Origin of the sequence: Sulfitobacter sediminis, assembly GCF_040811725.1 — a bacterium.
In the GTDB taxonomy this organism is placed as follows: domain Bacteria; phylum Pseudomonadota; class Alphaproteobacteria; order Rhodobacterales; family Rhodobacteraceae; genus Sulfitobacter; species Sulfitobacter sediminis.
In genome coordinates this window covers 168230-223821 of sequence record NZ_JBFNXX010000001.1, presented here as the reverse complement: position 1 = coordinate 223821, position 55592 = coordinate 168230, and the positions used below count along the sequence as shown (strand labels likewise).

Below are 55592 nucleotides of genomic sequence, written 5' to 3'. Positions count from 1 at the left end.
GCTCTCCACCTTCTCCATCGACGTCGACACCGCCTCCTATGCTGTTGTGCGCAATTCGCTCACCAACGGCCAGCTTCCGCCCCGCGACGCCGTACGCGTCGAGGAAATGATCAACTATTTCACCTACGACTACCCCGCCCCCGAAGGGGATGCCGCCTTCCGCCCGACCGTCAGCCTCTCCCAGACCCCGTGGAACCCCGGCACGCGCCTTCTGCAAATCGGCATCCAGGGCGCGACGCTCGACCCCGCTGACCGCCCGCCGCTGAACCTCGTCTTCCTCATCGACACCTCCGGGTCGATGGAAGACCCCCGCAAACTGCCACTGCTGAAGCAAAGCTTCCGCCTCATGCTCGGCCAATTGCGCCCCGAGGATCAGGTCGCCATCGTCACTTACGCAGGCTCTGCCGGTCAGGTCCTGGCACCCACATCCGCGAGCGAACGCAGCACCATCCTGAACGCGTTGGAAAACCTCGCCGCGGGCGACTCCACCGCCGGACAGGCCGGCCTGCAACAAGCCTACGCCACCGCCGCCGCAATGGCGCAGGAGGGCGAGGTCAGCCGCGTGATCCTCGCCACCGACGGCGATTTCAACGTCGGCCTCTCCGACCCCGAGGCGCTCAAGGACTACATCGCCGACAAGCGCGAAAGCGGCACGTACCTGAGTGTCCTCGGCTTCGGCCGCGGCAATCTCGACGACGCGACGATGCAGGCACTGGCCCAGAACGGAAACGGCACGGCGGCCTATATCGACACGCTCTCCGAAGCGCAGAAGGTCCTTGTCGACCAGCTGACCGGCGCCCTCTTCCCCATCGCGGACGACGCCAAGATACAGGTCGAATTCAACCCCGCGCAGGTCGCCGAATACCGCCTGATAGGCTACGAAACCCGCGCGCTCCGTCGCGAGGATTTCAACAACGACGCCGTCGATGCAGGCGACATCGGCGCGGGCCATCAGGTCACCGCGATCTACGAGGTCACGCCGGTAGGCTCCCCCGCGATCCTCAACGACACGCTCCGCTACGCCACAGCGCCAGCGACGGGTGACAGCGACGAACTCGCCTTCCTGCGCATCCGCACCAAGGCACCAGGGGCCGACGAAAGCACGCTCCTCGAACAGCCCATAAGTGCCGACATCACTGGCGACGCCTCCTTCGCCACGGCCGTCGCGGGCTTCGGCCAAGTCCTGCGCGGCGGCACCTACACCGGCGACTGGTCCTTCGCCGACGCCATCGCGCTGGCCAACGCCACCAAGGGCGACGACCCCTTCGGCTACCGTGCCGAGGCGATCCAGCTCATGCGCCTCGCCGAAAGCCTCTCGGCACAATGACGGCGAAAGGCGGGCCACTCCGGCCCGCCTTCACCATTCGATCTCCGACAGCCATGCCTTGACCGCCCCGATTGCCCGCCGCTCCGCCTGATCCACATGCGACAAAAGCCAGACATCCCGCTGCGGCAAGGGCGCGTGCCACCGGCCCTCAACCCGCACAAGCCGCCCGTCTCTTTCCGCGACCTTCGTCGGCAGCACCGCCTTCCCGAGCCCGAGCGCTGCCGCCCCCAATGCCGTCTCCGCATCCGTGACCCGCAGCGGCGCCGCACCCCCCGCCCGCGACAGCGCCGATGAGGTCCACCGCGCCTGCGGCAGGCTTGCCGCCGTGTCGGCATAGGCGATCCACGGCAGGTCCGCGCCCCCCGCCACGGCAAAGACACCGAACTCCACCGTTCCCAGCTTCCGCGCCCGCACCCGCAGCCCGCCGCTTGCCGGGCGCGAGAACCGCAGCGCCAGATCGGCCTCTCTCTTGCTCAGATCGAGGTTGCGCGCCTCCGGTACGATCTCCAGCACCACCTGCGGGTGCCGCGCCTGCAACATCGGCAAAGCTGGCAACAGCACATGATGACACAGGAGCGGCACAGCGCTCACCGTCACCGTTCCGGCGACGCCACCTCCGTCGGCCCCCAGCGCTTCGGCCAGACCGGCGCCTTCGCGCTCTATCGCTTCGGCACGGGCCAGCGCGTTTTGTCCCGCTGGCGTCAACACGTGACGCCCCTGTCCCGACCGCAGGAAGAGGGGCACGCCAAGCGCCGCCTCCAGCGCCCTGATCCGCCGCGCGACGGTCGTGTCGCTGACCCCCAGCCGCCGTCCGGCAGCGGCGAGGTTGCCAGCGCGGTGCAGGCACAGGAAATACTTGAGGTCGTTCCAGTCAAAGCTCTGCATCTCTGCAGAGTAGGGCGGAAAAACTATCGGCACAAACGGCGATTTCACCGGATAGAAAGGATACATCACAGAATTGGAGACAAGATATGAAATTCATCATCCTGTTCGAAGACAACCCCGACGCCGATCCCGGCATCCGACAAGAGCATACGCCCGACCACCTCGCCTTTCTCGAACGCAACCGTGCCAACATCGAAAGCGCCGGACCGCTCTTCGAGGCGGAAGGGAGCGGCGCGGGCGGCATCTGGATACTCGACGCGCCCGATCCGGAAGTCGTGGAAAGCCTCGTGCACGAGGACCCCTTCTGGCCCACAGGCTTGCGCAAATCCTACCGTATCTTGCAGTGGAAACAGGTCTTCGCCGACGGTGAACGCCAGATTTAGGCCTACATCATCGCCCCCGGCGATCTTTCGGTGAACACCCGGATGTAATCCCCCGGCGACGATCCCGACCAGAACACCCAAAGCTTGTTCGGATCATCGCTGTCGATCCAGACCTCGTCACCCTCCTCCAGCCCCCGCAATTCCGGGGAGAGGTAGACGACCTCGTTGTTGGCCAGGAAATCCGTCGCCGCCATCGTATCCTGAAAGGCAGCCACACCCAGGATCGGTGCGTCGAAGATCACGAAGCCAAGGTGCGTCCCCCGCACGGCGTCGAAAAAGACATAGTGGCTTGCCACCGTCGTCCCTTCGGGGATCAAGCCCTCCTGCGCACCGATGTCCACACGGATCGCGCGGTCCAGTACGATGTTCTGATCTTCGTTGAAGGCGTATAGGTTATCGTCGTCGAAATTGTCCTCGCCGACGGCAAAGACTTCGCCGGCGTCCAGAATGACGAACTGACCGTTCCCAGTCTGACGCACGATCGCGCCTTCCAGCACCACCGCACTGGCCGGACCAGCCAGAAATGCCCCCAAAACAGGGGCCATATACCGCACCATCCGTGACATCCCGACCCCGCATTGGACCATTGCCGTCGCGTCTTCGTGCCATCATGCCCCAAAACGCGGTCGCAGAACACAGAAAAGCCCGGCGCTCTCGCACCGGGCTTTCGAAGGTCAGTCTTGGGGACAGTTACAGACCTTCTATCCGTCTCTGGCCAAAGGCTCAGTTCACGGATTTCGCGTCCACGACATCCTTCTCGATGGATTTCACGTCGGACCTGATTTCGATCTGGCGGGGCTTCAGGGCCTCGGGCACCTGGCGCTGCAGTTCGATGTGCAACATGCCGTCGGTATGGGCGGCACCCGTCACGATCACATGGTCGGCCAGATGGAACCGGCGCTCAAACGCGCGGGTCGCAATACCGCGGTGCAGATAGGTCTTGCCCTCGTCTTCCTCGGCCTTGCGGGCAGAGACGATCAGCGCCTTGTCCCGCACTTCGACCGAAAGGTCAGCCTCGGAGAACCCGGCGACCGCGATGGAAATCCGATAGGAATCGTCATCCAGCTTTTCGATGTTGTAAGGCGGGTAGCTTGGCGTCGCACCATCGCTGCTCAGAACCCGGTCCATCATATTGGCGATCTGGTCGAAACCGACGCTGGAACGGTAAAGCGGTGCGAAGTCAAAAGTACGCATGTCATTCATCCTCATTCTAGAGCGATAGAAGTTCCGGGCCTTCCGGTACTGGACAGGCCCTGTTTTTCCTTGCCGGAGCCCTGTCACAGGCACCCCGACACCGCTCATGTGGGAAGGATGATCCGGGGTTTCAAGACCCCCCGGGGGTCACGAATTTCGCCCCGATGGACGATTTGTTGCCGCCGACGCCCAGGCGCCGCACCGTAGCTGTGGGCCTTGGTTTATTGGCGTACATCTGTCGCTTCAGGTCGGCGACAAGGGCAGGCAAGGCCATGCCATAGGCGATCTTGCGCCCGCCCGTCACGGTCCCCCCCGAGATGATCGATGCGATCTGCCCGCGCCCGTTCAGATGGGTGAAAACCGGCGCACCGCTCGACCCGAAGGTCACGTCGCAATCCACCGCGATGATCCGGTCACGCTCGCCCACCACCTGGCATTGGTTCTGCCGCGACAGGGTTTCAGCCCTGCCGCGCCCGTAGGACACCACGCTCACCGGGCCCTGCGTCACGCGGCCCGAGAAAACGATGAAGGGATCAAGCTCATGGGTCGGGATCGGTTCGGCCAGCCGCACCAGCGCCACGTCATGCCTGATCCGGTCCTCGTCGAAGGGCGTCGTCGGATCATAGCCCGCATGTGCCTCGATCTGCGCCACCTCGCGCAGCGCGGCGGGCACGCCGTTGGTCATCCCCGCCTGAAAGGTCATCTCCCCGGCCTCGTACAGCGACCGCGTCGCGCTGTCATAAACGCAATGCGCCGCCGTCAGCACCAGATCCGGCGCAATCAGCGTGCCGGTGCAGAACCCCGCGCGGCCGATGTCCAGCCGCCCCACGGCACGCCAGACCAGCGCGTCGTTCTCCGTCTCCAGCTTGCGCAGGTTCGTCGATTGCGCCTCCGCCACTCCCGTAATCAGGCTCAGTACCAGGGCAGCCCGGACGATATGCGCCCGCAGTCTCATGGCTTGACGAATTTCGCGCCGGTTCCGGCACTCCCCGAACCGACCGTAACCCGTTTGTGCAATACGCTTTCGGGCTGATAGACCCCCTTGCCCGCGACCAGCTCGGCCTGCAATACCGCCAGCGTATCGCCAAGCGCGGTGCCCAGCGACACGTGGTTCCCCGCTACCTCGGCCTTGGCCGACACGACCGAAACGATCTGCGGCACCCCTTCAGCGAAGGTAAAGATCGGCGCCCCGCTCGACCCGAAATCGACGGAGCATGACGTCACGAGCACGCCTTCCTGCTGCGCAATCACCCGGCAAACCTCCTGCAAGGACGGCTCTTCAGAGCGGTCCCGCGCGTAGCTTACCACACCAACCGATTCGCCCGGCCGTGGCCGCCCGGCGGTGCTGAAGGGTTCGATGGTCGTGTTGCGAATGGGCTGCTGCAGCTCCAGCAAAGCCAGGTCGTTGCGCACCCGGTCCGAAGACACATCGCCGTCGAAAACGTAGTCCGGGTGGATCACCGCACGCCGCACGTCGCGGTAGGCGCCCGCGCGCCCGTTACGCCAGCCCGCAAGGAATTGCACCTTGCCGTGGTCGATCCGTTCCTTGGTGTCCCTGTCGAACAGGCAATGGGCCGCCGTCAGCACCAGGCGCGGCGCGATCAGGGCCCCGGTGCAGAAGCCGGTTCCGCCAATATCCAACCGACCCACCGCTTCCCAGCCATGGGCGTCAATCCCGGAACTCAGCCGTTTCAGCCGCGCATCCTGGGCAGCTCCTGTCGACCCAACGACAAGAATCATCAAGGAAAGTGCCATCCAACGTCGCACAAATACATCCCGCCAGTGTGTTGTTTGACAGGACTATCGCAGACTTAAGGCAAAATTAGGGCAATCCGTCATTTCAGGACAGGAATTTGCCTTTTTTCCATGATTTCAACATCTAGCGCCGGCGGCTTCGGCCCGCCGCTCGCCCAGTCGAGCAATTCGACCGTGTGCACAATAGGCACTGACGCGTCTGAGCCGATCTGCATCATGCAGCCGATGTTCCCCGCCGCGATCACATCCGGGTTCTTCGCCTCCAGCGTCCGCACCTTGCGCGCCTTCAGCTGCTTCGAGATCTCCGGCTGCATCAGGTTATACGTTCCCGCCGATCCGCAGCACAGATGCGGGTCCGCAGGCTCAACCACCGTGAACCCCGCTTTCTTCAGCAGATCCTTCGGATAGGTTTTGATCTGCTGGCCGTGCTGCAACGAACAGGCCGCGTGATAGGCCACCACCATCCCCTCGGGCACCGGTTCATGCTGGATATGCCGGTCCGTCCCCGCGATCCGCTCCTTCGCCGGACGCGCCGCCGCCTCCTCCGGCGTCTCCGCCATCAATTCCATCAGCACTTCCGAGACATCCTTAGCGATCGCCGACACCCGCGCCGCATCCGTTGCCAAAGGCTCATTGCGGAACATATGCCCGTAATCCTTCACGGTCGTCCCGCAGCCCGAGGTATTGATGACAATCGCATCAAGCCCATCACCATCCATCTCAGCCGCCCAGGCGCGAATGTTCTTCGCGGCCGTCGCATGGCTCTCTTGCGTTTTACCCATGTGATGCGTCAGCGCCCCGCAGCATCCCGCCCCCTCGGCCACCACCACCTCGCAGCCCAGCCGCATCAGCAGCCGGATCGTGGCGTCGTTGATATCCGTATTCAGCGCCTTCTGCGCACAGCCCGTCATCAGCGCCACCCGCTTGCGGCGCGGCCCCTCCGGCGCAAAGCTTTGCGGATCATCGTTCCGGGAAACCGGCGGAATGGTCTTCGGCGCCATCTCCAGCATCGCCCGCAGCCGCGCATCCGGCATCAACCGCGCAAAAGGCCGCCCGATCTTGGCCCCCAGCAGCGCCACCCGAAACCGCATCGGATAGGGCAGGATGCGCGCCAGTATCCAGCGCAGCGCCCGGTCCCCGAAAGGCCGCTTGTAGCGCTGCTCTATATATTCCCGCGCGTGATCGACCAGATGCATGTAATGCACCCCCGACGGACAGGTCGTCATGCAGGCAAGGCAGCTCAGGCACCGGTCGATATGCTTGACCGTGGTCGCATCCGGATCGCGATCGTTCTCCAGCATGTCCTTGATCAGGTAGATACGCCCGCGCGGGGAATCCAGCTCGTCCCCCAGCACCTGGTAGGTCGGACAGGTCGCTGTGCAAAACCCGCAATGCACGCAGGACCGCAGGATCTCGTTGCTGCGCTGGATCGCCGGATCGGCAAGCTGCGCTTCCGTGAATGTCGTCTGCATGAAATCTCCGAAAATCTATGCCGTGGCCGCCATGAGCGCCAGGTTGAATATCCCACGCGGATCGAACCGCGCCCTCAATCCCGCTGTCAGCTTCGCCACCCCCGGCGCCTCCGGCTGGAACACCCCCAGCCGTGCCTTGGTCTCCGCCGAGGCCCTCACAAGGGTCGCATGCCCGTCAAAGGCTCCCAGCCGCGCCCGCACATCCGTTCCTTCCGCGCAGCGCAACCAAACAAGGCCCCCCGCCCAGTCAAACAAATGCGCCATCGCCCCGGCCTTCGCCGCCAGCGCGGGCCCCTCGGACGGCTTGGCCGACACCCGCCAGACATCGCCCGCACTGCCATGAAACGCCGCCACATCCCGTTGCCTCTCCCAGAACGCACGCGAGGCTTCGGCCTCCAGCACCTCGATCTCCGGCACCTGCACCACGTCCTTCAACCGCCCGACACGATAGGCCACACTGTCCCCAAACCCCTCGACCCGCAGCACGGTCCGCCCGGACGCCGGATCATGCGCCACCCCGCTCACCTCGAAGGCCGAGCCCATCGCCCGCGCCATCGCCGCCACCGCATCCGCATCGTCCATCCCATGCAACACCAGCGAGGCTTCCGTCTCCGGCCGCGGCAGCACCTTGAACGACACCTCGCTCAACACGCCCAGCGTCCCGAACGACCCCGCCATCAGCTTCACCAGATCATAGCCGGTGACGTTCTTCATCACCCGCCCGCCGTTCTTCACGACGGTCCCCTGCCCATCGACAAACCGCACCCCCAGCAGGAAATCCCGTGCCCCGCCCACCGCAATCCGCCTTGGTCCGCTCACGTTGGCGGCGAACACCCCGCCAATCGTCGGGCTACCGTCACTCCCCACTAGCCCCCGGTGATCCACCGGCTCAAATGCCAGCCGCTGGTTCTCCTTCGCCAAAGCCTTCTCGATCTCCGCCACAGGCGTCCCCGCCTTGGCCACCATGGTCAGCGCCCCGGGCTCGTAAAGCGTCACCCCCGACAACCCCGCCACGGACAGGGGCGCGCCCTCCCCGGCAAAGCCACGGGTGTTCCCTCCACGCACCGACACGGGCCCCTGCGCCCCCGCCACGGCTTCGGCCAGTTCTTTCTCGCTTGAAATCTTCATATCTCTTTTTGGCCCCATAAAGTCCCGGAGGTTTGGAGGCAGCGCCTCCAAAGGCCCCTCAGGGGCCTCCTGCACCGCCTATTCCGCCGCCATCGCCCGGCCCCGGCGCGCATCCGAGGCCGCCAGCGGAAACACCTTCGCCGGGTTCAACAACCACGCGGGATCGAACACATCCTTAACCGCCATCTGCGCCTCCAAGTCCTCCGGCGCGTACTGCACATCCATCAGGTCACGCTTCTCGATCCCGACCCCATGCTCGCCGGTCAGACAGCCCCCCGCCTCGACACACAGCTTCAAGATCTCCGCCCCGAAGGCCTCGCAGGACTCCAGATCGCCCGGCTTGTTCGCATCGAACAGGATCAGCGGATGCATGTTCCCGTCGCCCGCATGGAACACGTTGCCCACCTTCAAACCGAACTCCTCCGACATCTCCCCGATCCGCCGCAACACCATCGGCAAGGAGCTCACCGGGATCGTCCCATCAAGACACATGTAATCGTTGATCTGCCCCATCGCGCCAAAGGCCGACTTGCGCCCCAGCCAGATCTTCGCACTCTCTTCCGCAGACTTGCTCTCGCGCAACTCCACCGGATCATGCCGCAAGGCGATCTGCTTGATCAGGTTCAGCTGGTGGTCGATCTCCGCATCCGAGCCTTCGACCTCCACGATCAGCAAAGCCTCGCACATCGGATAACCCGCCTTGGCAAAAGCCTCCGTCGCCTCGATGCAGGGCCGGTCCATGAATTCGATCGCCACGGGCAGCACCCCCGCCTTGATGATGTCCGACACGCAGGCCCCCGCGACCTCGTTGTCGTCGAACCCCATCAGCACCGGCCGCGCGCCCTCGGGCTTGGGCAGGATGCGCAGCGTCGCCTCCGTCACCACCCCCAACTGCCCTTCCGACCCGCAAATCAGCCCCAGCAGATCCAGCCCGCCCGCATCCAGATGCCCGCCGCCGATCTCGACGATCTCGCCATCCATCATCACCATGGTGACGCCCATCAAATTGTTCGTCGTCACCCCGTACTTCAGGCAATGCGCCCCGCCCGAGTTCATCGCGATATTGCCGGCAATGGCACAGGCCAGCTGCGACGACGGGTCCGGCGCATAAAAGAAACCATCCGCCTCCACAGCCCCCGTCACGCTCAGGTTCGTCCGCCCGGTCTGCACCCGGATCAGCCGGTTCTCGTAATCGGTCTCGATCACCTCGTTCATCCGGGCCACGCCAAGGATCACGCAATCCGCCGTCGGCAAAGCGCCACCGGCAAGCGAGGTGCCCGACCCACGCGGCACCACCGGCACGCCCTCCTCGTGGCAGATACGCAAAACCTCCGACACTTCTTGCGTCGAGGACGGCAACACCGCCACCATCGGCGGGCATTTGTAGGCGGTCAGCGCGTCGCATTCATAGGCCCGCGTCTCGCGCTCCTCGTGGATCACGGCATCTGCGGGCAGCACCTCCAGCAGACGCGCCACGACGCGCGCCTTGCGAGCGATGATGGCGCTGTTCGGTGTCGGCATCTCCATGGTGGACCTCCTCTGACCCCCAATTTGGTAAATTTATATTACCAATTATCCCCTCTGGCAACCGTCTTCGGTGCCGCGTAAGAGGATATCATGAACTTTCGCCTCAGCCTCGATCTCTTCGCGCCGCTGGATTTCGCCGCAATTGCCCTGCTCTTCGGCTGTTGGCTCCTGATCGGCTGGCGCATCGAGAGCGCCCGCTTTTCCGCCCTTTCCGTCTCGCGTATCATGGCGGATTACCGACGCGAATGGATGCAGCAGATGGTGACGCGCGAGCCACGGATCTTCGACGCGCAAACCATCGCGACCCTGCGGCAGGGCACGTCCTTTTTTGCCTCTACTAGCATGATTGCCCTGGGTGCGACGCTCGCGCTCATCGGCAACACCGAGACATTCGTTGATGTGGCCGAAGATATTACCCTTGTCACCGATCCCCCCGTCGTCTGGGAAATCAAGCTTCTGGTGATCGTCTTCTTCCTGACCAACGCCTTTCTGAAATTTGCCTGGTCGAACCGGCTCTTCGGCTATTGCTCGGTGATCATGGCCGCCGTCCCCAACGATCCGGCCGACCAAAAGGCCCCGCTCATGGCACGCAAAGCGGCCGAAGTGAATGTCACGGCCGCCCGCAGCTTCAACCGGGGCCTGCGGGCGATCTATTTCGCGCTCGCCTCCGTCGCGTGGCTCGGTGGGCCGCTTCTGCTTATCGCTGCGGCAATTTTGACACTCGTCGTGATCTGGCGGCGGGAATTCGCATCACAATCGCGTTCCATCCTCTTGGAAAAATAGTACAGTAATTTATATACCCCAGCATTGAAGTCCTTTTTCACCCCGCAATGGTCGGACCCATGTTCAAACGCATTTTCGCAGCAGCGGCGATCATTTCCGCCCCGGCATTCGCCGATCCCCCCAGCATCAGCGCGGTCAACGCACAGCAATCCGGCGGGCTCTGGCGGTTCGACGTCACGATCACCCATGGCGACACCGGATGGGATCACTATGCCGACGGCTGGCGCGTCCTCGACCCCCAGGGCAACGAGCTGGGCGTGCGCAACCTTGCCCATCCGCATGTTGACGAACAGCCCTTCACCCGCTCGCTCTCGGGCGTGCGTGTCCCCGATGGCGTGACCGAGGTCGATATTCAGGCGCGCGACAATGTCAGTGGCTGGGCGCCCACAAAACGGCGGGTCCAGCTCCGCTAGACCTTTCAGCCCCCGGAGAAGGGGTCGGACACAACGCCCACCAGCTGCAGCAACATCTCGCCGCCATCGCTTGCGGCAGCACCGGCAAAGGCAAGATCAATCGTCGCGACCGCATCGGATACGGTGCCACGGTCCCCGCGTTCAAAGCTTTGCATCACTTCCGATGCGGTCGTGACATCCGACATGCCCCTTATGGCGGCGTAATAGGTGCCGATGTCCGTCTTCGTCGCGAGGTATGCCCTATCGGCAAGTTGCAGGTCGATGAAATCCTGCGTGGCGCCCGCTGGCGGCGCGGCCGTGGCCCCGCGCAACACCTCGAGGATGAAGACATCCCGGCTGACCGCACCGCTGTCCAGCTGTGCCTGCCAGAAAGCAAGCCCTGCCGCATCGGCCGTACGGCCCAGCACGTTGGAGTAGACTTGCGTGGCGAAATCGAGGTTCGTCGCATCTGCGGGATAGGTCGCCCGGGTCTCGTCCTGATCGAGGAACAACGCGGCGATTTCTTCGAGCGATGTGCCATCGGCCAGGGCGTTGCCCCAGAAATACAGCCCCAATGCGTCGGGTGCGCGGTTGAAATAGGCGATATAGACCTCGATCAGCGTATCGAGATCATCGCTGCTCAACGCCGAAACTCCGTCGATCTTGTCGAGATTGATCTTTTCCGCGTTCGAGAATGCCAACCACTCGATCCTGTCTACACGGTCCGTGCCCTCCCCGGCTGTCTTGCGGTGGATGACCTCGACCGCCATGCCCGGCGCAAAGCGCAAGGTAAAGTCCTGAACGATCCCCTTGTATGCAGCGGTATCGATCCCGGTCCCGCCATCCAGCACATCGGCCCCGGCGCCGCCGACGATCAGATCGTCGCCGCCGCCCCCCGACACCGTGTCGTCGCCGCCAAGCCCCGCGAAAAACTCCGCTGCCGCCGTCCCGGTCAGCGCGTCACCCAGCGCGCCGCCCGTGTCGGCCCGCGATTCGGGCACCAGATCGCCAGCGATCCGCATCGTATCGATGTCGGAATTCCAGCCCAATTCACCCAGCAGGCCGCCTCCGGGAAGCCCCGTGAAGTCGACACGCATGACGGTGTAGAGATCGTCCAGCGCGGCTTGCCCCGCGAGGTTGACGATCCCCGAATAGGTGACAGCGATCGTGCCCGGCAATCCCTCGAAGCCCTCAGTCACCCGAAACGGAAAGCCGTTGTTCGAACTCGGTGTCGATCCGCCCAGCGGATCGGCGTCCATCGCGGTCGTAATGTCAAAGACAGAGCTTGCGGGCGCGAGATCGATCTCCAGCGATGCCAGCCGCCTGGTCGTCGTCAATTCGTGAACGTCGAAGCCGAAGAACATTTCGACATGCGTTCCGGTGGCACCGCCATTGGTAAAGGCATCCAACGCCTGCCAGGTCAGCTTTTCCTCCGTCCCGTCGCTATAGCGCGCCGTAACGAGGGCCCCCGCGAGGTCAATCCCGCGCGAAGAGGTGTCGTCGCGGATGCCAAGCGCGGTGACATGCGCGTCCTCGCTCAGTGCTGTGACCTCGATCGTTGGCATGGGGCCGGTTTTCTCTGCTCGTTCAGGCCGCTCACGGGTGCAAGCGGACGCCGATATTATTCTGCGGGCAAACGCACCAGGACGCCATGCCCAAGATACATCTTATAATTGCAATCCCTGCCAATGCTAGGGCCAAATCTGGAAACAGTGGATGGGTTGAAGCGCGACAATTCCTCGGCGCGGCGCCCGAACTACGCCCGGTGATACGGCCCCCCGGCCAGAATGCTCGCCGCGCGATAAAGCTGTTCGGCCAGCATCACCCGCACCAGCATGTGCGGCCAAACCATCTTGCCGAAACTCAAGCTGTGATCCGCCCGCGCCCGCAGGGCCGGGTCCACCCCGTCCGCCCCGCCGATCACGAAAGCCACGTCGCCGCGCCCCGTATCCCGCCACCCCCCCAGCCGTGCCGCGAAATCGGGCGATGTCTCGAACTTGCCACGCTCGTCCAGAACGCAGAAAAGCGCCCCCGTCGGGAGCGCCTTTTCAAGCAGTTCGGCTTCGGCGGCCATCCCGCCGCCCTTTTTGTCCTCGACTTCCACCACCCGCGAGGGCCCCAGCCCCAGCGCCCGGCCCGTGCGGTCAAAGCGCGTCAGGTAATCGTCGATCAGGTCCTTTTCTGGCCCTGCCCGCAAACGGCCGACCGCACAGATATGTACGCGCATCAACCGCCCTTCGCGTCAGGTCAGTTGGTGGATACCGCCGGTTCGGCCGCGTCCATCCACATCTTTTCCAGCTGATAGAACTCGCGCACCTCGGGCCGGAACACGTGGACGATCACATCGCCCGTGTCGATCAGCACCCAGTCACCGATATCCTTGCCCTCGACCCTCGGGGGCCGGCCGAACTCATCCTTGATGTTCTGCGCCAGCTTTTCCGAGATCGACGCAACCTGCCGCGTCGACCGACCCGAACAGATTACCATGAAATCGCCGATCTCCGTCTTGCCGCGCAGGTCGATCTGCACGATGTCTTCGGCTTTGTCATCTGTCAGGGATTTGAGGATGGATGCCAGAAGTTCTTCACTTGTGGCCGTATCGGATGCCGCTACCTGCGGCGTCGCGTTCTTCACAGGCGTACCTGCGTGCGTTTGGATTGCCAGGACCAAGTCCTCCTATATGGCGCGCCGCCAAACCCCGACGCCGGGATAGCTTAAGAGTAACAATCCCGGCGCTGCAATTCAATGACAAGGCGACGCGATGGGCCGTTACCAGCCCTATTCTGTGATGATATTGCCCTTTTTCGCGCCAAGCGCCGTCAGGGCATCACGTACGTCATCGACGAAACCACCGGGACCGCAGAGATAGAACTTCTGGTCAAAGTCGCTGATGTGCTTTTCCAGAAACGCCTTGTCGATCTGCCCGGTCTCCAGTGCGTCGCTCTCTTCGTCCGTCACGGTAAAGACGGTGCGCAGCCCCTGCATCGCCTCCCATTCGCCGCGCATGATGATGTCGGCCTCGGTCTTGTTCGAGAAAATCAGCGTGCAGCCCGCGATATCGTTTTCCCTCGCGCGGTTGCGCAGGATCGGGATAAACGGCGTGATCCCCGCGCCCGCCGCCAGGAACACGCCCGGCCCTTCGTCCCTAATCGCACCAAAGGGGCCCTCAAGCTCTGCCGTGGCACCCGCCTTGAGTGTGGCAAGCTGTTCGGTCACGCCATCGTGGTCCGGATAGCTTTTGATAACGAATTCCAGATCACTGTCATCGGGCTGCGAGGTAAAGGTAAAGGGACGCCCCTCGTCCTTCCAGCCTTCGATGTTCAGCGCGATCTCCGCCGCCTGTCCGGGCTCGAAATTCAGACCTTCCGGACGGCTGAAGATGTAGCGATTGGTGTCATGCGTCAGGGGCACGACATCTTTCAAAACGATTGTATCGGTCATGGTGTCTCCTTTGGACACCTAACGCCAAGGTCCAGACCCCGGTTCCCCGTTTCCGCTTAGCCCTGCTGCGACAACAGCGCGCGCCAGCCCGCGTCAATCCGCTCCAGCGCCGCGATATCCACTGCCTCGGAATCGTTGACATACCGCCCGTCCGGCGTCTCGTAGCCCAGCGCATCCTCTTTCGCCCGCAGCCTGCGATACCGCTGCCGGTCCAGGTCCAGCGTATGCCGCCACCGCTTGACGTCACGGGGCGCGCAGCGCGGGAACATCAACGAGGACTCGTCCTCCGACAGGTTCACGCAGGCACATCCCCGCTCTGCCGCGATCAGCGCCAGCCGCGCCGATTTCGCCCCCAGATCACGCAGCGATATATCCTCGCGCAGCGGATCGGGCGCGCCTTTCCCGTAGAAATGCGTCGGCCCCTTCTTGGGATAGACCATGTCGCAGCCCATGAACGCCATCACCCGCGGCTCCAGCGCGGCCAGCGCCCAGTAGGCCGTGGTATAGGCCATCGTCGCCCCGGCATGGATGAACCCGCCAAAGAGGTTCTGCGCAGGCACGAACTCGTCCGCCTCGACCACCCGCTGCCCGCCGGCCAGCGCTTCGGGTCTGCGGTCTTCGGGAAAATCCTCGGGATAAACCAGCACGTCCCAGTCCGGCCGCACCCGCCAGGCGTTGTTCATCACGACGATCAGGTCGAACCAGTCGCGCGGCCAGTCCGCCGCCGCCACCACGTTCGGCCCACTGCCGAGGATCAGAATTGCCGGTCTGGTCTGTGTCATCTGCCCGCCCTTTGCTGCGCCAGAACTAGGCCGTGCAGGGCACCGGGCAAGTCACTCCCCCGCCGGTACCGCGCCCTTGTCGAGCTTCAGCTTGCTGTCCTCCAGCAAAAGCACCTCGCGCTGCGGGAAGGGGATCGAGATGCCGTGCTCCTTGAACGTATCCCAAAGCGCCAGATAGACATGCCCCCGGATATTGGTCAGCCCGCCCGTCGGGTCCTTGATCCAGAACCGCAGGATGTAATCGACCGAACTGTCGCCGAAGCCCACGATATGGCAAACCGGCGGCTTGAAACTCAGCACCCGGTCCACCCCGTTCGCCGCCTCTACCGCCAGCTTGCGCACCTGGTGCGGATCGTCGCTGTAGGCGGTGCCGAAATAGATATCGAGCCGCACGAACTCGTTGGAATGGGACCAGTTGACCACCTGGCCCGTAATCAGGTCCTCGTTCGGGATGAGGTATTCCTTGCCGTCCCGCGTGACGACCGAGGCATAGCGCGCGCCCAGCGTCTGGATCCATCCGAAGGTATCGCCCAGCGAAATGACGTCCCCCGGCTTGATCGACTTGTCCAAGAGGATGATCACCCCCGACACAAGGTTCGACACCACCTTCTGCAAACCGAAACCGAGGCCCACCCCGATGGCACCGGACAGAACCGCCAGGCCTGTCAGGTCGATCCCGACCGCCTTGACGCCCATGAAAAAGGCAAAACCGTAAAGCCCCAGCTGTACCGCCTTGACCGCAAGCACCTGCATCGACGGGCTGATTTCGTCGTTGCGCCGGATCGTGCTGGCCGTGGCCTGGCTGATGAGCCGCGCAAGCGTCATCAGCACGCCGATCACCACCAGAGCCGTAATCAGCGACAAAAGCGAAAGCCTGAAATCGCCCACCGCCAGCGCAATTCCGTCGAGGAAGGCCGCCACCTCGTCCGAGACATTGAGCAGATAGAGCGTCGCGTAAATCCACAGCGCCCAGGTCACAATGCGCCGCAATGGCCGGTTCCGGACTAGCCGCGTGGCAAAGGCGATGCCGACCCAGACCGCCGCCAGCGTCGCTGCCAGCCCGATGAGATAGGACCGCGACGGCCAGGTGATGTTCTGCATCACCGCGTAGACGACCCAGGCCAGGAACGCGAACCACAACAGCCCAAGATGCCGCTTGATCTGCACGATCCCGCGCAGCTGCCATTTTTCCCAGCCTTCGCGTGACCTGACCCACCGCTGCAACAGATCGCCAGTGCTGCGATGCAAAAGCCAGGCGACAATGATCAACCCGATCACGATCAGCACCTGGTTCTGCCGCCATCCTGGGGTGATCACACCCGACAGGAAGGCCAGCGCGCTCGTCCAGAAGCCCTCGAGTGTCACAAGGAATTCGGCAAAAGGATCGGTGGCCTGGTCCATCGCTGCTCCGCTGTTTGCAGAATCGTCGCATGATTGGTCCAGCCCCGCAAGACAAAGCGCTGTGTCCCGCGATTGCCAGAGAATTCCCACAAGTGGCCACGATCAGATCACATTCCGGGCCCATGTTGACCGCAACGAAAAGACCGGAGATCACCGCATGCACCGCCTCGTTCTGGGCACCTATCGCACCTGTTCCCTGATCCAGGGCGGCTATCAGCTTGTTCTAGCACTGGCGGTCTTCGCCATAATCGCCGCGCTGCCGGTACAGGGCTCCGTGCCGATTACGCTGACCTTTGCGATCATAGGTCTGCTGACCGGCCTTTTCCTGCTGGTGCCCCGAGTGCAGCCTCCGCTGATCCGCGCGCCGCAAGGATTCCTGCACGGGCTTGGCGCGATGTTTTTCTGCAATACCTTCGCGGTCATCGGCATCTTCACCGGCTATGTGGCCGTCATTTCCCTCGGGCTGGAAGAGCCCCTCTCGCGCGATCTGGCGATGCTGACCGCGCTGCCGACGAGCCTGATGACCGGGCTCATGTGGTTGGCCGCATTGCTGCTGATCTTCGTGCCTCCTACGGAACCGCCCGCTGAAGGGCCTTCGGAACCGACCGCGCCGCAGCATGACCTGAACGATCTGCGCACGTCCCGCATGGCCTGAGACGCTTGCAGCAAGGCCCGCGGGGGTGTATTCCACCCGCATGACTCGGATGATCGACAAGACCGATCGCGCCCGCCTGCGCGAACGCTTCTTCGGCGCCACGCACACCGTGCTGGCACGCCTATAAACGGCCGCCGCTGCTCGGGCGGCTTTTCGCGTTTCTTCAAACACCATCAAACATCACGGGAGAGGACCAATGTCCCCCAAGACACTCTATGATAAAATCTGGGACGCCCATGTCGCCCACGAGGCCGAGGACGGCACCTGCCTGCTCTATATCGACCGCCACCTCGTCCACGAGGTAACCTCGCCACAGGCCTTCGAAGGCCTGCGCATGGCAGGCCGCAAGGTGCGCCGACCCGACCAGACCATCGCCGTGCCGGATCACAACGTCCCCACCACGGCGGGCCGCGAAGACCCCAAGAACATGACCGAGGATTCAGCGATCCAGGTCGCCGCCCTCGACAAGAACGCCAAGGACTTCGGCATCCACTACTACCCCGTCTCCGACGTCCGGCAGGGCATCGTCCACATCGTCGGACCCGAGCAGGGCTGGACCCTGCCGGGCATGACCGTGGTCTGCGGTGACAGCCACACGGCGACGCACGGCGCCTTCGGCGCGCTTGCCCACGGCATCGGCACCTCCGAGGTGGAGCACGTTCTGGCCACGCAAACGCTGATCCAGAAGAAATCCAAGAACATGAAGGTCGAGATCACCGGCAAGCTGCGCCCCGGTGTCACCGCCAAGGACATCACCCTGTCGGTCATCGGCGCCACCGGCACCGCAGGCGGCACCGGCTACGTCATCGAATACTGCGGCGAAGCCATCCGTGACCTGTCGATGGAAGGCCGCATGACCGTCTGCAACATGGCCATCGAGGGCGGCGCACGCGCGGGGCTGATCGCGCCCGACGAAAAGACCTTTGAATACTGCAAAGGTCGCCCCCACGCCCCCAAGGGCGCGCAGTGGGAGGCCGCGATGGACTGGTGGAAGACGCTCTACTCCGACGACGACGCGCACTGGGACAAGGTGATCACCCTCAAGGGCGAAGACATCGCCCCCGTCGTCACCTGGGGCACCTCGCCCGAGGACGTACTGCCGATCACCGCAAGCGTCCCCGCCCCCGAGGACTTCAAGGGCGGCAAGGTCGACGCCGCGCGCCGCTCGCTCGACTACATGGGCCTGACCGCAGGAACCCCGCTGAAGGACGTCGAGATCGACACCGTCTTCATCGGCTCCTGCACCAACGGCCGGATCGAGGATTTGCGCGCCGCCGCCGAGATCCTCAAGGGCAAGAAGATCGCCGTGAAACGCGCCATGGTCGTGCCGGGCTCGGGCCTCGTCAGGGCGCAGGCCGAGGAAGAGGGTCTTGCCGACATCTTCAAGGAGGCCGGTTTCGAATGGCGTCTCGCGGGCTGCTCCATGTGCCTTGCGATGAACCCCGACCAACTGCAACCGGGCGAGCGCTGTGCCGCCACCTCCAACCGCAACTTCGAGGGCCGTCAGGGCCGGGGCGGACGCACCCACCTGATGTCCCCCGCCATGGCGGCGGCAGCGGCGATCACCGGCAAGCTGACGGACGTGCGGGAGCTGATGTGACCCCCGCCTCCTCGCTCTCCTGCGGAGGCTCCTCGGAGCCTCCGGCGAAAGGGCAAGGAGCCGTTTTCTGCCTCAGAGATGTACGGGGGGTGTACAGAAGGTGTACGCAAGGTGCCCCCCTCCCTCGCTCCAACCACACACCACATCTTGTGGTCCGAAATTAGGAGTTCATTAACATGGACAAGTTCGAAACCCTCACCGGGATCGCGGCACCGCTGCCGCTGATCAACATCGACACCGACATGATCATCCCGAAACAGTTCCTCAAAACCATCAAGCGCTCCGGCCTTGGCGTGAACCTCTTTGACGAGATGCGCTATGACGACGACGGCAAGGAAAACCCCGACTTCGTGCTGAACAAGCCGCAGTACCGCGACGCCGAAATCCTTGTCGCGGGCGACAACTTCGGCTGCGGCTCCTCGCGCGAACACGCGCCCTGGGCGATTAAGGACTTCGGCATCCGCTGCGTCATCGCGCCCTCGTTCGCGGACATCTTCTTCAACAACTGCTTCAAGAACGGCATCCTGCCTATCGCCCTGCCGCAGGAGCAGGTGGACGTGCTGATGAAGGATGCCGAGAAGGGGGCGAATGCCCGGATGACCGTCGACCTTGAGGCCCAGACCGTCACTTCATCGGATGGCGAGGTCTTCTCTTTCGACGTCGATCCCTTCAAGAAGCATTGCCTGATGAACGGTCTCGACGACATCGGACTGACCATGGAAAAGGCCGCCGCCATCGATACATTCGAGGCACAGGCCGCCCAGAGCCGTCCCTGGGTGTGAACAATCCTAAACCTTTCAACGCGAGTGTTTCTCAGCGTCTGAATAAACCTTGTGGGCGCTTTATCAGTGCCCACAAGATGTGCTAAGGTGCCTATTTCCTGACCAAAAATAGATGCAAGAACGCACCACTCCCTCCCTCAAATCGCCACAAGTTTTATCTTCTATTAACCAGTGACTTGAGCACTTGGGCGAAAGAAGGCACAAATTGGGCAGAAATGAGGCAGGCCCCCGAAACCCACGGGGGCAACAAGTTGGAACAAGCACGCGGCAACGCATCGCGGCTGGCCAGTTTGGAAGGGTAATGACGTGATTGCACGTATGACAGGCGCGGCTGTGCGCGGTCTATTGGTGGCGTTGACGATTGCCACACCGGCGCTTCTGCTGCCGGGGATCGCCGCTGATTCCAGCCAGATCACCGTCCTGATCGCCCTGCTTGCGGGTTTTCTCACCTTTACCGAGTACAATTCCAACTTTCCTTCCATTGTCGAATTCCGCGACGCGCCGCCTTTCAACCGCTTGCGCTTTGCTTCGCTTTTTCTGACTTTCCTGATGCTCAGCGCGATCCTGCGCGGCCACGCCGAACCCTCCAGCGTGACCGACGGGCTGACCTCGCTCGGCATGATCCTCGGCAAAACACTGGATTTCCCCTTCTCGCCGGTGCGCCTGATCGTGCTGATGCTGCCCGCGACCTCCGATACCGCATTGGTCGAAACCGTACGGCTCTCCGCCGCCATCGCCTACCTGCTGTCCGTGATCAGCATCGTGACCTTTTTCGTGCTTGTGCGCTTTCTCAGCTGGCCCGCCCGCCGCGGGGCTTTCAACGTCTGGGTGAACCTGCCGCTCTTTGACCCGACGGCTGGCGGCGACGTGCTGGAGCGTTTGCAGCGCGACGCGCGGCTCAACATCGTGCTCGGCTTTCTGTTGCCCTTCATCGTGCCCGCTGTGGTCAAGATGGCCAGTGGCCTGATAAACCCGATGTCACTGGACAATCCGCAGACCATAATCTGGACACTCACCGCATGGGCCTTCCTTCCCGCAAGCATGATCATGCGCGGCATCGCCATGGCCCGTGTCGCCGAGATGATCGAGGACAAGCGCCGCCGTACCTACGCCGAGGCGCACGCCGAAGACAGTTTTCAAGCCGCCTGATCGCCTTCGTATTCTGGCTGCTGATCGCGCCCTTCTGCGCGGCGGACACGCTCAAGGTTGCCACCTTCAACACCGAACTCTTCCGGGATGGGCCCGGCCTTCTTTTGCGCGATATCCAGCGCGGGGAAGATCCGCAGGTGCGCGCCGTGGTGGGGCAGATCGCGGCACTTGCACCGGATGTCATCGCCCTGCAGGGCATCGACTTCGATCTCGAAAACCGCGCGCTGGTCGCTCTGGCCGGGGCACTGGAGCAAGCGGGAGTTTCCTATCCCTACCGTTTCGCCGCGCCGCCCAATGCTGGCCGGGCGACAGAGGTCGACCTGGACGGCGACGGAACCCTCGGTGGCCCAGGCGATGCGCAGGGGTACGGGCGGTTCTTCGGACAAGGCAGCATGGCACTGCTTTCCCACTTCCCGATCGTCACCGACAAGGTCGAGGATTTCTCATCCCTTCTCTGGCGCGACCTGCCCGACGCGCTGCTGCCGGAAAGGAACGGCGCGCCCTTTCCCAGCGCCGAGTCGCTGGCGGTGCAGCGCCTGTCCTCTCACGGGCATTGGGTGGTGCCGATCGAGCATCCCGAAATAGGCCGTATCCACCTGCTGACCTACCACGCCTCACCGCCCGTTTTCGACGGCCCCGAAGACCGCAACGGCAGGCGCAACCACGATGAGACAGCCTTCTGGTCGCACTACTTGGGCGGCACCTTCGGGACACCCCCGCCCGGCCGTTTCGTCCTGCTGGGCGACGCGAATCTCGATCCGGACAGGGGCGATGGGCTCCGTAGCGCGATCCAAGGCCTCGTGGCCGACCCGCGCCTGCAGGACCCTCTTCCGGGACAGCCGACCGTGGACTGGCCTCAGACCGGGCCGATGCGCGTGGACTACGTGCTGCCTTCTGCAGATTGGACAGTATCGGACGCCGGGATCGCCCCCATCGACCCCGCCGCAAGCCGGCATGCGCTGGTCTGGGTCACGCTGGCGCGCTAGCCGTTCTTGACCCTTCCCCACCGTCACGCTACGCCCCTCGAAACATCCAATCTCAAGGAGTGCCCCATGGCCAACCCGACCCTTCTCATCCTGCCCGGCGACGGCATCGGCCCCGAGGTGATGGACCAGGTCAAGCGCGTGATCGACTGGTTCGGCGACAAGCGCGGACTTGCCTTCGACGTGGAAGAAGACCTCGTGGGCGGCGCCGCCTACGACGCGCATGGCACGCCCCTGCACGACGACACGATGAAGAAAGCGCTCAAGGCCGACGCGGTGCTGCTGGGTGCGGTCGGCGGACCCAAGTACGACAACCTCGATTTCAGCGTGAAGCCCGAGCGTGGCCTCCTGCGCCTGCGCAAGGAGATGGACCTCTATTCCAACCTGCGCCCCGCTCAGTGCTTTGACGCGCTCGCGGATTTCTCGTCGCTCAAGAAAGACGTCGTCGCGGGGCTCGACATCATGATCGTCCGCGAACTGACCTCTGGCGTCTATTTCGGTGAGCCGCGCGGTATCTTCGAGGAAGGCAATGAACGCGTGGGCATCAACACCCAGCGCTACACCGAGGGCGAGATCGACCGCGTGGCGCGGTCGGCCTTTGAACTCGCTCGCCGTCGCAACAACAAGGTCTGCTCGATGGAGAAGGCCAACGTGATGGAATCGGGCATCCTCTGGCGCGAGGTGGTTCAGAAGGTCCACGACGAGGATTACCCGGATGTGGAGCTGAGCCACATGTACGCCGACAATGGCGCGATGCAGCTGGTCCGAGCGCCCAAGCAGTTCGACGTGATCCTGACCGACAACCTCTTTGGCGACATCCTGTCGGATTGTGCCGCGATGCTCACCGGCTCGCTTGGCATGCTGCCCTCCGCGTCGCTTGGTGCACCCAATGCCGACGGCCGCCCCAAGGCGCTTTACGAACCCGTCCACGGCTCCGCCCCCGACATCGCGGGTCAGGGCAAGGCGAACCCCATCGCCTGTGTCCTGAGCTTTGCCATGGCGCTGCGCTATTCCTTCGATCAGGGGGACGAGGCGACTCGGCTTGAGCAGGCCATCGAGAAAGTGCTGGCCGATGGTGCGCGCACCGCTGACTTGATGGGGCCCGAGGGTGGTACGCCGATCAGCACGGTCGAGATGGGCGACGCGATCCTTTCGGCACTTGACGCCTCGCTCTGATGCCACTTGCCAAACGCGCCGCGTTTGCCTAAACGCAGCGCATCGGTCGGGCTGTAGCGCAGCCTGGTAGCGCACCTGCTTCGGGAGCAGGGGGTCGGAGGTTCGAATCCTCTCAGCCCGACCAGTTTTCCACAGATTATTTTCAGTGGTTCCAAACCTCTCTTGGAACGCCTTCGCGACCTGTGCGATTCACACCCTGATTGAGTCCGGGTTGACCGATGCTACGCATCGCGTGACTGTCTGGTTCTGTAGGTTTGCCGTCTTTACTCCAGCCTTATGAAATTGCTCAGACCAAGCCTTGCCCACGTCTCTGATTACGCCGCGGCTCTGCGAAAAGGCTGGTCGCCCGACAACTTGCGCCCCGAGGCAGCGCAGGAACAAATCATAAGTTTCGAAGAGAACGCAGCATCATTCGTGGCAAAGCTGGATGACCCTACCGCAAGAGGCGGGCCAGTCACTTTGCCTGATGGCTCAAAAGTGCCGCGCTTGCCGAGTATTCGTCGATGGATATGGGACGACGAATTTTGTGGCCACATAGGTTTGAGATGGATGCCAGGGACGGAAGAACTGCCGCCCACTTGCTCAGGTCACATCGGATACGCAGTAGTACCATGGCGGCAGGGAGAGGGACTGGCATCAGCCGCGCTTGTGGCGATTCTTCCCGAGGCGAAAGCAGTCGGTTTGGCGTATGTCGATATCACGACCAGTCCTGACAATCCCGCTTCTGTGCGGGTCATCGAGAAAGCAGGGGGCAAACTGGTAAGAACCTACTTCGCCGAAAAGGCCCTTGGTGGGCACGAAACGATGCAGTTCAGAATTTCGCTTATACCACAGGCGGCTTCCTGAGAGCCGGACTGAAATTCCCCTTAGGAACATTGGGCAGGTCTGAAAAACAATCCATCACATCAGCCAGCCTCACCCATGCCGGCGAAACCAAGCCTCTGACGGAGCCGAACCCAATCGAGTACCCCTCAGACTTTCCCCTCGAAGTCGCTGTGGATGTACTTGCAGTCGCAGTAGCCGCATTCGACCCAGCCCGTGTCGCGGGGAATTTGCAGCCAGACGCGGGGGTGGCCCAGGGCACCTTCGCCGCCGTCGCAGGCAACGCGGTAGGTGTTCACGATCCGGGTTTCTGGCGCGTCTTGGCTCATCGGGGCGTCCTTGGCTAGGGGCTCTTGCTGGGCCGGTTATGCGACAAGAGCGGGTCCGGGACAAGGCCGGTTTAATGCCCGAGATCAGCGGTCAATGCGCAGCAGGTAGCAGTTGTTGCGGGCAGAGCGGACGTGGACATAGGCGATGGCAGGATCGGCCAGCAGGGTTTCGGCGCGGGTGGCGACCTGCTCCGCCGGGATCACGGCCCCGGTGCCATAGACGATGCGGTCGTCACGGCTATAGCCCTTTACAAGGTAATCGGGGGAGGTGGTGAGGATGTCGGGGGTGTCCATGCCGCCGCCCTGGGTGCAGGGCTCGGCGCAGAGGAAGATGGGGCCGAGTTCGGCGTAGGGGTGCAGGCCGTCGAAGGGGCGGTAGGCGAGGATCAGCATGTCCTGATCTTCGGGCACGTCGCGCAGGCAGTGGCGGCAGGGGGTGCCCTTGCCATCAGAGATGGCGCGTTCCGGGGGCATCGCGTGGGCGTCCGGCGCGCCGGACTGGAAGGCGCGGACGGTATTGGTCGGCAGGGCGGTGTAGCGCATGGTCGGGTCTCCTTTGGTTGCCGGTGTTATGGGCGGGCGCGTCGCCGCGACCAATCCGTTTCCTGCGCATCCCGCGCGCGGTGGTGAAAGTGGTTCAATCCGGCGCGCGGGCGGGGTAAAAGGCCGCAAAACAAAAGGCGGAGCAAAGCAGCATGGCACCCCCCAAACCGGTCGTCCTTTGTATCCTCGACGGATGGGGCATCTCTGACGTGGCCGAGGGCAATGCGCCGCTTTTGGCGGAGACGCCGCATTTCGACCGGATCATGGAGACCTATCCCCATGCGACGCTGATCACCCATGGGCCGGACGTGGGATTGCCCAGCGGGCAGATGGGCAATTCGGAAGTGGGGCATACCAACATCGGGGCGGGGCGCGTGGTGGCGATGGATCTGGGGCAGATTGACCTCGCCATCGAGAAGGGGGAGTTCGCGCAGAACCCGCCTTTGCTGGCGTTTACCCGCGCTTTGAAGGACACGGGTGGCACCGCCCACCTGATGGGGCTGGTGTCGGACGGCGGGGTGCACGGGCATCTGCGGCACATGGTGGCCGCGGCCAAGGCGCTGGACGATGCGGGCGTGCCGGTGGTCATTCATGCGATCACCGATGGGCGAGACGTGGCGCCGCGCTCGGCGCTGGGGTTCTTTGACGAGTTGGAAGCGGCTTTGCCCGAGGGGGTGAAGATCGTCACGGTGACGGGGCGGTATTTCGCGATGGACCGGGACAACCGTTGGGACCGGGTGGAAAAGGCGGCGCGGGCGATGCTGCGGGGTGAAGGGTTGTCTGCGGGGAGTGCGCGGGAGGCGGTTGAGGCGGCTTACGCGCGGGACGAGGATGACGAGTTTATTCAGGCCACGGTGCTGGGGGACTACGCGGGGCCGCAGGATGGGGACGGGTTTTTCTGCCTCAACTTCCGCGCTGACCGGGCGCGGGAGATCATGGCGGCGCTGGGCGATCCGGATTTTGAAGCTTTTGAGGTAGGTCAGCGGCCTGACTGGGCGGCGCTGATGGGGATGGCGGAATATTCCTCGGAGCATCGGGATTACATGACCACGATGTACCACAAGCCCGATCTGCCGAACACGCTGGGGGCCTGGGTGGCGCAGCACGGGCTGCGGCAGTTCCGGCTGGCGGAGACGGAGAAATATCCGCATGTGACGTTCTTTCTGAACGGGGGCGAAGAAAAGCCCGCCGAGGGGGAGGACCGGTACATGCCAAAGTCGCCGGATGTGGCGACCTATGACATGCAGCCCGAGATGTCAGCGGAAGAAGTTACGGATCGCTTCGTGGCGGCGATCGAGGATGGGTATGACCTGATCGTCGTGAACTATGCGAACCCCGACATGGTGGGACATACTGGCGATCTGGAAGCGGCGAAGGCGGCGTGTGAGGCGGTGGACGCGGGGCTTGGCCGGGTCCTGGCGGCGCTGGAGAAGGCCGGGGGTGCGATAGTGCTGGCGGCGGATCACGGGAACTGCGAGGTGATGGTCGACCCCGAGACGGGCGGGCCGCACACGGCGCATACGCTGAACCCGGTGCCGGTGGCGGTGATCGGGGCGCCGGAGGGGACGACCGTCAAGGACGGGCGGTTGGCGGATTTGGCGCCGACGGTACTGGCGTTGATGGGGCTGGAGCAGCCCGAGGAGATGACGGGGGTTTCGTTGATCGGATGATGCGCCTTGCCCTGATCCTTGCGCTTTGGCCCTTCGTGGCCATGGCCCAGACCCCGGCGGCGGACCATGCGCGCGCGGCGGCGGCGGCGCTGGAGGAGGCTTCGCGCCTGCTGGACGAGGCCGAGGGCGCGCGCGACCGGGTGCGGGCGCTGACGCAGACCATTCAGGCCTTTGAGACGGGACTGGGCGCGATGCGCGAGGGGCTGCGGCAGGCAGCGATCAACGAGGCGCAGCTGAGCCGCAGGCTGCAAGCGCGTGACGAGGAGGTCGCGGCGCTGCTTGGCGCTTTGCAGAGCATGGGTGGCGTATCGTCGCCGGTGGCGTTCCTGCATCCTGACGGGCCGATGGGCACGGCGCGGGCGGGGATGCTGCTGGCGGAGTTGACGCCAGCGCTGAACGCGCGGGCCGAAGCGCTGCGGACCGATCTGGAGAACGTGCAGATGCTGCGCGCCTTGCAGGTGGACGCGGCAGAGCGGTTGCAGGCGGGGCTGACCGAGGTGCAGGCGGCACGCACCGCTCTCAATCAGGCGATGGCTGAGCGCACGGATTTGCCGAAGCGCTTCACCGCCGATCCGGTGCGCACGGGTATCCTGATCGCCTCGACCGAGACGCTGGAAGGCTTTGCGAGCGGGCTGGCGGAGATCGTGACGGAAGAGATCGAACCTGCACCGGTGCGCCTTGACGGGCAGAAAGGGGACCTGCCGCTGCCGGTGCAGGGGCTGGTGCTGCGGCGGGCGGGCGAGGCGGATGCGGCGGGGGTCAAACGCCCCGGCATCATCCTGGCGACGCGGCCCGGTGCCATTGTCACCGCGCCTGCCGCGTCGACGATCCGGTACCTCGGACCACTTCTGGATTTCGGGAATGTGGTGATTCTCGAACCGCAGGCAGAGACGCTTTTCGTGCTCGCGGGGCTCGAAGTCGTCTATGGCGAGGCGGGTCAGGTGATCGCGCAGGGCACGCCCTTGGGGCTGATGGGCGGTGCGATGGCGGAAAAAGGCGATGAATTGTCACCCCTGCGTGAAGGGGCTGGCACAGACCGGACAGAAACGCTCTATATAGAGATTAGACAAGCGAACAGGCCCGAGGACCCCGCAGTGTGGTTCCGAACCGATGAGGATGGATAACAGAATGAAGAAGTTTGTGATGGCGGCCCTTGGCGGCACGGTGGCGGGCGTGATCGCGACAACGCAGATCGCGGCACCCCTGCTGGCACAGGAAAGCGCCAAGACCGAGAACGTCTATGAGCAGCTGGACCTGTTCGGCGACATCTTCGAGCGGATCCGCGCGCAATACGTGGAAGAGGCCGACGCAAGCGAGCTGATCGAGGCGGCGATCAACGGGATGCTGACCTCGCTCGATCCGCATTCGAGCTACCTGTCGCCAAAGGACGCCGCCAAGATGCGCGAGCAGACGCGCGGCGAATTCGGCGGCCTCGGCATCGAGGTCACGCAGGAAGAGGGCTTTGTCAAAGTGGTGTCGCCGATTGACGGGACACCGGCCGATGAGGCGGGGATCGAGGCGGGGGATTTCATCACCCATGTCAACGGCGAGAGCCTGCTGGGTCTCGTGCTGGATGATGCGGTCGAGCTGATGCGCGGGCCGGTGGGGTCCGAGATCGTGATCACCGTGGTGCGCGAAGGCGAGCAGGAGCCCTTCGACGTGTCCATTATCCGCGACACGATCCAGCTGACCGCCGTCCGCGCACGTACTGTCGGCGACACGGTGGTGCTCCGACTGACGACCTTCAACGAACAGACCTATCCGAAGATGAAGGAACTGCTGGAAGAGCAGGTCGAGGCGCTGGGCGGGATGGATGCCGTCAACGGTTTCGTTGTCGACATGCGCAACAACCCCGGTGGTCTCTTGAACCAGGCCATTGCGGTTTCGGATGCCTTCCTTGAGGAAGGCGAGATCGTCAGCACCCGCGGCCGCGACGTGGCCGATAGCGACCGGGTGAACGCCACACCCGGCGATCTCGCCCAGGGCAAGCCCATTGTCGTGCTGATCAACGGCGGCTCGGCCTCGGCTTCCGAGATCGTCGCGGGCGCCTTGCAGGATCATCGCCGCGCGATAGTCATCGGGACCAAGAGTTTCGGCAAGGGGTCCGTGCAGACGGTGATGCCGTTGCGCGGCAGTGGCGCGATGCGGCTGACCACGGCGCGCTACTACACGCCCTCGGGCCGGTCGATCCAGGCCTTGGGTGTTTCCCCGGACATCATTGTCGCCCAGCCACCCGCACGGCCGGAGGCAGACGAGGCCGATAGCCCCGCGCGTCCGCTACGCTCGGAAGCCGATCTGCGCGGCAGCCTGAACAACGACAGCCTGACCGAGGACCAGATCAAGCAGATCGAGGCAGACCGCGCCAAGGCGGAGCAGGCCGCCGAACTGCGGGAAGAGGATTATCAGCTGGCTTATGCCATCGACATCCTGAAGGGATTGTCGGCGCTGGGACCGTCGGCCAACTGATGAACGCGTTCGCCAAACGATGATCGGGGGCGGGGCCGGAAGGCCCCGCTTTTTTGTCTTCGGTAGCTCCGTGCGGCGCTCAGGAGAGCAGCCTGCGAAGGTGACCGATCGCGCGTTCGGAGCGCTCCTGGCAAAAAGCATCGGATAGCGCGGGCAGGCGTCCGATCACGCGGCGGATCTGCAGATCACCTACCAACAGATCAAGGTAGAGACCGGCCGCCGCATCAGCATGGGCGAAAGACAGCTCTCCCTCGGTCCTGGCACGTTCAAGCGTCCGCACGATCAGCGGAAAGACCGAGTCCCGTCCCGCCTGAGACAACGCAGCCCCCAATTCGCCGCTGGGGTCTGCCGCCGCCGCGCGGTTGAGCGCAATGGCACGGTCGCCCAGCAACAGGGCCAGCAGACGGGGGCCAAGCAGCGCAAGGATAGCGAGGCCATCCCGCTCCGCCGTCAACTCGGCTTCGAGAAGCGCCTTCACCTCGGCGGCGTTGCGTGTCACCAGCGCCCTGAACAGGCCCAGCTTGTCTCCGTACCAGTTGTAAAGCGTTTCGTTCGACGCGCGGGCCTTTCGGGCGATACCCTGCATCGAGGTACCGGCATACCCCTTCTGCTCAAGCAATTCGTAGGCGGCCACCTCGATCTGCTTCTGGCGGAGCGATCTGTTCTCTTCGCGCATTTCTTTTTCACCCGTCCGTTGACAAGAATCGTAATCGGAATTACGGATATCTGCAACCGTAATCATAATTACACTTTTGGAGACTGACATGCCTAAACATCAAAGACCCGTCATCGCTGCCCTTCTGGCGCTCATCGTGCTGCAATTGATCATGCTCTCGGCCCTCTACGCGGGCGTTCCCCCGCATCCGCCGGTCGCGACACCGTTGTTCGGGATCGCACCCTTCATCGGGATGTCCGTCGCGGTGGCGCTGGCGGCGCTCGTGATGGGACCTGCTGACACTAGCACAGGGCGCATTCTGAGCGGGCTCGCCGTCCTCTGCGCACTCGTGTCCTTCGGACCGCAAAAATACCTCGACCCTCAGTTTGCGCTGATCTGGCCTGCGGTTCTGACCGGGCAGGTTGCGGCGCTCGTCGTGCTTGCAAGCGTATTCGGAGTCATCCGCGCGGATCAGACGGATGAAGTTGCCCGCCACGCCGCGCAAAGGGCGGGCTGACGCCGTGCCGATCAAAATGGAGACTTGAGGTGGATATCACTCTTGCCGGATTTGCCCTTGTGGCCTTGCTGACCATTGCCACGCCGGGGCCGACCGTCCTGCTGGCACTGACCAACGGGTCGCGCTACGGGATGCATCAGGCGGGCTATGGCATGCTGGGGGCCGCGGCCTCGGACCTTGTCCTGATCGGGGCCGCGGCGCTGGGGTTGGGCGCGCTTTTGGCGGCTTCGGAGTTCTGGTTCAGCGTGGTGAAGGGGATCGGTGTGATCTACCTCGCCTATATCGGTATCCAGATACTGCGGCCGTCGGGCGATGCTGGCACGGCAGGTACAGCATGCGATGGCGACGGCGTCCGCGGCAGGGCACTCTCACGTCGCCTGTTCCGAAAGAGCTTTCTCGTCGCGGCGACAAATCCAAAGGGCTATTTGTTCTTCGCGGCCTTCCTGCCCCAGTTCGTGGACACTTCGGCCCCGATCGCGACGCAGTACGCGACGCTGGCGGCAACCTTCGTGCTCATCGACCTGGCGGTCATGGCGATATACGCGGGGCTTGGCTCACATGCCGCCAGACACCTGCAGGGTGCCGGGGTCAGATGGATGGAGGGCGGCTGTGGCGCGGTGCTGCTTGCCCTGGCCGGGGTGCTAGCGCTCTACCGGCGTCAGCCGCTCTGAACCCATTCGGCCTGCAAGCACACAGGGGGGGCGGCGCAAGGCGTTGGCCCCCTACATCGTTTCGACGCAATGCCTGCGGAACGCGCGCTTCAGCATGTCGAGTTCCGCGCGCAGGAGGTTCATTTCGGCGCGGATATCCTCGCTCAGTTCGTCGCCCGCGATCAGGGTGATGTGACCGATCTTGGCGTCGGCCACCTTGTCGCGGATCAGGAGAGTCTGAATGCCATCTGCGATGGCATCCGGCGGGATTGGCACGGAAAGGGTCCAGTGATCGGCGCTCTGATTGTGGGTCAGGATGATGTTGGGCACCTTGCGGTCTTCGTGGGTCACCTCGATCTGGGGTTTGTCCTCGCCCATACCGGTGATGATACCCTGCCAGACGCCCTGCTTCATCCGTGTCTTGGTCAGTTGCAGACTGCTCATGCGCGGGCTCCCGTTACAAATGCGCGCGCGGACGACGCGAGAAGGTAAGATCGCGCAGGATCACCTGGTTCATCTGCGGGCCCTCGAAGATCAGGTCGATCCACGCGCGCTCCACCCGTTTTTCGTTGAGGTTGGTATAGGCAAGGTCGAATTCGACCTGATGCTTCTGCTCGTGCAGAGGCAGTTCGCGGACGATCTGTTCGGTGTTGGGGCCGTGTTTCACGTTGAGGCGCGCAAAGATCTCAAGCGGCTTTTCCATCTCGACGATGGCGTCCATGCGGATGAGATGGGTGCGTTTCAGCCCTGTGACGCCATCCTCCGGCAGATCGACCACGACCGAGAGAAAAGAGCCCTGGAAGCGGAAGACATCTAGGCGCAGACCGTAGGGGGCAAGGTCTTCCTCGCGCAGGTTGCGGAGTTGGCGCAGGGTCAGCTCGGAATAGTCGCAGTCATGAAAAAGCGTGACCTCATCGCCCAGCATCGACTTTGTCTCGACAGAGGAAATCCCCGGCACCGGCAGGGGCCCGCGCCAAAGCTCGGGCCGCCAGGCCCAGTCGGCGTTGTGAGGGCGGGGAAAGCTGTTGGAGCCGACCACGGGCAGGGCTAGCCGTTCGTCGGCCACATGAATCAGCTTGTCGATATGGGTCTTGAGCAAGCGCGCGCGGCTGCGCTGGCGGCGCAAGGTCGGCAAGTCGGTCTCATCCGCCTTGCGCGCGGCACGGGCCCAGCGCTGGATATTACGCGAGAAAACCGTGCCATCAAGAAAGCCGAGGTTGATCTTCGACATGAATGCTCGTGCCTTTTTTCGGCGCATTCTATCTGGGGTAAGGCTTTCGTTCAAATGAATTGGCACGAATTGCGCCGGTAATCTTCCTGCATGACGGTTTCGGGAGACGATGTGCCTTAGCTGCCCGCGCCCGAACCATCGATCAATTCATCCAGGATTCGGCGCCCCTCGCCGGTCAAAACGCGTCCGTTTTCAGGTCCATAGAGCGCCAGACCCATGAACTTGTCACCAAGCCGCGCAGTCCCGCGCCAGTGCAGGGGGGCCATGCCGTCCACCGGCGCTTCTCCGACAGCGCGGAAGATCACGCGGGAGGGCGTCTCGCTCAGGGCGGAGAGGTTGCTGAGGCCGAAGGCGGCAGCGGTTTGGGGGGCGGAGGGCAAGCCCTGTTCCGCCGCGGCTTCTGAGATGCTGACCGTGATGATACCCAACGGAGCATCGGCAGCGGCCGAGGGCGCGCCGAGCTTGTCGCACCGCGCCAGAAGCGCGAAACGCTGGCCAAGGCTCTTGCGGTCGATGCAGAAGCCGCGTGGGGGGACCAGCGTCACCGTGCCATCGGCCATCCGCGCCTCGGACAGCGCCATGTTGGGTGCCGCGCCCAGAAATCCACCCTGACCGGGTTCACATCCGGTCAGGCCTAACAGGCAGAGGGCGGCGACGCCTGCCCTATAGCTCCATGTAATCATGGGTTTCCGACTTGGCACCCGGGTGGGTCACGGCGCCAAGGTAGGTGGGGCCGACCAGCTGGGCGTATTTCCACAGCGCGCCAGAGGCGTAGTTCGTCGGGCGCGGTCCTTGCCACTCGGCCTTGCGCTTGGCGAGTTCCTCATCGGAAAGATCGACGGTGATCGAGCCTTCGATCGCATTGATGGTGATCATGTCGCCGTTCTTCAAAAGCCCGATGGGGCCTCCCATTGCCGCCTCAGGGCCGACGTGGCCGACGCAGAAACCGCGCGTCGCGCCCGAGAAGCGACCGTCGGTGATCAGCGCCACCTTCTTGCCCATACCCTGACCCGAGAGGGCGGCGGTGGTCGCCAACATCTCGCGCATGCCGGGACCGCCGCGCGGACCCTCGTTGCGGATGACAAAGACGTCGCCTTCCTTGTAGGTCCGGTTCTGGACGGCCTCGAAGGCGTCCTGTTCGCATTCGAAGACCAGCGCGGGGCCGGTGAAGACGATGCTGTCCTCGGACATGCCCGCGATTTTCACGATGGCGCCTTCGGGGGCGAGGTTGCCCTTGAGGCCGACAACGCCACCGGTCTTGGAAAGCGGCGTTGCGACGGAGTGGATGACCTTGCCGTCCGCCTCGCGCTCGATCCGGTCGAGGACTTCGCCCATGGACTCGCCCGTGGCGGTCATGCAGTCGGTGTGGATAAGGCCCGCCTTGCGCAGCTCCTTCATCACAACCGGCACGCCGCCTGCCTCGTAGAGGTCCTTGGCCACATATGCACCGCCGGGCTTCATATCGACGAAATAGGGCGTGTCGCGGAAAATCTCGCAGACGTCATCGAGGAAGAAATCGATGCCCGCCTCATGCGCCATGGCGGGCAGGTGCAGACCCGCGTTGGTCGAACCACCCGTGCAGGCGACGATGCGCGCGGCGTTCTCGAACGCCTCGCGGGTGCAGATGTCGCGGGCGCGGATGTTTTTCTCGATCAGGTTCATCACGGCGGCACCGGAGGCGCGGCCATATTCGTCGCGGTCCTTGTAGGGGGCGGGCATGCCGGAGGAGTTCGGCAGCGCGAGGCCGATGGCCTCGGACACGCAGGCCATGGTGTTGGCGGTGAACTGGCCGCCGCAGGCACCGGCCGACGGGCAGGCGACGCGTTCGAGGATATCGAGCTCGGCCTCGGTCATGGTGCCGTTCTGGTAGTTGCCGACCGCTTCGAACATGTCCTGCACGGTCAGGTCGCGGTTGGCGAAGCTTTCCGGCACCTTGGCCCCGGCGGGTGCCTTGCCCGGCAGGATCGAGCCGCCGTAGAGGAAGACGGAGGGCACGTTGAGACGCAGCATGGCCATCATCATGCCCGGAAGCGACTTGTCGCAACCGGCAAGGCCGACGATGGCGTCGTAGCAATGGCCGCGCATGGTCAGCTCCACCGTATCGGCAATGGCCTCACGCGAGGCGAGGGATGAGCGCATTCCCTCGTGGCCCATGGCGATGCCGTCGGTGACAGTGATCGTGGTGAATTCGCGCGGCGTGCCCTGTTCGGATTTCACGCCCGCCTTGACCGCCTGTGCCTGACGGGAGAGCGCGATGTTACAGGGCGCGGCCTCGTTCCAGCAGGTGGCGACGCCGACGAGGGGCTGGTGGATTTCCTCGTCCGTCATGCCCATGGCGTAGTAGTAGGACCGGTGCGGCGCGCGCGCGGGGCCCTCGGTCACGTGGCGGCTGGGCAGTTTGGATTTGTCAAAGCGTTTGTTGGTGGACATGCCGGGCTCCCTGAAAGTCGTTTGCACCGGAATAGTCGGGCCGGGCGGGTGCTGCAAGAGCAGGCTACGCCAGAGCCCCTTGTTGTAATGGCCGCTGGAGGGGCCTACCTTGGGTTCAACGACGTCCAGGGACTGACACGGCCCCTACCCCGCACGAGAAGCCCCTGCATGGAACGCAGCCTGTTTGCATTTATCTGGAAGTACTCCAAGCGCGACCAGATCTTCCTGCTGGCCTTCACGGTATTCACCTTCCCGTTTCTCTACTCGACGCTTGAGCTGCCCAAGCGGATCATCAACGACGCCATCGGTGCCGACAACAGCGTCGTCGATTTCATGGGCAACCAGATCAGCCAGGTGCAATTTCTGATGGTGCTGTGCTTTGCCTATCTGGCTGCCGTGGTGGTGCATGGTCTGCTGAAAATGCGGCTGAACACGATGAAGGGCGTGCTGGCCGAACGCCTGCTGCGCCGGTTCCGGTTCCAGCTGATCGCCCGGATGATGCGGTTTCCGCGCAGCTACTACCAGAACACCAGCCAGGGCGAGTTGGTCAGCATGGTGACGTCGGAGGCCGAGCCGATGGGCGGGCTGATGGGCGATTTCGTCGCACAGCCGGTGTTCCAGGCGGGGCAGATGCTGATCATCGTGATCTTTCTGTTCCTTCAGTCCTTCTGGTTCGGACTGGCGGGTGTGGCACTGATCCCGTTGCAGGCCTGGCTGATCCCGATGCTGCAACGGCAGATCAACCTGCTGAACAAGGAGCGGATCAAGGAGGTTCGCCATTTCGCCGCCGAGATCGGCGAGACCGCGGCGGGGATCACCGACCTGCGCACGAACGGCGGCTGGCGTTACAGGCTGGCGCAGTTCACCGACCGGCTGGGAAGGCTCTTCGAGGTGCGTTTCCGCATCTACCAGAAGAAATTCTTCATGAAGTTCCTCAACAACTTCATTACCCAGCTCACGCCGTTCTTCTTCTATGCCGTGGGCGGTTACCTCGCGATCAATGGGCAGATCACGGTGGGCGCATTGGTGGCCGCGCTTGCCGCCTACAAGGACCTGTCGAGCCCCTGGCGGGAGCTTCTGCTCTACTACAACCAAACGCAGGACATGTCGTTGCGCTGGGATATCGTGGTAGAGCGCTTCGCGCCGGACGGGATGGTCGACGAGACACTGTTCGAAGGGACGCCGGAGGAAATCCCGCATCTGAAGGGGGATATCGAGCTGACCAACGTCTCGGTGCGCGGGTCGGGGCGCGACATGATCCTGCAGGACATCACCCTGCATATCCCAGCCGGATCACAGGTTGCGCTGCAAATCCCCACCCAGTCGGAACGCACCGCCATGGCCGATCTTCTGACGCGGGAAATCGTGCCGACGCGCGGGCGCATCACCATGGCCGGACACGACCTGTCGCAGCTTCACCAGGCGGTGATCGCGGCGCGCATCGGGTCGGCCAATGCGCAACCCTACCTGTTTCAGGGCACCGTGGGGGATAACCTGCTCATGGCGCTCAGAACCAGCCCCAAGACGGTGCTCTGGGACCCCAAGCACAAGGACCGTGCGGGCATCGAGGCGCGGCGCGCCGGCAACAGTCCCGACAGCACACAGGCCGACTGGCTCGACCCTGCGCTGGCGGGGCTGAACACCACCGAGGACGTGCAGCACTTCTGGTACGAAATCACCACGGCGTTGGGCACGGCGGACGTTATTTTCGAGCGGATGCTGCATTCCCAGATGGACCCCGAGATACACCCCGAACTGGCCCGGCGTATCGTCGGCCTGCGTGACGAAATCGCTGCGCGGCTACGCGAAGAGGGGCTCGACAAGGTTGTCTACCGCTTCGATCCCGACAGCTTCAACCCCGCAGTACCCCTGGGCGGGAACCTGATGTTCGCAGCCCCCAAACGCGACATCAGCCAGCAGGGTTTGGTCGCGGAAAAAGGGTTCCTTGCCATGGTCATTGACCAGGGATTGGCCGCGCAGGGGATCGCGATTTCGCAGACTCTGGTCGAAACACTGCACGAGACATTCGGCCGCGATGGTACCGACCATCCGCTTTTTACCGCGCTGGGCATCGACGACGCGCTTTACGAGCGGCTTGTCGATATTGCCGCGCGGCGGCGCGAACAGGGGGACGAGGCGCTCTCGGAAGAGGAGTTCGCCCTGCTGCTCACGGTGCCCTTCGCCTTTACCGCCGAACAAATCGGCCCGTCTTTTCCAGAAAGCTTCAAGCAGGAAATCCTGCGCATCCGCCGAACCAAGGGGGCGCAGCTTCGCGATCAGGCTGGCGAACTCTTTGTGCCGATCGAACCGGAGAACTACCTGCCTCGGCTGACCATCCTTGAGAACCTGCTCTATGGCCGCGTCTCCTCGATGGCCGGGCTGCAAGCCGACCTCGTGCAGGACGTGGTGACGAAAGTGCTCGAGGAACACGGGCTGAAGCAGATGATTTCAGTCAATCTCTTCGACCAGGAAACCGCCATCGGCGGTGCGAACCTGCCGGTCGCTTTCCAGCAACGCGCCGCCTTTGGCCGCGCGGCGATCAAGCGGCCCGATGTGCTGGTGCTCAACCAGTCGCTGGTGGGCCACGACCCCGAAACGCAGGTGCAGATCCGCAAGCGCCTGAGCGCGCTGTTGCCTGACACAACGCAGATCTATCTCAACGACAGTTTCGCGCATCCCGAAGAATTCGACATGCATGTCGTGATCAACCAGGGTCGTATCGACGGGGTGGCACAGATCGAACCGGTCGAGGACGAAAGCAGCGCCTCGGGCGATCTGCGGCGCAAGCTGCGCATCATCAGCCGCAACGAGCTTTTTGCGACGCTCGATCCGCGCAGCCGCAGGCTGCTAGCCTTTGCGGCCCAGTGGTACAAGGCCGAGAAGGGCCAGCGCATCTTTACCGTGGGTGAGAGGGCCGATGCCGCCTACCTGTGCCTTTCGGGGCGGGCCGAACTCGGCGTGGTCGACGAAGGCGGTACCATGCGCCATGTCTCGGATGTGGTGCCGGGGCGGCTGATCGGCGATCTGGCGATCCTGATCCGCGAGCCGCGCCAGCTTGATCTTATCGCCACAGAGGACGCGACCTTCCTGCGGATCGGGGCGGACCAGTACCGTGCCGTTGTGGAAAGCGACCGCGACGTCCTGCTGAGCCTGCTGCGCAAGGTGGCTGGCTATCTGGCGGGGGCGTCGGACATCATGATGGCCGCGGGCCTCGAGGTGCCGCGCGAGATGGGGCCGCACCGAAGGGCCCTGCAGGCCGAGATCCCGGAAGAGGTCGAGGAATGAGCCGCGCGCCTGCCTATGCGCCGCACCGGCTCTTCGTCGCCCCGGCGCGCGCCTATCCACAGCTCTGGCGTCTTGGCGTCGGGCTCTTTCTGGCGACATTTGCCTATCTCGCGCTGAACCAGATCTTCTTCCGGGTGATCTACGGGCTGACGGCTGGGGCCAATTCCCGGCTGGTGGAGGATCTGCGTAGCGGCGCGACCCCGGTGGCGATGTATATACTGCTGTTCAGTTTTGTCTTCATGTCGGTCGGCGCGGGCTTGAGCGCGCGGGTCATGCACCATCGCAGTTTCGCAAGCCTTCTGGGGCCGCTCAACCTGTTGTGGCAACAATTCCGCGCGGTGTCTTTTGCAATGATCGCAGTGATGGCAGCGGTCTTCCTTCTGCCGCCCTACGACATGGGGGGCGACTATGTGCCCAACATGCCGCTGGGGCAATGGCTGGTCCTCCTGCTGCCCTCGCTCTTCTTCGTGCTGGTGCAGGTGAGCGCGGAGGAGATCGTCTTTCGCGGTTATGTCCAGCAGCAGCTTGCGGCGCGGTTCCGCTCGCCCCTTGTCTGGATGATACTTCCTTCCGTGCTCTTCGCCCTGGGTCATTACCTCCCCGATGCAGCTGGAGAAAACGCGCTGACCATCGCGCTCTGGGCTTGCACTTTCGGTGTGCTGATGGCGGATCTGACCGCGCGGGCCGGCACGCTGGGCCCCGCCATCGCGGTGCATTTCTGGAACAACGTCTCGGCCATCCTGATCGTTTCGCTGCCGGACGAACTGTCGGGGCTGGCGCTTTACCTCAGCCCCTTTTCGATGGACGACACCGAGGCGCTTCAGGCCTGGCTGCCGGTGGATTTCGCGATGATGTTCGTGCTGTGGCTGGCGGCGCGCGTAACGATCCGGCGCTGATTGCAATTCCGCCCCCCGAGGCGTATTTCAGGGCAAGACCATGACCCGAGGCCCCGCATGAACTGGATCACCAATTACGTCCGTCCCCGGATCAACTCGATCTTCTCGCGCCGCGAGACACCGGACAACCTGTGGACCAAGTGCGATGAATGCGGCACGATGCTGTTTCACCGCGAGGTGGCGGAGAACCTCAATGTCTGCACCAACTGCGGGCACCACATGCAGATCAGTCCGCGCGCGCGCTTCACCGCGCTGTTCGACGGGGGCATCTTTACCGAGGTCGCGGTGCCCAAACCGCCCGCCGACCCGCTGCATTTCCGCGATCAGAAGAAATACCCCGACCGGCTGAAGGCCGCGCAGAAGGAAACCGGCGAGGCCGAGGCGATGCTGGTCGCGCAGGGCGAGATCGGGCGCACGCCCATCGTGGCCGCGGCCCAGGACTTCAGCTTCATGGCCGGATCGATGGGGATGTACGTCGGCAACGCGATCATCGCCGCCGCCGAGGAGGCGGTAAAGTTGAAGCGGCCCCTGATCCTGTTCTCCGCCGCAGGGGGCGCGCGGATGCAGGAGGGTATTCTGAGCCTGATGCAGATGCCGCGCACGACCGTGGCGGTGCAGATGCTCAAAGAGGCGGGGCTGCCCTATATCGTGGTGCTGACGCATCCGACGACCGGGGGGGTCACGGCCAGCTACGCGATGCTGGGGGATGTGCATATCGCCGAGCCTAACGCGCTGATCTGCTTTGCCGGCCCCCGCGTGATCGAACAGACCATTCGCGAGAAGCTGCCCGACGGGTTCCAGCGCGCCGAATACCTGCTGGATCACGGGATGCTGGACCGCGTGACCCCGCGCACCGAGATGCGGGACGAGCTGATCACCATCACCCGGATGCTGCTGGGCCTGCCGCCCGCCGTGCGCGGTGACCTGCCGCCGCCGGAGGAAGGGGGCGAGCTGAACCACGCGTTGAGCGAGGACAAAGGGACCCCGGCGGATAAGCCCAAGAAATGAGCGCCGCGATACCGGCCCTGATCGGTGCGGGCCTTGGTGGCGTAATCTTTACAGTCTTATGGCTGAGCGGGATGAGCCGCGAGCGATCTGCGGGCGCGGTCATCCTTGTGGCGATTGCCGCCTTCTATCCCGTATTTGCCTTCGAGAACGGTGCGTGGGGGGACAGGATTTTTCACCTGTTCTTCTTCGCGCTGTTTCTTTGTCTTGCGCTTTGGGGATACCGCCGGTCGGCCCGTGCCGTTGCGCTGGGCATCGCGGGCCACGGGGTGTTTGACCTTGCGATCCTGCCGCTTTCGGCACCTACCCCTGACTGGTGGCCGACCTTCTGTGCGGGGCTCGATATCGTGCTTGGACTGGCGCTATTTCTATTGTGGAGAAAGGAGCGGCCCCTATGACAGCCCGGAATTCAGACGTCATCCTTGAGCGGATGATGGCGCTGCACCCCAAGGTGATCGACCTGACGCTGGACCGGATGTTCCGGATACTGGCGGCCTTGGGCAATCCGCAGGACAACCTGCCGACGATCGTGCATGTAGCCGGGACCAACGGCAAGGGATCGACCCAGGCAATGATCCGCGCGGGGCTGGAGGCGGCGGGCAAGACCGTGCATGCCTATACCTCGCCGCATCTGGCGCGCTTTCACGAGCGGATCAGGCTGGCGGGCGAGCTGATCGCCGAGGACGTACTGACGGCGGTATTGGATGAGTGCTATGCCGCGAACGGCGGCGAGAGCATCACCTATTTCGAGATCACCACGGCGGCGGCGCTGCTGGCGTTCTCAAGGGTACCTGCGGATTACACCCTGCTCGAGGTGGGGCTGGGCGGCAGGCTCGATGCGACGAACGTGACGGACAAGGTGGCGCTGTCCGTAGTCACGCCGGTCTCTCTCGACCATCAGCAGTTCCTGGGCGAGACCCTGCCAGAGATCGCGGGCGAGAAGGCGGGCATCATCAAGCGCGGGGTGCCCTGCGTGGTCGGCCCGCAGGAGGATGCGGCGCTGGAGGTGATCGAACGGGTCGCCGAGCGGCAGGGGGCGCCGCTGATGGTCTACGGTCAGCACTGGCATGTAGGTGTCGAGGCGGGGCGGATGGTGTTTCAGGACGAGCGCGGATTGCTTGATTTGCCGCTGCCGAATCTGCCGGGGCCGCACCAGGTGATGAACGCAGGGGCCGCGCTGGCGGCGCTGCGGCACTTCGGAATGGACGAGGCGGCCTGCGAGGCGGCGGTCACGCGCGCCTATTGGCCCGCGCGCATGCAACGGCTGCGCGAGGGGCCGCTGGTCGAGGCGGCGGGGCGTGCGGAGCTGTGGCTCGACGGTGGGCACAATCCGGCGGCGGGCGAGGCGCTGGCGGCTTATTTCGCGGGGGCGGGCGGGCGACCCCTGCACCTGATTTGCGGGATGCTGAATACCAAGGATGTGAAAGGCTACATGCGGCCGCTGGCACCGCATGTGGCCAGCCTGCATGCGGTGTCGATCCCCGGAGAAAAGGCTACGCTGACAGCGGCAGAGACTGCGGAGGCCGCGCGGGCGGCTGGCATCGACGCCGTGGAGGCGGAAAGCGTGGCGGCGGCGCTGGAGGATATCGTGGCCCGGCACCCCGATGCGCGGGTGCTGATCTGTGGCTCGCTGTATCTTGCGGGTGCCATTTTGCGACAGAACGGATAAATCGCGCAGGTCCCGTCCGATTTTACCCAAAATTAGTGTAATCTTCCCACAGTCCGGGTGCGGCTGGTCCGCAAGATAACCGGACAGAATTGAGGAAGAGGACGATGAAGCAGCAGGAATTCAGCACCCGGAATGCCCTTGGCGACAGCCGTGGCCTGTCTCAGGCGATCTTTGTCCTGATTGGTCTTGGCATCATCGCCGCAGGGCTCTGGTCGCTTTACATGGGGGATGCGCCCTATCACCCGGATGACCAGGTGTCGCGCGGGAACATCACGCTGGCGGCAGACTAGGCTTCCGCAGGACCGTCGCCCCAGCCGTCCGCCTGCATCTCGCGCAGGCGCGAGGCCGTGCGTTCGAATTCGAAAGTCCCCTCGCCCTCGATATAGAGCATTTCCGGCTGGGCGGCCGCTGAACAGATCAGCCGCACGCGCGCCTCGTAAAGCGCGTCGATCAGGGTCACAAAACGGCGCGCCTCGTTGAAGTTCGACCGGCTGAGCGTCGGGATATCGTCGATCAGCAATACCCGCACCGCCTCGGCCAGCGCGAGGTAGTCGGCGGCCCCCAGCGGCCTGCCGCAGAGTTCGTGAAAGCGCGCGCGGGCCATGCCGTTGTGATAGCGCGGGATTTCCACGTCGCGCCCCTTGACCCGCAGCACCAGCGGCGCGCCGGGACCACCTGCGAGATCGGCCCAGACCGCGTCCATCGCGGCGCGGCTTTCGGCGTTGACGGGGGTGAAATAGACCTGCGTGCCCGACAGCCTGTCCTGCCGGTAGTCGCGCGGGCTGACCAGTTCGTGCACGACCATGCGGTCCTTGATCAGCTGGATGAAGGGCAAGAAGAGGTTGCGGTTGAGCCCGTCCTTGTAAAGGTCGTCCGGCACCCGGTTCGATGTGGTGACGACCACCACACCGGCGGCAAAGAGTTTTTCGAACAGCCGCCCGACGATCATCGCGTCGGTGATGTCGGTGATCTGCATCTCGTCGAAGGCCAGAAGGCGGACGGATTTCGCCACATCGGCGGCAACGGGGCTGATCGCATCGTCCACGCCGGTCTTGCGGGCCTCGTGCATGGCGTTGTGGATTTCCTGCATGAAGGCATGAAAATGCACGCGCCGCGCGGGGATGTCGCCCAGCGTTTCGACGAACATGTCCATCAGCATCGACTTGCCGCGCCCAACGCCACCCCAGAGGTAGAGCCCCTTGGGCGGTTCGGGCGCCTTGCGGAAGAGGCCTTTCTTGACCGGCTTTTGCAGCGCCTCGCGGATGCGGTCGAATTCGTGCAGCGCGGCCTCCTGCGCGGGGTCGGGATGCAGGTGGCCCTCGGCGATCCGGGCGTCATATGTGGCACGCAGAACCATGGGGTCAGCCATAGAGGGTTTTCCGGCGGATGGGAATTTGAAACCGGAGTGATGGGGCAAGTCTTTGGGTCACTTAAGAATATTTGACGCAGGCCATCAGAAAGCTTGATTTGACGCTGGTGGCAAAGCCGATAGTCTGCGCCGACGCCTTTTAGGATCGCGCCATGACCGCACGTGCCCCCCTGTTTACTCCCGTCCTGATCGTCAGCTGCGCGATCATCCTCGTCAGCGTTGCCGTGCGCGCGTCCTTTGGCGTGTTCCAGATCCCGATTGCAGAGGAATTCGGCTGGCTGCGGGCGGAGTTTTCGCTGGCCATCGCGATCCAGAACCTCGCCTGGGGGATCGGGCAGCCGATCTTTGGCGCGCTGGCGGAAAAGATCGGCGACCGACGGGCCATCGTGATCGGGTCGGTGATCTATGCGCTGGGGCTGCTCTTGTCGGCCAATTCGCTGACGCCGCTTGAGCATCAGGCCTATGCCTGGCTGGTCGGTTTCGGGATCGCCGGGACGGGGTTCGGCGTGATCCTGGCCGTGGTGGGGCGCGCCTCCTCGGACGAGCATCGCTCGATGAGCCTTGCCATCGCCACGGCGGCGGGCAGCGCCGGTCAGGTGTTCGGCGCGCCGGTGGCCGAATGGCTTCTGGGCTTCATGTCCTGGCAAATGGTTTTCGTGGTCTTCGCCGGGGCGATCCTGCTGATGCTGCTGACCTTGCCGATGATGCGCGCACCCGCGCTGGCCAGCCGCGCGGAGCTGGAAGAAAGCCTTGGCGAAATCCTCGGCAAGGCGTTCCGCGATCCCTCCTACACGATGATCTTTCTGGGGTTCTTTTCCTGTGGCTACCAGTTGGGGTTCATCACAGCGCATTTCCCCGCCTTCGTGACCGAGCTGTGCGGTCCGATCCTCGCCGGCGGCGTGTTGCACAACATCGGCATCACCACGACAAGCGCGCTGGGGGCGGTGGCGATTTCGCTCATCGGGCTTGCGAATATCGCGGGCACGCTGACGGCGGGCTGGGCGGGCAAGCGGTTTTCCAAGAAATACCTGCTGGCGGGCATCTACACCGGCCGTACGGTCGCGGCGGCGCTGTTCATCATGTTCCCGATCACGCCGGTCACCGTCATCGTCTTTTCGGTTGTCATGGGGGCGCTGTGGCTGGCGACCGTGCCGCTGACCTCGGGGCTTGTCGCGCATATCTACGGGCTGCGTTACATGGGGACGCTTTATGGGATCGTCTTTTTCTCGCACCAGCTGGGCAGTTTCCTGGGTGTGTGGCTGGGGGGGCGGATGTACGACGCCTATGGCGATTACACCGCGGTCTGGTGGATAGGCGTCGCGGTCGGCGCCTTTAGCGCCATCGTGCATCTGCCGATCCGGGAGCGGCGGCTGGAAGGGCTGGTCACGGCCTGAGCGGGAGGTGATGGGCTAACCCGAAAATCCGCTTTTCCGCCTCATCACGGAAAAGAGAGCTCTAGCCGCGCGCGTCCTCGAGGATCATGTCGCTGGCCTTTTCCCCAATCATGATCGCGGGCGCGTTGGTGTTGCCCGAGACGATCTCGGGCATGATCGAACAATCGGCCACCCTCAGCCCCGCGATGCCGTGTACGCGCAAGCGCGCGTCAACCACCGCGTCTTTGCCGTCGCCCATCTTGCAGGTACCGGTGGGGTGATAAATCGAGGCGGTGTTGTTGCGTGCCCAGTCGAGCGTCGCCTCGTAGTCGTTCATGTCGAGGCTGGGGTTCGGGCGGAATTCCTCGGATATCTTCGAGGTCAACGGCGCGTGGCGGGCGATACGGCGGGCGATGTTCACGCCTTCGACGATGGTGTCGCAATCGGTCTTGGTCGACAGGTAGTTCGGAATGATTGCCGGGTAGTCACGGGGTACGGCGCTTTTCAGCCTGATCTCGCCCCGGCTTTCGGGGCGCAGCTGGCAGACCGACATGGTAAAGGCCGAGAACTTGTCGGCCCCCTTGCCGGGGTTCTCGGCTGACAGCGGCTGGACGTGGAACTGGATGTCGGGGGTTTCGAGGTCTTCGCAAGTTTTCATGAAACCGGTGGCAAGGCTCGCCGCCATGGTCATGGGGCCTGCGCGGAACAAAAGGTATTTGAGCCCGATGCGCGCCTGCCCCATCAGGGTCGAGACCTCGTCGTTGAGCGTGGGTTCGTTGCACTTGTAGACAAGCCGCGCCTGCAGGTGGTCCTGCATGTTCTTGCCCACGCCGGGCAGGTCGCGCAGCACCTCGATCCCGTGTTCGGACAGTTGCTCCGCCTCGCCGATCCCCGAAAGCATCAACAGTTGCGGCGAGTTGATCGACCCGCCTGACAGGACGATTTCGCGGTTGGCCCTGATCGTCTGGATCTGACCGCCCCGGTCGGCATAGCTGACGCCGGTGGCGCGGTTGTTCTCGATGATGATCCTGTCGACCTGCGCATGGGTGATGATCCGCAGGTTGGGGCGCTTGCGGGCCGGGTTGAGATAGGCCACGGCGGATGAACAGCGCCGCGCGTTCTTGGCGGTCAGCTGGAAGAACCCCACGCCTTCCTGATCGGCACCGTTGTAGTCGGGGTTGAACTTGTAGCCCGCTGCCTGTGCCGCCGCGACCCATGCGTCGGTGATCGGGCGCTGGATGCGCATGTTGGAAACCGACAGCGGCCCCTTGTCGCCGTGGAATTCGTCCGCGCCGCGTTCGTTGTTCTCGGCCCGTTTGAAAAGCGGCAGCACGTCGTCCCAGCCCCAGCCGACATTGCCCATCTGACGCCAGCGGTCGTAATCCTGCGACTGGCCGCGCACGTAGAGCAGGCCGTTGAGAGAAGATGAGCCGCCCAGCACCTTGCCGCGCGGCCATTCGATGGAACGCCCGTTCAGCCCCGGATCGGGTTCCGTCTTGTAGCACCAGTCGACGGATGGATTGTGGATCGTCTTGAAGTAGCCGACGGGGATATGAATCCAGGGGTTCAGGTCTCGCCCCCCGGCTTCGAGAAGGACCACCTTGTTCTTCGGGTCGGCGCTCAGCCGGTTGGCCAGGACACATCCGGCCGAACCGGCCCCGATCACAATAAAATCCGCGTCCATGTCAAAATCCTCCTCACCACTGAAGAAAATTCTATACAGATGCCCGATTCCGCGCTAGTCTTTTTTGAAACTACAAGTCTCATTAATTGAAAATTGTGCTTCAACGGGAGGAACCAACATGAAGGTACAAGACAAACTGAAGGGCATTTCACGCCGGGACCTGTTTCGCCTTGCGGGTCAGTACGGCATGTCGTCGACGCTTCTTGCGGCGGGCAGCTTCGGGGGGGCGATGAGCCTTGCCAACCTCGCACAGGCGGCAGAATCGACCTACGAGAAGCGTTTCGCCAAAGAGCCGAAATTCACCTTCAAGTTCGGAGCGGCAGGCTTCAACCAGCGTAACCTATTGATTGAGCGGGCAGGTTGCCTTGAGTTCGCCCGCGATCTGGAAAGCCGGACCGACGGTGAAATCCGTGTCGAATTCATCGGCGACAACCAGATCTGCGGCCAGACCTCCTGCGTGGAAAAGACCCAGCAGGGCATCGTGGAAATCTACGCAGCCTCCACCCAGAACTCCGCCGGCGGCGCGCCATATCTCAACGTGCTGGACTATGCCTACATGTTCCCGTCCCGCGCGGCGCAGTACTACTTCCTCTACCATCCCGATTCGCAGAAGCTGCTGCGCGAGCCTTATGAAAAGCGCCACGGCCTGAAGTTCCTCTTCTCTCATGCCGAACTGCGCGGCATCCAGCTGGGCCTCGCCTGGCAGGATCGTGACACCGTGACCTCCATCGAACAGCTCTTCGGCACCAAGAACCGGGTGACGGGCACGCAGCTTGGCCGGATCGCCATGCAGGCGCTGAACCTGAACCCGGTGCCCGTGGCCTGGGAAGAAACGCTCGACGGTCTCAAGCAGGGCCTGATCGACGGGGCCGAGACCTGGGCATCCGCCGTGGCCTATGCCAACATGTCGCCGGTCGTCTCGCAGTCCGTCGACCTGCGCTTCTTCTGCGGCACCGAGCATACCGCGATGTCCGCTTCCGCCTTCGACTCGCTGGGTGGCGAGCTGCAGGATGCGGTGATGGAATCTGCCTACCTCGCGCAGGTCCATGTACAGGCGGCAAACGAGGCGGCGCTGGTCAACACCGTCGGGGCCTCCAACCCGCAGGGTCCGAACACGATCTTCGCCCAGAACAACGTCCGCGTGGCGAGCCTGTCGGCGGAAGAGATCAAGAAGGCCGAGGAAATGTGCTCGCCCGAGTTCCAGCCCCAGCTCTGGGAAGAGTGGCGCGAGCGTCTCAACGCCTGGTCCGGCGGTCTCGACACCTACCAGGAGATCTACAACATCGCGCGCGAAATCCCGGTCGATACCCTCGCCGAGAACGTCGAGCCGCGCCGGTGGTGGAAAGCCTGATCCCAATCGGATTACTCTAAGACCAAGGTCGGCCTGTTGCGGGCCGACCTTTACACAGCCGGTCGTCGGGAGGGCGGCCGATCATGTCATGGGAGGGGACCGTCATGTCTGTCATGGCTGACGTTGGCACCATCATCACGTCAACGCTGACTGGTGATATCACTTTTTCGACCGTTCAGGCCTATCGCTCGCCCGCCGCGTGGTGGGTGTTCACGCCCGTTACCTTGCTGGGGGGTCTGCTGGTCTACTGGATATACAAGAAGGTGCCATTTCTCGACCGCCACCTCGAGCGGACGATCGTGGTTTATACCTACATCGTCATCGCACTGATCATCTTCACCGGCGTGATACAGCGCTTCGGTCCGAATTTCTCGTGGTTCCCGGAGGCCTGGGCGGGACAGCCTGCCTGGTCCACGACGATCCCGCCGCTGCTCTTCATGGTCATGGCCTGGTATGGCTGCGCCTTCAACGTGCGCCTCAGGACGCACCTCAGCTTCAATGAATTCCGTTCGAACATGGGTCCCTCTGGCCAGATCATGTTGCTGGTGATGGACGCGATCCTCTGGATGGGCTTTTGCATCATCGTCGTGACGACCACGGCACGCGTCACGGTGAACTCTTTCGACAACTTCCAGATCGTGCTGGGCACCGACAACCTCATGCAATGGAAATTCCTGATCACCGTGCCCATCGCCTTCCTGTTGATGGCCGGACGCGTCTGGGAAAACCTCTTTGAAGACCTCAAGAAATACCGCGCGGGCGAGCCGCTGATCGAGCAGGCAGTGATCGGAGGGGATGTGTGATGACTGACGGAACCTGGATTACGCTGATCTCTCTGGGGGTCACCTTTCTGTTCATGATGGGCGTGCCCGTGCTCTTGGTGATCTTCTACTGGGTGGTGGGCTGCTCCTTCGTGATGGGCCTCACACTCGACAACACCGGGGCCGAGCTGATGAACGTCTTCAACAAGGGCTTTGCCCTGTTGGCCATGCCGCTTTTCATCCTGACCGGCGACCTCATCAACAAGTCGGGCATCGCGCGGCGCCTTTCGAATTTCGCCTATGCCTGTCTTGGCTGGCTGCGCGGCGGGCTTGCCATGGCCTCCATTGGGGCCTGCGGTCTGTTCGCCGCGATCTCGGGCTCGAACTCGGCCACGACGGCAACCATCGGCTCCATGCTGCATCCCGAGATGGTCAAGGGCAACTACGACGAACGCTTTTCGGCGGCGACCGCCGCGGCGGGCGGCACGGTCGGGATCATCATTCCGCCGTCGATCATCTTCATCGTCTACGGCTTTCTGATGAACCTGCCGATCTCGGACCTGTTCATCGCGGGGATCGTTCCGGGAACCCTGATGGTGCTGGCGATGATGGTCGCGTGTTTCATCGTCTGCTACATCAACAAATGGGGCTTCCTGATCACACTCTCGCCCTGGCGCGTGTTCAAGACCGCCGTGGGCGCCTGGCTTGGCTTCTTTGCCATCGGCCTCGTGCTCTGGGGTATCTACACGGGCAAGTTCTCCCCGACCGAGGCGGCGGGCGTGACGGTTGGCTTCTGTATCCTCGTGGGCCTGATCTCGTACCCGCTGAACAAGCTGATGCACAACAAGCCCGAAACACCCGTCGAGGAAAGCTCGCTCGTCTCGATGGTCGTGGTGGAAGGGTTCAAATTCCAGGAAATCCCGTCGATCGTCGTCCGTTCGGCGCAGATCACAGGGATCCTGGCGCCGCTGATCGCCGTGTCTGTCGTCATGCAGCAGATCCTCTCGTTGCTGGGGGCGCAGCAGGTGATCGGCGGTTTCGTCACGGGGATGGGCGGATACTACCCTGTGCTCTTTACCGCGATGGCGATCGTTTTCGTCTCGGGCATGATTCTGGAATCACTTCCCGTCACAATTATCCTCGCGCCGATCCTCGCACCCATCGCGCATTCCGTCGGTGTCGACCCGATCCAATTCGCGGTGATCTTCCTCGTCGGGGCGTCAATCGGATTTATCACGCCACCCTATGGCCTTAACCTTTACGTGGCCTCGGGTGTGACGGGCGTGCCCTATTTCCGACTGCTCAGATATGCGACGGTTTACCTTGTATCGCTGGTCATAGTCTGGTTCTGTGTCGCGATCTTCCCGTCTTTGTCCAAGACGCTGCTTCCCGGTGGGTATTTATTCGAGCTCTTGTCAGGGTTGGGTGGATCGTCATAAGACACGCCAAAGATGAAAAGCCCGACAGGATAAGGTGGCCATGCCCGACGCGAGCAGCTCAGACAAAGCGATCCCGACGAACCTGAGATTGCTGCTGCTGCTCGAAGAGGTTGCCAGCGTGGGCGTGCCCGTCACGCCCACCGCCGCGAACGAGGTCCTGGGCCTGCCCAAGCCCACCGTGCACCGTCTGTTTCACCGGCTGGAGGAGGAAGGGTTCCTTCAGCGCGACATTGACGGGCGGTCCTACGCCGCCGGGTTGCGGCTGCGCAAACTGGCGGCAAACGTGCTGTCCTCGTCAAGGCTGCGCGCGGTGCGCCTCGCCGTGCTGAACGCCCTGACCGAGGACGTGGGAGAGACCTGCAACCTCGCCACGCCGGAACGCGACGGGATGATCTATATCGACCGGGTGGAAACCAAGTGGCCGCTGCGGATCCAGCTGCCGGTCGGGACAACCGTGCCGTTCCATTGCACGGCCAGCGGCAAGATGTATCTGTCCTCGCTGCCACCCCGGCACCTGTCGAAATACCTCGCCAGCGCGGTCCTTGATGCGCATACCTCAAAGACGCTGACCGATCCCGATACCATCGTGGCCGAGATCGAGTCCGTCCGCGAGAACGATTATTCGACCGACAACGAGGAATTCATGGAAGGGATGGTGGCGATCGCCGTGCCGATCCGTGACGATCTGGGGCGGCTGATGTCGACGCTGTCCGTTCACGCGCCGACGCAGCGGATCAGCCTTGAGGAGTTGAAGGGTCATCTGGAACGGCTCCGCACGGCGGCGGCTGACCTAGCCGAGATGATGCTGCGCTGAGCCGCGCTGCCAGCCGTCTTCGAACTCAATCCCCGACACGCCCGCCAGCCGCTTGATCCGCTCTAGCTCGGCCTCGAAAGCCGCCTGCCGCGCCTTGCCCCAGCGGATGTTCCCCTCGGACCAGAGCCCGCGGACGCGAAGTACATCCTCATCGCGGAAGGCCTTCATATCGACGCGACCGACCAGCCGGTCACCCTGCAGGATGGGAAAGACGTAGTAGCCAAAGGTCCGCTGTGCTTCGGGGACGAAAACTTCGATCCGGTAGTTGAACCCGAAAAGCCGCTCCGCCCGCTTGCGGTCTCGCAAGGCAGGGTCGAAGGGGCTGAGGATGCGCAAGCGGTTCGTGGGCTCAATGCCAAGCGCGGGATCGTCGGCAAGCCCGGGCCGCGCATAGGCCAGCTTGACGCTCCCATCCGCGCAGGTGATCTGCACCTGCTCCAGCCGTCCGGCGTCACATTCCGCCTCGCACCACGCCTTCGCCTCTGCGGGCGTGACATGCGCCCAGAACGCCGCCAGTTCCCCGTGCGTGCCAAAGCTCAGTCGCGCCAGCGCCTCATCGCAGCACCAGTTGATCACTTCGGCCGTATGCAGCGTATTGGACGGATCGCACAAATGCTCCTCCAGCACCCGCTCCGTCAGGTCATAGCGCTTCTGGAACCCTTCGCGCCCTACCACGCACAGCGCCCCGCTGCGCCAGAGATACTCCAGCGCGGTCTTGGACGGATGCCAGTCCCACCAGCCGCCCGACCCGCGCGCCTCGTCCTTGCCCACATCCGATGAACAGACCGGCCCGTGTTCCCTGATCTGGTCAAGCACCGTCTGGAACTGCTTCTCGAACCCCTCGCGGCGGTCCTTGCTCCAACGCGATTTCAACCGCTCCGCGTCGCGCCGACGGCGCAATTCCCATTGCGGATAGAACCGCATGGGGATTACGGCAGCATCGTGGGTCCAGTGCTCGAAAAGCTTGCGGTCCTTTTCGTAAAGCTTCTTCAGCGCCTCCGGCCTGTAGCGCGGGCGGCGCGAAAAGAGGATCAGGTCATGCGCCCGCGCAACCGTGTTGATGCTGTCGAGCTGCACAAAGCCGAGGCTTTCGATCATCTCCAAAAGATCATCGCCCGAGGCCGCCCCCTGAGGGGTCTCCGACAAACGGTGACGGTCCAGAAAGACGCGCCGCGCCTCGGCGTTCGTCAGCGTCAGCACGTCAGCGGCGACGGCGGCGCAGAGTGTCCCCGTAGGTCAGCGTCGGGGTCAGCGTCACCTGTTCGGGCACGTCGGGGTCGGGATCGTCGGAGGTCCGGTTCAGGATGATCCGCGCCGCCGCCTGCCCGATCTCGGCGCGGCAGGCGTCCATCGTGGCCAGTTGCCGGGGCAGCCCCTCCAGCAATTCGACACCGTTGAACCCGGCAAGCCCGATCTGGCCGGGGATGTCGATCCCCTGATCCAGCAGGTACAGCAACCCGCCCGCACCAATCATGTCGTTGGAATAATACAGAAAATCCAGATCCGGCGAGCGTTCCAGCATCTCCTGTGTCATCTCCCGCCCCTTGGCGAGCGCCGAGCCACCGGAATAGAAGGCGCGGTCCTCGATCTCGATCCCCGCCTTGGCAAGCCCCTCTGTAAACCCCTCGAACCGCTTCCGCGCCCGGTGGTCGAGCGGCATCTTGGTCCCCATGAACCCGATGTGCTCATACCCTTCCTTGAGGATCGCCGCCGCCATCTCGCGCCCCGCGCGGCGATGGGAAATACCGACCATCGCATCCACGGGTTTGCCGTCCGTGTCCATGATCTCCACCACGGGAATGCCTGCGTTTGACAGCATCGCCCGCGTTGCATCCGAATGCTCAAGCCCCGCGATGATCACCCCCGAGGGCCGCCAGGACAGCATCTCGTAAAGCACGCGCTCTTCCTTTTCCGGCATGTAATCGGTGACACCCACGACAGGCTGCAAGGGCGTGTCCTCCAGCACCTGGTTCACCCCGTTCAGCACCTCAGGGAACACCATGTTCGACAGCGACGGGATGATCACCGCCACAAGGTTCACCCGCTGCGAGGCGAGCGACCCTGCGATCTGGTTCGGCACATAGCCAAGCTCTTTCGCGGCGGCGAGCACCTTGTTCCGCGTCGCCTCCGAGACATCGCCCCTGTTGCGCAGCACCCGGCTGACGGTCATTTCGGAAACGCCGCAGGCGTCGGAGACATCCCGCAGGGTCAGCGGGCGTTTGGCAGGAGTGGTCAATCGGGGGCACCTTTCTGTTACGTCTAACAGTTAGCGCGAACATGGCGCCCCAATCAAGCGCCGCGGAAAATCGAGATCAGACGATGACAAGCTGGCCACGCTTGGGTAAACCGGGGCGCGTGGTCCCGTGGCTCAACTGGATAGAGCAGCCCCCTCCTAAGGGGCAGGTTGCAGGTTCGAATCCTGCCGGGATCACCACTGTAGCCGGCTATATCCCCAGCGTCGCCTCGACCGCCCGCTTCCACGCGGCATAGCGCCTGTCGCGCGTCTCGGCATCCATGTCCGGTGTGAACGTCCTATCCACCGCCCAACTGTCGGCAAAGCCCTGCATGTCCGGATAAATCCCCGCCCGTTGCCCCGCCAGCCATGCCGCCCCCATGGCGGTTGTCTCCAGCACTTCGGGGCGATCGACAGGGGCGTCGATGATGTCGGACAGGAACTGCATCGCCCAGTCGCTGGCGCTCATCCCCCCATCCACGCGCAGGGTGGCCGAGGCACCGTGGCCCTGCCAGTCGGCGCGCATGGCTTCCAGCAGGTCACGGGTCTGGAAGCCCACGCTTTCCAGGGCCGCACGGGCGAATTCGGCCGGGCCGGAACTGCGCGTCAGGCCAAAGACAGCCCCCCGACAGTCGGCGTTCCAGTAGGGTGCCCCGAGGCCCGTGAAGGCGGGAACGATGATGACGTCCTGCTGCGGGTCGGCCTTGTCGGCAAGTGCGGCAGTGTCGGCGGCGTTCTGGATGATCCCCAGCGCATCGCGCAACCATTGGACCACGGCCCCGGCGACAAAGATCGAACCTTCAAGGGCATAGGTGGGCTTGCCGTCCATCTGGTAGGCGATGGTGGTGAGCAAGCGGTTCTGAGACGCAACAGGGGTATCACCGGTGTTCAGCAATGCAAAACATCCGGTCCCGTATGTTGATTTCAGCATCCCCGGCTCGAAACAGGCCTGACCGATGGTGGCCGCCTGCTGGTCGCCCGCCACGCCAAGGATCGGCAGCGCGGCACCGAGGTGCTCTTCAGCCGTGGTGCCGAAGTCTGCGGCGCAGTCCTTTACCTCCGGCAGCATCTCCATCGGAATATCGAAAAGGCCGCAGATGGTGCTGCTCCAGCGCCCTTCGTGAATATCGTAAAGGAGGGTGCGTGCGGCATTGGTAGCATCGGTCACATGGGCAGCACCGTTGGTCAGCTTCCAGATCAGGAAACTGTCCACCGTGCCGAACAGCAACTCTCCCCTTGCCGCCCGCTCCCGCGCGTCCTCATGCTGGTCGAGGATCCATTTCAGCTTGGTGCCCGAGAAATAGGGATCGGCCAGAAGCCCTGTCTTGGCGGTGATCATCTTGTCGTGCCCCGCCTCGCGCAGCTCGCGACAGTACGCTGCCGTGCGGCGATCCTGCCAGACAATCGCGCGGTGGATCGCCTCCCCGGTCGTGGCGTCCCAGACAACGGTTGTCTCGCGCTGGTTGGTGATACCGATCGCGGCGATATCGGCGGGTGTCAGCCCGGCCTTCACGATGGCCTCGCGGCAGGTCTCGACGGTGGTGCGCCAGAGGTCCTCGGCATCGTGCTCGACCCAGCCGCTCTGGGGGAAATGCTGGGTGAATTCCTGCTGTGCTGTGGCCGTCACCCTGAGGTCGGCATCGAAGATCAGCGCTCGCGACGAGGTCGTTCCCTGGTCGATGGCGAGGATATGTGTCATGGCAGCCCCTTCATTGCGGGCCGCGATGGTGTGCGGCAAGGGGGCGGCTGTCAAGCGGTGCGCTGCATCCAATCGTCCAGGGCTCGCGCCTCATCCGCGCTCAAGCGCAGACCCATCTTGGACCGCCGCCAGAGAACGTCTTCGGCGGTGCGCGCGTATTCGCGCGCCATCAGCCAGCGCACCTCGGCCTCCGTGAGGTTGAAACCGAAATTCCTGCCCATGTCTTCAGTGGTCTTCGCCTCGCCCAGGATGTCGCGGCTTTCCGTGCCATAGGCACGGACGAGGCGTTTCGCCCAGCGAGCGTCGAGGAAAGGATAGTCCCGTTGCAGACGGGCGATCAGGCTGTCGACATCACCCACGCCGAAATCTCCGCCGGGGAGCGGCACTCCGGCTGTCCAATGCCCCTTCATTCCCTGAAAGAAGGGCGCGACCTTGTCCATCGTGTCCTCGGCCAGCTTGCGGTAGGTGGTGATCTTGCCGCCGAAGATATTCAGGATCGGCGCCCCGCCCGTGGCGTCTACCTTGAGCGTGTAGTCCCGCGTGGCCGCCGCGGCAGAGCTTGCCCCGTCATCGTAAAGCGGACGCACGCCAGAGTAGGTCCAGACGACGTCCTGTGCCGTCAACTTCTCCTTGAAATATCCGTTGGCGAAATCCAGCAGATACTGCTGCTCCTCGGGCGTGCAGTCAGGTTTGAGGTTCGGATCGGGGTGGTCCGCATCGGTGGTGCCGATCAGGGTAAAATCGGTCTCGTAGGGAATGGCAAAGATGATCCGCCCGTCGGTGCCCTGAAAGAAATAGCACTTGTCGTGATCGAAAAGGCGGCGGGTCACGATATGGCTGCCGCGCACAAGCCGCACGCCCTCGGATGAATTGACGCGCACCTTGCCGTGGATGATGTCGCCAACCCACGGACCGCCCGCGTTGATCAGCATCCGGGCGCGGTGGATTTCCGTGTCGCCTAGGGGACCTTCCGTCGTCACCTCCCAGATGTCGCCAGCGCGGGCGGCAGAGAGAACCTTGGTCCGCGTCATGATATGCGCGCCGCGTTCCTCTGCATCGCGGGCATTCAAAACGACAAGCCGCGAATCCTCGACCCAGCAGTCGGAATACTCAAAGGCCTTCTTGTACTTGTCCTGAAGCGGCGCGCCCTCGGGTGTCCCCTTAAGAGATATCGTCTTGGCTCCCGGCAGGATCTCGCGCCCGCCGAGGTTGTCGTAAAGAAACAGCCCCAGCCGGATCAGCCAAGCGGGCCGCTTGCCGCGCGTCCAGGGCATGAAGATATTGAGCAGTTTCGACGTGGGCGTCCCACCCTCAAATCGCATGTCCTTGTGGTAGGGCAGCACGAAGCGCATGGGCCAGGAGATATGCGGCATGGCCTTGAGCAGCGTCTCGCGCTCCTCCAGCGCGTGGCGCACGAGGTTGATCTCGAAATACTCAAGATACCGCAACCCACCGTGGAACAGCTTGGTAGAGGCAGAAGAGGTGGCAGACGCCAGATCGTTCATTTCCGCCAGGGCCACGGACATGCCCCGCCCTGCCGCATCACGGGCGATACCGCAGCCGTTGATGCCGCCGCCGATGATAAAGAGGTCGTAGGTTTTGTCCGACGTTTCCGCCACGGGTCCACCTCTGAGACAGTGTTATGGCGCACATAGCGCAGGTGACACGAGGGGGCAAATAAGAGCGTGATGAGAGATCAGGGCACACAGTCGGTTTTGGGAAGCCGACGCAGAAGGTCCGCGAACAGACCTTCGGCGTCCATGGGCTGGCGGGACGGGCCGATTTGACCTGGGTCAATGGAGAATAGCTCTCTGGTGTAGTGTCCAATCAAGGAATTTCCGACGCGGGTAACAGACACCAGGTATCGCCATAGGATATGCATTTCA

56 protein-coding genes and 2 tRNA genes (2 of these 58 running past the window's edge) are annotated in these 55592 nt (G+C 63.5%); 31 read left to right on the top strand and 27 right to left on the bottom strand.

Translation table 11 applies throughout. The annotated features are described in order from the left end of the window. Positions 1-1327, top strand: partial view of a vWA domain-containing protein gene (locus AB2B41_RS01085; RefSeq protein WP_367875883.1) — the 3' portion only. It extends 578 nt beyond the left edge of the window; the window shows 1327 of its 1905 coding nt (coding positions 579-1905); the start codon falls outside the window, past its left edge; its stop codon occupies positions 1325-1327. A gap of 30 nt (positions 1328-1357) precedes the next feature. Here AB2B41_RS01085 and AB2B41_RS01080 read toward each other — a convergent pair whose 3' ends face one another. Further along, positions 1358-2260, bottom strand: coding sequence for a LysR family transcriptional regulator (locus tag AB2B41_RS01080; RefSeq protein ID WP_367875881.1), 903 nt, complete (start codon positions 2258-2260; stop codon positions 1358-1360). A gap of 38 nt (positions 2261-2298) precedes the next feature. On the opposite strand from AB2B41_RS01080, the gene AB2B41_RS01075 reads away from it, so the two are divergent. Beyond that, entirely contained in the window at positions 2299-2595 is a 297-nt protein-coding gene (locus tag AB2B41_RS01075; protein WP_367875880.1) for a YciI family protein, read from the top strand. Positions 2596-2597: 2 nt separating this feature from the next. Here AB2B41_RS01075 and AB2B41_RS01070 read toward each other — a convergent pair whose 3' ends face one another. The 7 genes from AB2B41_RS01070 to AB2B41_RS01040 all read right to left on the bottom strand — a co-directional run bounded on the left by AB2B41_RS01070 (position 2598) and on the right by AB2B41_RS01040 (position 9671). Further along, positions 2598-3140, bottom strand: a complete 543-nt coding sequence (locus AB2B41_RS01070; protein WP_367875879.1) for a hypothetical protein — start codon at positions 3138-3140, stop codon at positions 2598-2600. 178 nt (positions 3141-3318) lie between these two features. Then, the gene (locus AB2B41_RS01065) at positions 3319-3789 is read right to left on the bottom strand and encodes an Hsp20 family protein (protein WP_367875878.1); all 471 of its coding nucleotides are present in this window, start codon (positions 3787-3789) and stop codon (positions 3319-3321) included. Positions 3790-3919: 130 nt separating this feature from the next. Then, positions 3920-4744, bottom strand: a complete 825-nt coding sequence (locus tag AB2B41_RS01060) for a trypsin-like serine peptidase (protein WP_367875877.1) — start codon at positions 4742-4744, stop codon at positions 3920-3922. After that, positions 4741-5529: a trypsin-like serine peptidase gene (locus AB2B41_RS01055; RefSeq protein ID WP_367875876.1), complete on the bottom strand. Its 789-nt coding sequence runs from the start codon at positions 5527-5529 to the stop codon at positions 4741-4743. The genes AB2B41_RS01060 and AB2B41_RS01055 overlap by 4 nt, the downstream gene beginning before the upstream one ends. 95 nt (positions 5530-5624) lie before the next feature. After that, positions 5625-7016, bottom strand: a complete 1392-nt coding sequence (gene glcF / locus AB2B41_RS01050) for a glycolate oxidase subunit GlcF (RefSeq protein ID WP_367875875.1) — start codon at positions 7014-7016, stop codon at positions 5625-5627. Between the two features lie 15 nt (positions 7017-7031). Further along, positions 7032-8144 (bottom strand): FAD-binding protein, encoded by a 1113-nt coding sequence (locus AB2B41_RS01045; protein ID WP_367875874.1) that lies wholly within the window; start codon positions 8142-8144, stop codon positions 7032-7034. A 78-nt stretch (positions 8145-8222) separates the two neighbouring features. Further along, the gene (locus tag AB2B41_RS01040; protein ID WP_367875873.1) at positions 8223-9671 is read right to left on the bottom strand and encodes an FAD-linked oxidase C-terminal domain-containing protein; all 1449 of its coding nucleotides are present in this window, start codon (positions 9669-9671) and stop codon (positions 8223-8225) included. A gap of 90 nt (positions 9672-9761) precedes the next feature. On the opposite strand from AB2B41_RS01040, the gene AB2B41_RS01035 reads away from it, so the two are divergent. Both AB2B41_RS01035 and AB2B41_RS01030 read left to right on the top strand, forming a co-directional pair. Continuing rightward, positions 9762-10454, top strand: a complete 693-nt coding sequence (locus tag AB2B41_RS01035; protein ID WP_367875872.1) for a DUF599 domain-containing protein — start codon at positions 9762-9764, stop codon at positions 10452-10454. Between the two features lie 59 nt (positions 10455-10513). After that, on the top strand, positions 10514-10867 hold the full coding sequence (locus AB2B41_RS01030) for a hypothetical protein (protein WP_367875871.1): 354 nt from the start codon (positions 10514-10516) through the stop codon (positions 10865-10867). A gap of 5 nt (positions 10868-10872) precedes the next feature. Here the strand turns inward: AB2B41_RS01030 and AB2B41_RS01025 are convergent, their stop codons facing one another. From AB2B41_RS01025 to AB2B41_RS01000, 6 genes are all read right to left on the bottom strand, one after another. Further along, positions 10873-12411 carry a DUF4214 domain-containing protein gene (locus AB2B41_RS01025; protein WP_367875870.1) on the bottom strand — a complete coding sequence of 513 codons (1539 nt, stop codon included), beginning with the start codon at positions 12409-12411 and terminating at the stop codon, positions 10873-10875. Positions 12412-12602: 191 nt separating this feature from the next. Beyond that, positions 12603-13073, bottom strand: coding sequence for a 23S rRNA (pseudouridine(1915)-N(3))-methyltransferase RlmH (rlmH, locus tag AB2B41_RS01020; RefSeq protein WP_367875869.1), 471 nt, complete (start codon positions 13071-13073; stop codon positions 12603-12605). A 20-nt stretch (positions 13074-13093) separates the two neighbouring features. Beyond that, positions 13094-13480: a ribosome silencing factor gene (rsfS, locus tag AB2B41_RS01015; RefSeq protein WP_367875868.1), complete on the bottom strand. Its 387-nt coding sequence runs from the start codon at positions 13478-13480 to the stop codon at positions 13094-13096. A 144-nt stretch (positions 13481-13624) separates the two neighbouring features. Beyond that, positions 13625-14287: an FAD-binding oxidoreductase gene (locus AB2B41_RS01010; RefSeq protein WP_367875867.1), complete on the bottom strand. Its 663-nt coding sequence runs from the start codon at positions 14285-14287 to the stop codon at positions 13625-13627. A gap of 56 nt (positions 14288-14343) precedes the next feature. After that, positions 14344-15069 (bottom strand): hypothetical protein, encoded by a 726-nt coding sequence (locus AB2B41_RS01005; protein WP_367875866.1) that lies wholly within the window; start codon positions 15067-15069, stop codon positions 14344-14346. A 51-nt stretch (positions 15070-15120) separates the two neighbouring features. Further along, entirely contained in the window at positions 15121-16470 is a 1350-nt protein-coding gene (locus AB2B41_RS01000; RefSeq protein WP_367875865.1) for a mechanosensitive ion channel family protein, read from the bottom strand. Positions 16471-16627: 157 nt separating this feature from the next. Between AB2B41_RS01000 and AB2B41_RS00995 the strand changes: the two genes are divergently transcribed. From AB2B41_RS00995 to AB2B41_RS00955, 9 genes are all read left to right on the top strand, one after another. Further along, complete coding sequence (locus AB2B41_RS00995) at positions 16628-17125, top strand: hypothetical protein (protein WP_367875864.1); 498 nt, start codon at positions 16628-16630, stop codon at positions 17123-17125. Positions 17126-17150: 25 nt separating this feature from the next. After that, positions 17151-17252 (top strand): isopropylmalate isomerase, encoded by a 102-nt coding sequence (locus tag AB2B41_RS00990; protein ID WP_367875863.1) that lies wholly within the window; start codon positions 17151-17153, stop codon positions 17250-17252. A 69-nt stretch (positions 17253-17321) separates the two neighbouring features. Next, positions 17322-18725, top strand: coding sequence for a 3-isopropylmalate dehydratase large subunit (leuC, locus tag AB2B41_RS00985; protein ID WP_367875862.1), 1404 nt, complete (start codon positions 17322-17324; stop codon positions 18723-18725). A 176-nt stretch (positions 18726-18901) separates the two neighbouring features. Further along, a complete protein-coding gene (gene leuD, locus AB2B41_RS00980) occupies positions 18902-19507 on the top strand; it encodes a 3-isopropylmalate dehydratase small subunit (protein ID WP_367875860.1) in 606 nt (201 codons plus the stop codon). Positions 19508-19813: 306 nt separating this feature from the next. Further along, the gene (locus tag AB2B41_RS00975) at positions 19814-20656 is read left to right on the top strand and encodes a hypothetical protein (RefSeq protein WP_367875859.1); all 843 of its coding nucleotides are present in this window, start codon (positions 19814-19816) and stop codon (positions 20654-20656) included. Next, the gene (locus AB2B41_RS00970; protein ID WP_367876165.1) at positions 20653-21642 is read left to right on the top strand and encodes an endonuclease/exonuclease/phosphatase family protein; all 990 of its coding nucleotides are present in this window, start codon (positions 20653-20655) and stop codon (positions 21640-21642) included. Before AB2B41_RS00975 ends, AB2B41_RS00970 begins: the two co-directional genes overlap by 4 nt. A gap of 66 nt (positions 21643-21708) precedes the next feature. Continuing rightward, the gene (gene leuB / locus AB2B41_RS00965; protein ID WP_367875858.1) at positions 21709-22815 is read left to right on the top strand and encodes a 3-isopropylmalate dehydrogenase; all 1107 of its coding nucleotides are present in this window, start codon (positions 21709-21711) and stop codon (positions 22813-22815) included. Positions 22816-22862: 47 nt separating this feature from the next. After that, positions 22863-22939 (top strand) — tRNA-Pro (locus tag AB2B41_RS00960). Between the two features lie 152 nt (positions 22940-23091). Next, entirely contained in the window at positions 23092-23661 is a 570-nt protein-coding gene (locus AB2B41_RS00955; RefSeq protein ID WP_367875857.1) for a GNAT family N-acetyltransferase, read from the top strand. Positions 23662-23786: 125 nt separating this feature from the next. Here AB2B41_RS00955 and AB2B41_RS00950 read toward each other — a convergent pair whose 3' ends face one another. Together AB2B41_RS00950 and AB2B41_RS00945 are read right to left on the bottom strand one after the other, a co-directional pair. Beyond that, positions 23787-23966: a zinc-finger domain-containing protein gene (locus tag AB2B41_RS00950; protein ID WP_367875856.1), complete on the bottom strand. Its 180-nt coding sequence runs from the start codon at positions 23964-23966 to the stop codon at positions 23787-23789. Positions 23967-24050: 84 nt separating this feature from the next. Then, positions 24051-24509, bottom strand: coding sequence for a DUF1203 domain-containing protein (locus AB2B41_RS00945; RefSeq protein WP_367875855.1), 459 nt, complete (start codon positions 24507-24509; stop codon positions 24051-24053). A 152-nt stretch (positions 24510-24661) separates the two neighbouring features. On the opposite strand from AB2B41_RS00945, the gene gpmI reads away from it, so the two are divergent. Genes gpmI through AB2B41_RS00930 form a run of 3 tightly spaced genes read left to right on the top strand, consistent with a single transcriptional unit; the run spans position 24662 to position 28645 of the window. After that, the gene (gene gpmI / locus AB2B41_RS00940) at positions 24662-26179 is read left to right on the top strand and encodes a 2,3-bisphosphoglycerate-independent phosphoglycerate mutase (protein WP_367875853.1); all 1518 of its coding nucleotides are present in this window, start codon (positions 24662-24664) and stop codon (positions 26177-26179) included. Continuing rightward, positions 26176-27303 (top strand): murein hydrolase activator EnvC family protein, encoded by a 1128-nt coding sequence (locus tag AB2B41_RS00935; RefSeq protein ID WP_367875852.1) that lies wholly within the window; start codon positions 26176-26178, stop codon positions 27301-27303. Before gpmI ends, AB2B41_RS00935 begins: the two co-directional genes overlap by 4 nt. A gap of 4 nt (positions 27304-27307) precedes the next feature. Further along, positions 27308-28645 carry a S41 family peptidase gene (locus tag AB2B41_RS00930; protein ID WP_367875851.1) on the top strand — a complete coding sequence of 446 codons (1338 nt, stop codon included), beginning with the start codon at positions 27308-27310 and terminating at the stop codon, positions 28643-28645. 79 nt (positions 28646-28724) lie between these two features. Here AB2B41_RS00930 and AB2B41_RS00925 read toward each other — a convergent pair whose 3' ends face one another. Next, entirely contained in the window at positions 28725-29321 is a 597-nt protein-coding gene (locus AB2B41_RS00925; RefSeq protein ID WP_367875850.1) for a TetR/AcrR family transcriptional regulator, read from the bottom strand. Positions 29322-29409: 88 nt separating this feature from the next. Between AB2B41_RS00925 and AB2B41_RS00920 the strand changes: the two genes are divergently transcribed. After that, positions 29410-29817 carry a hypothetical protein gene (locus AB2B41_RS00920; protein ID WP_367875849.1) on the top strand — a complete coding sequence of 136 codons (408 nt, stop codon included), beginning with the start codon at positions 29410-29412 and terminating at the stop codon, positions 29815-29817. Positions 29818-29846: 29 nt separating this feature from the next. Further along, complete coding sequence (locus AB2B41_RS00915; RefSeq protein WP_367875848.1) at positions 29847-30488, top strand: LysE family translocator; 642 nt, start codon at positions 29847-29849, stop codon at positions 30486-30488. A gap of 51 nt (positions 30489-30539) precedes the next feature. Here AB2B41_RS00915 and AB2B41_RS00910 read toward each other — a convergent pair whose 3' ends face one another. From AB2B41_RS00910 to ilvD, 4 genes are all read right to left on the bottom strand, one after another. Next, on the bottom strand, positions 30540-30911 hold the full coding sequence (locus tag AB2B41_RS00910; protein ID WP_367875847.1) for a hypothetical protein: 372 nt from the start codon (positions 30909-30911) through the stop codon (positions 30540-30542). A gap of 13 nt (positions 30912-30924) precedes the next feature. Further along, complete coding sequence (locus AB2B41_RS00905; protein WP_367875846.1) at positions 30925-31698, bottom strand: DUF6478 family protein; 774 nt, start codon at positions 31696-31698, stop codon at positions 30925-30927. 116 nt (positions 31699-31814) lie between these two features. Further along, the gene (locus AB2B41_RS00900; RefSeq protein ID WP_367875845.1) at positions 31815-32381 is read right to left on the bottom strand and encodes a hypothetical protein; all 567 of its coding nucleotides are present in this window, start codon (positions 32379-32381) and stop codon (positions 31815-31817) included. Further along, positions 32362-34128, bottom strand: a complete 1767-nt coding sequence (gene ilvD / locus AB2B41_RS00895; RefSeq protein ID WP_367875844.1) for a dihydroxy-acid dehydratase — start codon at positions 34126-34128, stop codon at positions 32362-32364. The genes AB2B41_RS00900 and ilvD overlap by 20 nt, the downstream gene beginning before the upstream one ends. 168 nt (positions 34129-34296) lie before the next feature. Here ilvD and AB2B41_RS00890 point away from each other — a divergent pair, with 168 nt between their 5' ends. The 6 genes from AB2B41_RS00890 (at position 34297) to AB2B41_RS00865 (ending at position 41273) form a co-directional block, all read left to right on the top strand. Continuing rightward, positions 34297-37413, top strand: coding sequence for an ABC transporter transmembrane domain-containing protein (locus tag AB2B41_RS00890; RefSeq protein ID WP_367875842.1), 3117 nt, complete (start codon positions 34297-34299; stop codon positions 37411-37413). After that, the gene (locus tag AB2B41_RS00885) at positions 37410-38309 is read left to right on the top strand and encodes a CPBP family intramembrane glutamic endopeptidase (RefSeq protein WP_367875841.1); all 900 of its coding nucleotides are present in this window, start codon (positions 37410-37412) and stop codon (positions 38307-38309) included. The genes AB2B41_RS00890 and AB2B41_RS00885 overlap by 4 nt, the downstream gene beginning before the upstream one ends. Positions 38310-38366: 57 nt before the next feature. Beyond that, the gene (accD, locus tag AB2B41_RS00880) at positions 38367-39317 is read left to right on the top strand and encodes an acetyl-CoA carboxylase, carboxyltransferase subunit beta (protein ID WP_367875840.1); all 951 of its coding nucleotides are present in this window, start codon (positions 38367-38369) and stop codon (positions 39315-39317) included. After that, positions 39314-39712 carry a hypothetical protein gene (locus AB2B41_RS00875; protein ID WP_367875839.1) on the top strand — a complete coding sequence of 133 codons (399 nt, stop codon included), beginning with the start codon at positions 39314-39316 and terminating at the stop codon, positions 39710-39712. The genes accD and AB2B41_RS00875 overlap by 4 nt, the downstream gene beginning before the upstream one ends. Beyond that, positions 39709-40983: a bifunctional folylpolyglutamate synthase/dihydrofolate synthase gene (locus tag AB2B41_RS00870; protein WP_367875838.1), complete on the top strand. Its 1275-nt coding sequence runs from the start codon at positions 39709-39711 to the stop codon at positions 40981-40983. Before AB2B41_RS00875 ends, AB2B41_RS00870 begins: the two co-directional genes overlap by 4 nt. A 104-nt stretch (positions 40984-41087) precedes the next feature. Continuing rightward, positions 41088-41273: a hypothetical protein gene (locus AB2B41_RS00865; RefSeq protein WP_367875837.1), complete on the top strand. Its 186-nt coding sequence runs from the start codon at positions 41088-41090 to the stop codon at positions 41271-41273. Here AB2B41_RS00865 and zapE read toward each other — a convergent pair. Next, the gene (zapE, locus tag AB2B41_RS00860) at positions 41270-42352 is read right to left on the bottom strand and encodes a cell division protein ZapE (protein WP_367875836.1); all 1083 of its coding nucleotides are present in this window, start codon (positions 42350-42352) and stop codon (positions 41270-41272) included. The genes AB2B41_RS00865 and zapE overlap by 4 nt on opposite strands. A gap of 152 nt (positions 42353-42504) precedes the next feature. On the opposite strand from zapE, the gene AB2B41_RS00855 reads away from it, so the two are divergent. Further along, entirely contained in the window at positions 42505-43746 is a 1242-nt protein-coding gene (locus AB2B41_RS00855; RefSeq protein WP_367875835.1) for an MFS transporter, read from the top strand. Between the two features lie 61 nt (positions 43747-43807). On the opposite strand, the gene AB2B41_RS00850 is transcribed toward AB2B41_RS00855, so the two are convergent. Continuing rightward, entirely contained in the window at positions 43808-45409 is a 1602-nt protein-coding gene (locus tag AB2B41_RS00850; protein WP_367875834.1) for a GMC family oxidoreductase, read from the bottom strand. 118 nt (positions 45410-45527) lie between these two features. Between AB2B41_RS00850 and AB2B41_RS00845 the strand changes: the two genes are divergently transcribed. The 4 genes from AB2B41_RS00845 to AB2B41_RS00830 all read left to right on the top strand — a co-directional run bounded on the left by AB2B41_RS00845 (position 45528) and on the right by AB2B41_RS00830 (position 49774). Further along, entirely contained in the window at positions 45528-46760 is a 1233-nt protein-coding gene (locus AB2B41_RS00845) for a TRAP transporter substrate-binding protein (RefSeq protein ID WP_367875833.1), read from the top strand. Between the two features lie 104 nt (positions 46761-46864). Next, the gene (locus tag AB2B41_RS00840; RefSeq protein WP_367875832.1) at positions 46865-47563 is read left to right on the top strand and encodes a TRAP transporter small permease; all 699 of its coding nucleotides are present in this window, start codon (positions 46865-46867) and stop codon (positions 47561-47563) included. Further along, complete coding sequence (locus AB2B41_RS00835) at positions 47563-48960, top strand: TRAP transporter large permease (RefSeq protein ID WP_367875831.1); 1398 nt, start codon at positions 47563-47565, stop codon at positions 48958-48960. The genes AB2B41_RS00840 and AB2B41_RS00835 overlap by 1 nt, the downstream gene beginning before the upstream one ends. Before the next feature lie 40 nt (positions 48961-49000). Continuing rightward, positions 49001-49774 carry an IclR family transcriptional regulator gene (locus AB2B41_RS00830; RefSeq protein WP_367875830.1) on the top strand — a complete coding sequence of 258 codons (774 nt, stop codon included), beginning with the start codon at positions 49001-49003 and terminating at the stop codon, positions 49772-49774. Here the strand turns inward: AB2B41_RS00830 and AB2B41_RS00825 are convergent. Beyond that, positions 49751-50974 (bottom strand): winged helix-turn-helix domain-containing protein, encoded by a 1224-nt coding sequence (locus AB2B41_RS00825; RefSeq protein WP_367875829.1) that lies wholly within the window; start codon positions 50972-50974, stop codon positions 49751-49753. The genes AB2B41_RS00830 and AB2B41_RS00825 overlap by 24 nt on opposite strands. 1 nt (position 50975) lies before the next feature. Beyond that, positions 50976-52010 carry a LacI family DNA-binding transcriptional regulator gene (locus AB2B41_RS00820; RefSeq protein ID WP_367875828.1) on the bottom strand — a complete coding sequence of 345 codons (1035 nt, stop codon included), beginning with the start codon at positions 52008-52010 and terminating at the stop codon, positions 50976-50978. Positions 52011-52131: 121 nt separating this feature from the next. Here AB2B41_RS00820 and AB2B41_RS00815 point away from each other — a divergent pair. After that, positions 52132-52208: transfer RNA gene (locus tag AB2B41_RS00815), tRNA-Arg, on the top strand. A 10-nt stretch (positions 52209-52218) separates the two neighbouring features. On the opposite strand, the gene glpK is transcribed toward AB2B41_RS00815, so the two are convergent. After that, positions 52219-53706, bottom strand: a complete 1488-nt coding sequence (glpK, locus tag AB2B41_RS00810) for a glycerol kinase GlpK (protein ID WP_367875827.1) — start codon at positions 53704-53706, stop codon at positions 52219-52221. 50 nt (positions 53707-53756) lie between these two features. Beyond that, positions 53757-55325 (bottom strand): glycerol-3-phosphate dehydrogenase, encoded by a 1569-nt coding sequence (glpD, locus tag AB2B41_RS00805; RefSeq protein WP_367875826.1) that lies wholly within the window; start codon positions 55323-55325, stop codon positions 53757-53759. A 257-nt stretch (positions 55326-55582) separates the two neighbouring features. Between glpD and AB2B41_RS00800 the strand changes: the two genes are divergently transcribed. After that, positions 55583-55592, top strand: the 5' portion of a protein-coding gene (locus tag AB2B41_RS00800; RefSeq protein ID WP_367875825.1) for a phenylacetate--CoA ligase family protein. 1376 nt of this gene lie beyond the right edge of the window; the window shows 10 of its 1386 coding nt (coding positions 1-10); its start codon is at positions 55583-55585; its stop codon lies beyond the right edge, outside the window.

Bases quoted from the DNA above. Each gene is read 5' to 3' on its own strand.
- AB2B41_RS00850 (WP_367875834.1), bottom strand. From the start codon at position 45,409: ATGGACGCGGATTTTATTGTGATCGGGGCCGGTTCGGCCGGATGTGTC.
- AB2B41_RS01040 (WP_367875873.1), bottom strand. From the start codon at position 9,671: ATGGAGATGCCGACACCGAACAGCGCCATCATCGCTCGCAAGGCGCGC.
- AB2B41_RS00945 (WP_367875855.1), bottom strand. From the start codon at position 24,509: ATGCGCTACACCGCCCTGCCGACCAATACCGTCCGCGCCTTCCAGTCC.
- AB2B41_RS01045 (WP_367875874.1), bottom strand. From the start codon at position 8,144: ATGAAGATTTCAAGCGAGAAAGAACTGGCCGAAGCCGTGGCGGGGGCG.
- AB2B41_RS00870 (WP_367875838.1), top strand. From the start codon at position 39,709: ATGACAGCCCGGAATTCAGACGTCATCCTTGAGCGGATGATGGCGCTG.
- glpK (WP_367875827.1), bottom strand. From the start codon at position 53,706: ATGACACATATCCTCGCCATCGACCAGGGAACGACCTCGTCGCGAGCG.
- leuB (WP_367875858.1), top strand. From the start codon at position 21,709: ATGGCCAACCCGACCCTTCTCATCCTGCCCGGCGACGGCATCGGCCCC.
- AB2B41_RS01010 (WP_367875867.1), bottom strand. From the start codon at position 14,287: ATGACCGATACAATCGTTTTGAAAGATGTCGTGCCCCTGACGCATGAC.
- AB2B41_RS00885 (WP_367875841.1), top strand. From the start codon at position 37,410: ATGAGCCGCGCGCCTGCCTATGCGCCGCACCGGCTCTTCGTCGCCCCG.
- AB2B41_RS01030 (WP_367875871.1), top strand. From the start codon at position 10,514: ATGTTCAAACGCATTTTCGCAGCAGCGGCGATCATTTCCGCCCCGGCA.
- AB2B41_RS00910 (WP_367875847.1), bottom strand. From the start codon at position 30,911: ATGAGCAGTCTGCAACTGACCAAGACACGGATGAAGCAGGGCGTCTGG.
- AB2B41_RS00855 (WP_367875835.1), top strand. From the start codon at position 42,505: ATGACCGCACGTGCCCCCCTGTTTACTCCCGTCCTGATCGTCAGCTGC.
- leuC (WP_367875862.1), top strand. From the start codon at position 17,322: ATGTCCCCCAAGACACTCTATGATAAAATCTGGGACGCCCATGTCGCC.
- glcF (WP_367875875.1), bottom strand. From the start codon at position 7,016: ATGCAGACGACATTCACGGAAGCGCAGCTTGCCGATCCGGCGATCCAG.
- AB2B41_RS00920 (WP_367875849.1), top strand. From the start codon at position 29,410: ATGCCTAAACATCAAAGACCCGTCATCGCTGCCCTTCTGGCGCTCATC.
- AB2B41_RS00925 (WP_367875850.1), bottom strand. From the start codon at position 29,321: ATGCGCGAAGAGAACAGATCGCTCCGCCAGAAGCAGATCGAGGTGGCC.
- AB2B41_RS00875 (WP_367875839.1), top strand. From the start codon at position 39,314: ATGAGCGCCGCGATACCGGCCCTGATCGGTGCGGGCCTTGGTGGCGTA.
- AB2B41_RS01055 (WP_367875876.1), bottom strand. From the start codon at position 5,529: ATGATTCTTGTCGTTGGGTCGACAGGAGCTGCCCAGGATGCGCGGCTG.
- leuD (WP_367875860.1), top strand. From the start codon at position 18,902: ATGGACAAGTTCGAAACCCTCACCGGGATCGCGGCACCGCTGCCGCTG.
- AB2B41_RS01000 (WP_367875865.1), bottom strand. From the start codon at position 16,470: ATGGACCAGGCCACCGATCCTTTTGCCGAATTCCTTGTGACACTCGAG.
- AB2B41_RS00905 (WP_367875846.1), bottom strand. From the start codon at position 31,698: ATGTCGAAGATCAACCTCGGCTTTCTTGATGGCACGGTTTTCTCGCGT.
- AB2B41_RS01035 (WP_367875872.1), top strand. From the start codon at position 9,762: ATGAACTTTCGCCTCAGCCTCGATCTCTTCGCGCCGCTGGATTTCGCC.
- AB2B41_RS00950 (WP_367875856.1), bottom strand. From the start codon at position 23,966: ATGAGCCAAGACGCGCCAGAAACCCGGATCGTGAACACCTACCGCGTT.
- rlmH (WP_367875869.1), bottom strand. From the start codon at position 13,073: ATGCGCGTACATATCTGTGCGGTCGGCCGTTTGCGGGCAGGGCCAGAA.
- ilvD (WP_367875844.1), bottom strand. From the start codon at position 34,128: ATGTCCACCAACAAACGCTTTGACAAATCCAAACTGCCCAGCCGCCAC.
- AB2B41_RS00930 (WP_367875851.1), top strand. From the start codon at position 27,308: ATGAAGAAGTTTGTGATGGCGGCCCTTGGCGGCACGGTGGCGGGCGTG.
- AB2B41_RS00995 (WP_367875864.1), top strand. From the start codon at position 16,628: ATGCACCGCCTCGTTCTGGGCACCTATCGCACCTGTTCCCTGATCCAG.
- AB2B41_RS00845 (WP_367875833.1), top strand. From the start codon at position 45,528: ATGAAGGTACAAGACAAACTGAAGGGCATTTCACGCCGGGACCTGTTT.
- AB2B41_RS00830 (WP_367875830.1), top strand. From the start codon at position 49,001: ATGCCCGACGCGAGCAGCTCAGACAAAGCGATCCCGACGAACCTGAGA.
- AB2B41_RS01005 (WP_367875866.1), bottom strand. From the start codon at position 15,069: ATGACACAGACCAGACCGGCAATTCTGATCCTCGGCAGTGGGCCGAAC.
- zapE (WP_367875836.1), bottom strand. From the start codon at position 42,352: ATGGCTGACCCCATGGTTCTGCGTGCCACATATGACGCCCGGATCGCC.
- AB2B41_RS00900 (WP_367875845.1), bottom strand. From the start codon at position 32,381: ATGATTACATGGAGCTATAGGGCAGGCGTCGCCGCCCTCTGCCTGTTA.
- AB2B41_RS00840 (WP_367875832.1), top strand. From the start codon at position 46,865: ATGTCTGTCATGGCTGACGTTGGCACCATCATCACGTCAACGCTGACT.
- AB2B41_RS00835 (WP_367875831.1), top strand. From the start codon at position 47,563: ATGACTGACGGAACCTGGATTACGCTGATCTCTCTGGGGGTCACCTTT.
- AB2B41_RS01075 (WP_367875880.1), top strand. From the start codon at position 2,299: ATGAAATTCATCATCCTGTTCGAAGACAACCCCGACGCCGATCCCGGC.
- AB2B41_RS01060 (WP_367875877.1), bottom strand. From the start codon at position 4,744: ATGAGACTGCGGGCGCATATCGTCCGGGCTGCCCTGGTACTGAGCCTG.
- AB2B41_RS01070 (WP_367875879.1), bottom strand. From the start codon at position 3,140: ATGGCCCCTGTTTTGGGGGCATTTCTGGCTGGTCCGGCCAGTGCGGTG.
- accD (WP_367875840.1), top strand. From the start codon at position 38,367: ATGAACTGGATCACCAATTACGTCCGTCCCCGGATCAACTCGATCTTC.
- AB2B41_RS00955 (WP_367875857.1), top strand. From the start codon at position 23,092: ATGAAATTGCTCAGACCAAGCCTTGCCCACGTCTCTGATTACGCCGCG.
- AB2B41_RS00865 (WP_367875837.1), top strand. From the start codon at position 41,088: ATGAAGCAGCAGGAATTCAGCACCCGGAATGCCCTTGGCGACAGCCGT.
- AB2B41_RS00935 (WP_367875852.1), top strand. From the start codon at position 26,176: ATGATGCGCCTTGCCCTGATCCTTGCGCTTTGGCCCTTCGTGGCCATG.
- AB2B41_RS01025 (WP_367875870.1), bottom strand. From the start codon at position 12,411: ATGCCAACGATCGAGGTCACAGCACTGAGCGAGGACGCGCATGTCACC.
- AB2B41_RS00890 (WP_367875842.1), top strand. From the start codon at position 34,297: ATGGAACGCAGCCTGTTTGCATTTATCTGGAAGTACTCCAAGCGCGAC.
- gpmI (WP_367875853.1), top strand. From the start codon at position 24,662: ATGGCACCCCCCAAACCGGTCGTCCTTTGTATCCTCGACGGATGGGGC.
- AB2B41_RS01065 (WP_367875878.1), bottom strand. From the start codon at position 3,789: ATGCGTACTTTTGACTTCGCACCGCTTTACCGTTCCAGCGTCGGTTTC.